Below are 57,671 nucleotides of genomic sequence, written 5' to 3'. Positions count from 1 at the left end.
ATTCGCTGCGGCTTATCTTGCAATGAGAGATGATTCGTTTTTCCGGGATTGGCTGCAGCTGGACTAAAAGGTTATAAATAGCCCTGCCACTGTGAATGCCTGCCACTGAAAAAGTCCAACTGATGAATGGCACGGACGTTTATTTTACCCGCCAGAGCTGGAGGTATATATATAAGTGTTAATGGGCGTACTCTTTGAGTTGTACAAACTACACGATAAACCGGAGCCTTCCGAGAAAATAGGTACTTTACATGAAAAAAATACATTTGAAATAAGGTTAACTAGCTATATTTGCTAGAAAGAAACGGATGAGTTGTAGGCAGTACACGTCATACTTCATTTGAGACTAGCAAACAGCGAATGTGTTGTACTCCATACACGTCATTTTCGAGCCGCGTGATAGGTGATTGGCCGAACTCGGCTCGCGGGACGCTGAGAGTAGGGAAATCGAATTCTCAGCTCCGGTAGGCGTGAGAAAATATACAGAGAGTCGCGATATACGTCTCTCAGTATTGAAAATCGCTTAATAGAGAGCTGAGAGTCGCAAAATCCGACTCACAGGTTTGACTTTTACCAGCCTGACTCATTCTAACCCATCCCTATCATCGTAAGCGGCTATTCCGCTTAAAGTTCCGCAAACCCAATTATCCTCGCTGTAAGCGGCTATTCCGCCCCCAGCCCCATCTCCCGCAATCTCCACCACCGACACAAAAAAGCCCGAGAGCAACCGGGCCGCACACGATCATGCGGCGCAGTTCCTCTCGGGCTAATTAACTCCTTAAGGCAAATTCACGCCGCGCGAAGCGACGTACAAGCGGTACCAGTCTTCGCGCGAGAGGCGAAGGGTCGCCGCATCGCGGCAGGCGCGGATGCGCTCCGGGTTGATCGTGCCGATCACCGGCTGAATGCCGGCCGGGTGCGTCATCAGCCATGCGAGCACAATGGATTCTCTAGTCGTGTTATGCTTCTCGGCAAGCTGTGCTACCAGTGCAGCGGTTTGCACGACGCTTTCGCTCTGGCCTTCCAAGGAGCCGCCGGAGTAGCGGCCTTGCGCGAGCGGTCCCCACGACTGCAATTGAATGTTCTCCAGGCGGCTATGTTCCATCGTGCCTTCCGGGAACACGTTGTTGCGCCATGCTTCTTGGTTCACGCTGACGGCGGTGTCGCAGAAGCCGATTTTGTGCAGGCTCATTTCGAGCTGGTTTACGATGAACGGCTCGTCGCTGTAAGCTTGCAGCAGACGGATTTGGCCGTGACTCATGTTGGACACGCCGAAGTGGCGGACTTTGCCGGATGCTTTCAGGGCATGGATCGCACTGGCGACATCTTCCGGCTCGACAAGTGGGTCAGGACGGTGCAGCAGCAGAATATCGAGATACTCCGTGCCTAAACGCTCCAATATCCCATCAACGCTATCCAAAATATAATCGGCCGAGAAATCAAAACGATGCGGATTACTCTCATCCCCGAAGCGAATGCCGCATTTGGACTGAATAATAATCTCTTCGCGAAGCGAAGGACGTTCCTTCAGCAGCTGCGAGAAAACGCGCTCCGCTTTGCCGGACGTATAAATGTCGGCATGGTCGAACATGTTGATACCAATCTCAAGCGCGGCATCGAGCGCTTCGTTGCCTTCGCGGTAATGCTCCGCTGTAATCGGGCTGCTCGCGTTCCAGTCGCCTCCAAGTCTCATGCATCCGAGAACAATCTGGCTAGCGTTTATATTACGGCGTTGTAGCGGAATAAGTTTCTGTGTCATAACATCCTCCAAAGTTTCATATGGAATGGTCAAGCTCCTGTTTCATTATGATGCAGCTACTTGCAAAATAAAAGTAGTGAAAATATTGATACGTAATGATACAAGGTATATATAGTAATCAAAAGTATAGCGGGGTACGGTGATGTTTAAACTCCACTCGCGCGACCAGCGCTTCCCCCTCACAATCCCGATAGATCTGCACCTAACATCCATAAAAATAGCCATACGCGCGCCAAGCGCAACTTGTTATAGTACCAGTAACGCGAGAAGGAGAGACTGTTCCGATGGCCCATATGACGAACCCGCTCACACGGATGAACGTGAGACAGCAAATTATTTTACTTTTTATCATCATGGTCAGTCCGATTCTACTGCTGCAATGGTATGGGAACACGAGGGCGGAGCTCATTCTGAAGCGCCATGTGACCAATGCCTACGTGGAGCTTAACAAGCAGAATATGGCCCTCTTGAGCCGCGATATCGACACCGTCAACAAGATTACCACGACGATCATCCAAAATCCGCTCACCCAGCAGCTCGTTCCGGCACCGGGGGAGTCCGTCTTCGAACGGGTGCAGGAGTATTCGAAGCTCGATAAGCTCATCGCCGGCTACTCGATCAGCGTGAATGGCGGCGAAGCGGTCTACTACAGCCTCTACGTTTATGACCCTGAGGACTTTTACTATTTTGCACCGAAAATCCCCATGACGCAGACAGGGGTCTACTTCTTCTCCGACCGCGACAAGCCGGAATGGTTCGACGAAGCCGTGAAGAAGAAAGGCGAAGGCTATATGAAGCTGATCCGCAACAACATCGGCTTCTCGACGCAGACAACGCTGGCCTACGTGCGTTCGGTCAACAACATCTCGAACGGTCATGGCGTCATCGGCGTATTGGTCGCGACGAAGATGGATAAGAAGATTGGAGAATCGTTTCAGAGTGTGACGCTGCCCGACGGCGAGATTTATTTTACCGATTCCACGAATCGGGTGCTGACGGCGACCGCGCCGGGCATAATCGGCACAACCCTGCAGCTTCCGACTGAAGCGGAAGGAATCAAACTGGGTGCAGCGGACGGCATGGGCAACATCAGCAACATCATTACGCCGGAATTTATTTACGTTATTAACGACAATCATCTGCAGCAGCAGAAGCTGATTTATAAGATCCCGGTTAATTCCCTGCTCCAGCAGCAAAATGAACTGAAACGCGTGATCCAGCTTATTTCCATCGTCTATACCATCTTTGGTATCATCGTCATCATGTATTTCTGGCGCTCACTCATGACTCCGCTTCAGCGTTTGGCCTATTTTGTCCGCTCCTACGAACCGGGCAAACGGGTACCTGAGACACCGGGCAAAGGGCGTAAAGACGAAGTCGGCGTACTCATCTCTTCCTTATACGACATGGCGCGGCGGCTCAATGTGCTGATTCATTACAAGTACCAGATGGAGATCAAGGAGAAGGAGTCCCAACTCCAACTGTTATATCAACAGATCAATCCGCATCTCCTGTACAACACGCTCGAGAGTATTTATTGGAAAAGCACGCTGGAAGGCAACTCCGAATCCGCGGAAATGATCAAGGAGCTGTCCAAGCTGATGAAGATCAGCTTAAGCCGCGGGCGGGAGCTCATCTCTCTCGAAGACGAGATGGAGCATGCGAAGGCGTACATCAGTCTGCAGCAGAAGAGGTATGAATACACATTCAACGTCATCTGGAACATTCCGGAGGAGCTGCTGCACAACCTGATTCCGAAAATCACCTTGCAGCCGCTAATCGAGAATTCCATCATTCACGGCGTTCGCAACATGGGTGAGGACGGCGAAATTATTATAACGGGCGCACTTCTGGACCATGACAAAATCATCATCCGCGTCGAGGATAACGGCTACAAGAAAGTAGACTTCGAAGCGATCCATAGGCTGCTGAACGAAGAGAAGGGCGATCCGGCCATCGGTTACGGCATTCGGAATTTGGATCAGCGCATTCGGCTTCATTTTGGCCGGAGCTTCGGAATTAGCTATGAAGAGCGGGAAGAACGGGGAACGCGCGTTGTCATTATTCTACCGCGCAGCCACGACGAAAGCGGCGATGCAGCTGCGGGTCCTACTATATAAGCAAGAGCAAGGAGGGAACGAAACGACATGTATTCCATATTGGTTGTAGACGACGAACCGTTAATTTGCAAAGGGCTGAGCAGCTTGCTCATGTCATCAGGTCTGGCCATATCCCAGCTGTATGTCGCACATAACGGCTACGAGGCGATGGATTATTTGAGACTGGAAGATATAGATTTGCTCGTGACGGATATTCAGATGGGTGAAATGAACGGAATCGAGCTGATGCATCAAGCCAAAATGATCAAGCCTTGGGTGCAGACGATCATCATCTCCGCCCATGAGACGTTTCAATATGCCCAGCTGGCTATTCGGCTCGGTGCAAAGGATTACCTCATTAAACCGCTGAACAGCGACCAGTTCCTCGACTCGGTGCGTAACGTACTGCTTAACACGAACAAAACAAGCCCTTCACAGGATGAGCTGCTGGCAGGCTTCCGTGAGCAATTCCACATGGAGCAGCCTTCGCCGAAGCGAACAGCACTGCTTAACAAGCTGCTGACAGATACAAAGGAGGCAGAAGCGCTCGCAACAGCAGAACTCTTGAAGCGCGAACATGCCACCGTGCTCACGGGGCCGTATTTCTCCGTGCTGCGCGTGAAGCTAAGCCGTTCCTCGGAGCTGCTGCAATATGCTGCGCTCAACATTGCGATGGAGCTGCTCGACCAAGCATGGCTTCCGGTCGCCTTCTATTCGCCGGAGGATGAGGTCAGCATCATTATTCAGTGGGACGACAAACGCTTCGAGGATAGCGGCACATCGCGGATCAACCAGCTCGACATGCTGGGTCGCAGTTTGCAATTCAACATTACGAAATACCTCGGCATGAGCTGTGTCATCGGCATCAGCCAAGTATTAAGAGGTGTTCCATTCTTAAGCGAGCTCGGTGAACAAGCGCAGAAGGCGATCAGCTGGAACCACGACCATAAGGAGCTGAGCGTCTTCTATTATGGCGACTTCAATTGGAGCCGTTATGACGCGAAGCAGGACCCGACGGTGGAGGAGCTGGATGCGCAGAACAACATTATCGCCCAGAAAGCGAAGAGCTATATCGATGAGCACTATGCTCAGAAGGGGCTTACGCTTCATGAGGTGGCGCAGAAGAACCATGTCAGCCCGAATTACCTCAGCTATCTGTTCAAGAAGAACATCGGCCATAATTTATGGGAATACGTCATCAAGCTGCGCATGGAAGAGAGTCGGAAGCTGATCCTCACCACGGATCTTCGCAGGTATGAGATCGCGGAGCGGGTAGGCTATGAGTCGCCGGAGCATTTCAGTAAAATTTTCAAAAAATATTTCGGTGTCAGCCCAACGGAGCTGAAGAAGTAATATCGCCTATGATCCCCATAGAACTGCACATGTTCAGCCATGACCCGCTTCTCTAGAATGAAAGTAGGCAAGCAGAAACGACGGGCCACCATCAAGCGGAGGCTGCCGTTTCTCCAAGGCTACAACATGAAAGAGGGGACCATATGGGAACGTCCGCGCGGTTTAAAAAACATATTTGGGGTTATTTGTTCGTCGTACCGGCAGCCGTCATCTTCATTCTGTTCTTATGGATGCCGATCGTGAAAGGATTTATTTACAGCTTCTATCAGGTCGATTTCGTCAAAGGCAATACGTTTGTCGGCTTCGATAATTTCCGGACCGTGCTGCATGATCAAGATGTATGGACAGCGGTGAAGAACACGCTGTATTATATGCTGCTCTGCCTATTGATCGGCTTCTGGGTACCGATTGTATTCTCGATCGCGATTTCGGAGCTGAAACGGTTTCAAGGCTTCGTTCGCGTTGCGGCGTATCTGCCGAACGTCATTCCGGTCGTGGTTCTGTACGGGTTATGGCGCTGGATGTACGATCCGGTCGGTCCGATCAACGCAACCATTACGCAAGCCGGCTTCGAGCCGATCTCCTTCATGACCGATACGAAATGGTCGATGATTTCACTCGTCTTCATGGAAACCTGGCAGCAATTCGGTGCTGCGATGCTGATTTATCTCGCAGCGGTGCTGAGTATTCCGCGTGATCTGTATGAAGCAGCGGAGATAGACGGCGCCGGCGTATGGAACCGAATTCGGCATATCACGCTGCCTTTCATTCGCAACCTGGTCGTACTCCTGCTTATTTTGCAGCTTATCGCTACCTCTCAAGGCTTCCAGTCGCAGTTCGCTATGCTGGACGGCGGACCGAACAACGCAACGCTGACCTATGCGCTGCTCATCGTCAAATACGCCTTCACAAGGCTCGATTACGGTGCGGCATCCGCGCTTGGCGTGCTCATGTTCCTCGTGCTCGGCGGACTTGCCGTCCTTCAGCACCGACTTTCCAGCAGAGAGGTGAACTAAGATGAAGAGCTATGACCGCGGTATACTATCCCGTTATGATTTGCAGAAAACATCCAACAAGCTGGTTTATGGCCTCATGCTGCTCGTAATCACAGCGATGGTCTGCTCCATGCTGTATCCCATATTAGTGACGCTGCTGAACAGCTTCAAATCCAATGTGGAGGTCAATTCGTTCCCGCCGCATTTTATTCCTCAGACCTGGCAAGCGGATACGTACTCCAAAGGGTGGAACTATATTCAGCTGCCGCTCTTCTTCCGCAATACGATGATTATCTTCGGCGGCAATATGTTCGTTACGATTCTTGTGCTCGGCTTGGCTTCCTTTAGCTTGTCGAGGCTCAATATCCCGTACAATCGGGCGATTAACTTCTTCTTCCTTGCGGCCTTGTTCATCCCGCCAACGACGTACATCATCCCGAACTTCGTCAACCTGAAGGATTTGGGCTTGCTCAATACGTTCCAAGCGTTCTGGCTCCCGGCCGGGGCGAATGCCTTCTTCCTGCTGCTGCTCAAGAACTTCTTCGACGGCATCAGCCATGAGCTGTTCGAAGCGGGGCGCATCGACGGGGCGTCGGACTTCAGATTGTTTGTATCGATTGCGATTCCGCTGTCGGTGCCGATCTTCTCGACACTTGCCATCTTCGTCTTCTCCACAGCATGGAACGACTGGTTCTGGCCATCGCTGGTGATGCATACAGACCAGAAACGACCGTTAGCTACAGCGATCTATAATTACGTCATTAACGTGCGCAGGCTGGATACGAACGTGAAATTCGCGATGCTGACCATGGTCATGCTGCCGCCGATTGCCGTGTTCCTTATTTTCCAACGGTTCATCATTCGAGGGCTGCATATGGGCGGCGTCAAAGGATAGAAAGGATCACATCGTAATCGTAGACCTGCACATGATCGACATAGGAATACACATTCTGCTTTCTCTGCGCCTCTATTATGATGAGCGTGTAAGGTAAATAAACGTGAGAAGGGGATAAAACATGCGTAAGATGCGTAAGGTTTCATTCATTCTGGCAAGCATGTTTCTAATGACAGGCGTCCTGTCGGCATGCGGAAGCTCGAACGACAACAACACCGGCGAGAACAGCGGCAAGACGAACAACGCGGCCTCATCGAATACCAGCACGAACACGAATACAGCGGCTAACACAGGCGATAACACGGCTGCGGAAGAAACACCTGCCGCTAAAGTAACGATCAGCATCTACTACCCAACACCGGATTTGGTGGAGAAGAGAGCGCTTGAGGACGATAAAATCAAACGTTTCACAGAGAAATATCCGAACGTTGAGATCGTGAAGAGCGAATGGCAGTACAACCCGAACGAAATCGGCATCAAAATGGGTGCGAACGAAGCTCCAACTCTGTTCAATACTTACGCTACAGAAGGTAAATTCCTTGCAGAGCGCGGCTGGGCAGCGGATATTACAGAGCTGTTCAACAACTATGAGTTCAAGGATCAAATGAATCCGATTCTGCAAAATCAATTCATCATCGGCGACAAAGTGTACGGCATTGCGCAGCAAGGTTATGTAACGGGCACAGTCGTGAATAAGAAAATGCTGACGGATAAAGGCGTTGCGGTTCCATCCTTCGACTGGACGTGGGACGACATGCTGAATACGGCGAAAGCGGTTGCGGAACCGAAGAAAGGAATCTCCGGTATCGCGCCAATGGGTAAAGGCAATGAAGCGGGCTGGAACTGGACTAACTTCCTGTTCGAAGCAGGCGGCGAAATACAAACGGTTGACGGCGGCAAAGTAACGGCGGCCTTCAATTCCGAAGCAGGTCTTAAAGCGCTTGAGTTCTACCACAAGCTGGCATGGGAAGCCAGCGCGATTCCGAAGGACTTCGCACTTGGCTGGGGCGATGCAGTAGGTGCATTCGCACAAGGCAGAACAGCTATGGTTATCGCAGGACCGGATGGCCCGGTTGACCAAGGTCTGAACCAAGGCGGCATGAAGCCGGAAGACATTCTCGTGTACCCAATGCCTGCAGCAGAGAAAGGCGGCAAGCATACGGGCGTACTCGGCGGCGACTTCCTTGTTATCAATCCGAATGCTTCCAAAGAAGAGCAAGAAATGGCGTTCAACTACGCAACGTTCGATTACTTCTCCGACAAAGGCTTGGAGTCTGTGGAAGAAAGCATCAAACAACGTAAAACCGACAACAAATTCTTCATCCCGCCGGTTATCCAGTACTACAACGATAACTCGGAATACGGTCAGAAGGTAAAAGCGGTTTACGACAAATACGATAACGTGTACCAATACAGCCCGGAAATCATGAGCTTGCTTGACGGTAAACCGGAAGCACAGTTCAACACGCAAGATTACTATGCTGCCATGACGAATGTCGTGCAAGAAGTGTTCTCGAAGAAAGACGTAGACATGAAAGCAGAGCTGGATGCAGCAGCCAAAAACATGCAAGAAAAGTTCTACAACACAATCAAGGTTGAATAGGTCCGTTCGATGCAGGTCTTGAAGCCGGAATCCCGAACAAGACTCTTCCTCGCAGCAGCGCTACTTCTGGTAGCGCTGCTGTCCCTTATCTCCCTCCGAAAAGATCTATTTACCTCACAAGCAGTAACCTTTAATGAAACCGACAACTTGCTCGTGCTTGCCAATGACAGTTACGAAATCGGTTTTCAGCGGGATGCCGGCGGAATCGCCTATATCAAGGACCGAAGCACAGGCAGCAAGGTGATGCAAGGCAACCGCAAAGGAGCGCTGTGGTGGGCTTTTCTGAAAGACAACTCATCGATAAACAGCTTAGGTGCAGCGAAGTTTGACTATGAGTGGAGGAGCGGGCGTTCAGAGCTGCTGCTGCATTATGGCGGCAAGCTTGCAGTGGATGTGACCGCAACCTTCGATAAGACCAACCGCATTCAGCTTCGTGCTGAGGTGCAGAACGGTACGAATGACATCCTGCAATCGTTTCGGTTTCCCTATGAGTTGAAATTCGCAGCGGATTCGGTGGTTGACGGCCTGCTTCCGATGCTGCCTGGTGTGAAGCTGAAGCCTTCTTTCTTTACCGATAACAATGCTTATGAAGGGCAGTATCCCGGTGTTATGTTTGCTTCCTATACGGCGCTGCGCACGGCAGGCGGTAATGTCGCACTTTATGATTTGGTCGGAGGTGATAAGCCTGTCGTGACGACAGAGCTTGGCTTCAAGAACCAAACGGATGATGCCGGCAAGAGCGCATTCGTGCATCAATATAACGTGTGGACGGAAGCAGGAGCGAGCTGGCGAAGTCCAACTGTAGTGCTTGAAATCGGCGGAGATTATACCGACTCGATTGCCAGCTATCGAACGCTGGGCGGGATTGACCGTTATCCTTCGCTGGATCATAAACTCGGCAACGCGAAGGCGCACACCGCGGAGCTTCCGTTAATGAAGCTGGATATTTCGGCCTTGGGCAAAGAAAAATGGGGCACGCTGACGAGCAGCTATGTGGATGCTTTGCCATACAACGGGATGCTTCATCTCGTAGGTTTCCAGACCGGCGGTCATGATGAGAATTATCCGGATTTCTTGCCTGCTGATCCAAAGTGGGGCGGCGAGGATGCTCTGGAAGCTTTCATTACAGATGCGCAGGCAAAAGGCAATCAGGTTGTGCCGTATACGAACTTCTCCTGGTGGGGCGTGCATTCTCCGACATTAGCGGCATTGCCGGATGGCGTGAAGCTGGAGGATATCGTTGTGGAGCAGGCGAATGATACGCTGCTTAAGGAAGATTACGGCGAACACAGCGGCTATGTGATGAATCTGAACCACCCGTTCGTGACGAAGCGGATTGCAGAGGAACATCAGAAGTTGCTGGACGCTGGCGTGGATGGCATTTTCGAAGATCAATGGGGAATACGCAACGCACCGTTCACGGCAGGTGAGTTGCACCCTGCGGATACGGATGCTTGGTCCGCTTATTTCGAAGGGGTTCAGCAGTATTTTGCTTCCTCTAAACATCGCATGTATACCGAAGACGGCATTGATGTGCTATCCGATAACAGCATTGGATTCATGGGAACGAACTACCTGTGGGATTTGCTCGGCTATAGGAAGAATACCGCTTCTTATACCGATTATTACCCGCTTGCCAGTATGCTGCTGCGCGATAAGGTGCTGCTCTATCAGCATGACCTTGCTGCGGAGACGATGACGGATAATAAGGATATGCTCCGTTGGAATGCGGCGATGGGGTACAACTTAAGCGGCGATTTGTATACCGGTACCACGAATCCATGGATCACTCTGATCGGAGTATTCCAGAAGTACGTGCTTGCAGATTATGCCGATGCACTCGTTCAGCGTTATGATGCGGTCGATGCCACCACGACGAGGACGGATTTCGGGACGCATATCGTCACGGCGAACTGGGATACTCAGAAGCCTTATACGATGGATGAGCAGACGACACTCACAGCGGGCGGTTTCGATATTGCTTCGGTGTCCGGAAAAGTACGGGCAGGCAGCTATGCGAGATACAATGGTTACGAGCTTGATCCCGGTGAGCATTATTTGGCCGAGATTCGTGCGGACAAGGAAATTCGCGTCTATCAGCCGATCGGTTCCGATACAACGCTGCGGATTAAGCCGATGAAAGGCTGGAAGCATGCCCATGCTGCAGCTTACGAGGCAGATGGCACGGAAATCGCCGAATTGCCTGTTGCAGAATCAGGGGAGTGGCTGATGGTAGATTTTATTGCCAACATGGGCGGTAAGATGGCGACCTATGTCGCGATTACGCCTTCAGATGATGGGAGTCCTGTAAAGGATTCGCCGTTCAAGAAGGTGAGGGTACTGGAGAACCTTGCTCAGGGGCATGAGCTTCAATCGAGTACGAACACGAATACGGAGCTGATTGCAAAGCTGGCAGGAGACGGCGACCCTTTCACCTATTGGGAAAGTGTCTTGAACAAATTCCCGCAATCGTTAATCGTTGATCTCGGCGACAAGAAGCAGCTTGGGCGAGTCGTATTGAAGCTGCCGCCGCTTGATGCGTGGGCAGCACGGGATCAGTCCATTGCGGTGCAAGGCAGTGATGACGGTGAGCACTATACCGTCATCAAAGCGCTAGACACCTACACCTTTGATCCTGCGAAGGAGAATACGGTTGAAATTGTGCTGGATGGAGCGAGCTCTCGTTATGTGTTGCTCACCGTGGAGGGCAACACAGGCTGGCCGGCGGCTCAAATTTCTGAATTTGAAGTGTATGGACCGTGAAAACGTCAGATATCGTCACAAAAACGCATGCTTTTACAGATGCGTTTCTTCTTTTTCCTGTTATAATAAGAGATAAGACGGATGACGGGTGGCAAAGGAGAATTGCCGTGAATGAAGCGCAATTAGTGATGTTATCGAGGCAAGGCGATGAAACGGCCTTTAACAAATTGGTCGAGCTCTACAAGGATAAATTATCCCGTATGGCGCATCGAATACTTCGCAGTAAGAGTGATACCGAGGATGTCGTTCAGGAAACGTTTCTCAAGGTGTATTTGAACCTGAACCGCTTTGATGAGAATAAACGATTCTCGACATGGATTTTCCATATCGGGAAGAACATTTGCCTGGATCTTCTTCGTCGCCGCAAAACCCCGCCGCTGCCGCTGGACCAGCCTGTCTTAGCCCAGTCCGATCAAGCGCTCTCTCTCCATGATGTCATTGCGCATGCATCGCTCTCTCCGGAAGGAGAAGTGATCGAACGCGAGCTTTCGTCGAAGATGGCGGAGCTCATCGATAAGCTGCCGGATAAATATAGAAGCGTTGTCTATCAGCGTTACGTACTGGAGATGTCGATGGAGGATATCAGCATTGCGAACAATATCCCTGTGAACACAGTGAAGTCGCGTATTCATCGCGGGAAAGATTTCATGAAGAAACGTTGGGGCAAGACGCTCCTCATCTATTCTCTGCTGTTGTTTAGCTTCTTCTAAACGATAAAGCGTGTTTGAATGGAACGGCTCATTCGCACGCTTTTTTTGCGGATTGCGGCCGGTTGCGGGTCTGATGAAGGACAGTGTGAATAGTTGGGTTCCAGTTCTGGGATACTATGGTTGGTTTTAGCCGGGATTACGCAATATTTACATAATGGATTGTCGTATTTATGGATAGCCAATTCTGGTACATAGCGGTATAATATCCATACGGATTGCGCGAAAATTGTCGATTTTTGATATATTTGAGCAATTGAGAGAGAGATTACACATAAGACTAGGAGAGAAACAGATGAAAAAAGGGATTCTGCTTGCTGTAGTACTTATTTTAATGTCTTCATTGTTCGTCGCATGTGGTAAGAAAGACAACAACACGGCCGATAACTCAACGAACACGAGTAATTCGGGCAATGCAAGTGAACAAGCTCCTACGAAGAAAGTCGCACTTGTTCTTCCAGAGAAAATCGGCGTTAACGCCTTCTTCGTACAAATGGACGAGGGCTTCAAGAAAGCAGGCAAAGAGTTTAACGTAGAAGTAAAAACAATCGAATCGACTGACCCTGCCGCATTCGAGCAGAACCTTCGTTCGACGGTTGCAGAGAACTACGATATGATCATTACCGCTACATTCCAAGCGGAAGATGCACTGAAGAAAGTGGCTGCCGAGAATCCGGACAAACCATTCGCGATTATCGACACCGTAGTAGATCTACCGAATGTACGCAGTGTTGTATTCCGTGAGTACGAAGCATCGTACCTCTTGGGCGCAGCTGCAGGTCTTTCCACCAAAACGAATAAAGTCGGCATGGTTGTTGCAATTGACGCGCCGCTTCTGAAGAAATATACAGAAGGTTTTGCTCAAGGCTTGAAATACACGAACCCTAATGCTGAAATGCTCATCAACTATGTAGGCGGATTTACGGATCCGGCGAAAGCGAAAGAGCTTGCATTGCTTCAATTCTCTAAAGGCGCTGACTTCATCGCAGGCGCATCGGCAGTAGGCGACCTTGGCGTGTTCGAGGCTGCGAAAGAGAAAGGCTTCTTCACTTCCGGTCAAGACATCGACAACACCGGCGTTGACCCCGAGCATGTTGTCCTTGCACAGCTGAAAGGTACTGACACAGTTGCATATGAAACGGTTAAATCTTTTGCAGAAGGCAACTTTGCTTACGGAGCAGTTGATTACGGTTTGAAGGAAGACGGCGTTGGTCTTACTTATGTAACAAGAGACAGCCAATCTCCTCTGAATCCGTTTATCGGACAAGCAACCGTCGATAAAGTAAAAGCAATCAAAGATGATATCGTATCCGGTAAACTGGTTGTTAAGAACCCGCTGAACCCATAATGTTACCCTGCCGGCTGTATGAACATACAGCCGGTTTCTTCCTATTTACACGGTATGAGAGGAGAAGAACGGCCGAATGTTGCTTAGCATGGAGAATATTACGAAGGCTTACGGTCCTGTGAAAGCCAATACCGATATCAATTTTACGCTGAACAAAGGTGAAATTCATGCGCTCGTCGGCGAGAATGGCGCTGGCAAAACAACGCTCATGCGTATTCTGTACGGCATGGAGAAGCCGACCAGCGGCTCCATTCAGATTAACGGTGAAGAACGGCATTTCGCAACGCCTTCTGATGCCATTCGCAGCGGAATTGGCATGGTGCATCAGCATTTCATGCTGTTTCCCTCCTTCACGGTAGCCGAGAACATCGTCATCGGACGTGAGCCGAGCTCCGGTATCGGATTTAACCGCAAGGCTGCAATTGCAGAGGTGGAAGAGCTGTCGCGCCAATATGGCATGCCGGTTGACCCGCGCAAGAAAACGTCGGCTTGTTCGCTTGGCGTCCAGCAGCGTGTTGAAATCTTGAAGGTGCTTCATCAAGGTGCGGACATTATTATTCTGGATGAACCGACTGGCGTTCTGACGCCGCTTGAAGTCAAGGAGCTGCTTGTTTCGATTAAACGGCTCGCGGCACAAGGGAAAAGCTTCATTATTATCAGCCACAAGCTGCAAGAGATCATGGATGTTGCGGACCGGATTACGGTGCTTCGCGATGGTCGTGTGACCGGCGTTGTGGATGCCAAGCATACAAGCGTTGAACAAATCTCAAGGCTGATGGTCGGGCGCGATTTGGTCGAAATAACCCGTACAGAGCCTGATCTGGGCACGGCAGTGCTGGAAGTAAAGTCGCTTACGGTGAATGGCGATAAAGGGAAGCCGCTTGTGAACGATGTCAATCTATCGGTCAGAGCCGGCGAGATCGTCGGTATTGCCGGGATTTCCGGCAATGGTCAATCCGAGCTGATCGGGGCGATCGCGGGTCTCGTAGATATCGGGAGCGGCCAAGTGATGCTCGCAGGCAAAGAGATTACGGGAGCTCCGGTGCGGAAGATTCGGGAGCTTGGGCTTGCCCATATTCCGGAGGACCGCTATCAATGGGGAGCGGCGAAGGATGCGACCGTTGTTGAGAACGGCGTGATGGGACATGCCCGCAGAGAGCAGCGTTACGGCATCCTGCGTGGACGGAGCATTCGTTCCATGGTGGAAGGCTGGATTAAACAGTTTGAGATCAAGACCGGTTCGCCGGATACGAAAGCACAGTTTCTCTCCGGTGGTAACCTGCAGAAGCTGATCGTAGCCAGAGAGCTGGCGCAAGGTACACCTTTTCTTATTGCGGCTGAACCAACGCGCGGCGTCGATGTTGGGGCGATGGAGATTATTCATGGCGAGCTGATCAAGAAACGGAATGAGAAAGGCGCCATTCTGCTTATTTCGTCGGAGCTGACGGAAATTCTGAAGCTGTCAGATCGGATCCTGGTCATGAATGAAGGCCGGATTGTTGGCGAGCTGCGTGCAGAAGAAGCGAACGAAGAACGGATTAGTTTATTGATGGCAGGAGGTAAGCAGGCTTGAAAAGTAAACTCACCCAATTTGCAGGCTCGCTCTTCCAGCCGGTTATTGCTGTCATCCTTGGCTTGCTGATTGGTGCAATTGCCATCTCGCTTGTTGGCGGATCCATTATGGAGACCTACGCGGAGATGTGGAAAGGTGCATTCGGCAGCTTCTACTTTGTAACGAATACGCTGTCCCGCGCAACGCCGATTATCTTGGTCGGACTTGGCGCGACGCTTGCCTTCAGAGCGGGGTTCTTCAACCTTGGTGCAGAAGGACAAATGATCCTTGGGGGACTTAGCGCGGCATTAATCGCCTTATATGTTCCGGGTCCCGGTTGGTACAGGCTCATCATGGCACTGGTTGCCGGTATTCTGGCAGGCGGAATTTGGTCTGCTTTTGCCGGATGGATGGATGCGAAATTCCGCATGAATTTGCTAATTACGACGCTGCTGCTCAACTATATTGCTTCCTTGTTTGCCGGCTATTTGGTAGCTTATCCGCTGAAGGATACATCCGGCTCGGCGGCAATGTCGCAAACGAAGATGATCGAGCAGAGCGTCTGGCTTCCTAAATTGTTTCAAGGCATGAGTCTTCATGCCGGATTTATTATTGCGATTGTAGGTGCAGTGCTGCTGTATCTGTATATGAAATACACGGTGAGCGGTTATGAAACGCGCATGCTCGGCAATAACCCGCTGTTCGCCGCTTATGGCGGCGTGCAGCGCGGCAAGCTGATGCTCTACAGCATGATTGCCAGCGGCGGCTTCGCAGGCTTGGCCGGTGCAGTAGAAGTGCTTGGTACGCAGTACCGCTATTTGGATGGCTCGCTTTCCACACCTGGCTATGCTTGGTCGGGGATTATGGCGACGCTGCTCGCAGGCTCGCATCCGCTTGGCACCGCATTCTCAGCTTTATTGCTGGCAGCCTTGCAAACCGGCGGTATGGGTGTAGAACGTAATACCGAGGTTCCGCTTGAGATTGCGAGTGTTATCCAAGCTACGCTGATTCTCTTCGTCTCGGCTAAATTAAGCTACGGCTTCTTAAAACGCAGGAAAGCGAGGGCTCAAGGTGGAACAATTACTTGATGCTTCACTGTTTAACTCTGCCCTACGAATGGTGACGCCCATTCTGCTTGCCGCTCTCGGCGGCGCGATTTGCTCGCGCGTCGGACTGTTTAATGTAGGCTTGGAAGGGCTTGTGCTGTTCGGCGCTTTCTTCGCGATCGTCGGCAATTACCTGATGGGTAACGTGTGGCTGGCTGTCGCGTTTGCGGTCGTTTGCGTCATGTTATTCTCGATGATATTTGCTTATCTAAGCATCCAGCTTAGGGCCAATGTCATCATAGTCGGGATATCGCTTAATTTCTTGGCTCTGGGCTTAACCTCATTCAGTTTGAGAGCCATCTTCAATGTTAAAGGTGCTTATTACGATAAGAACATGCAAGGTTTACCCGCATGGGATATCCCGCTAATCAAAGATATTCCGTGGCTTGGCGATGTTTTATCCGGGCATTCGCCGCTTGTGTATGCTGCATTCCTGCTCGTCTTCGTGTTTCAATATTTCTTGTTCAGAACGGTGTCCGGCTTCCGGCTGCTGGCTGTCGGCGAGAATCCGGTTGCCGCGCGCAGCATTGGCATTAAGTCCAAACGCATTCAATACGGCGCTGTGTTGATTTGCGGTGTATTATGCGGCTTGGCCGGCGCCCAGCTGTCGCTTGGACAAGTGACGATGTTCACGGAAAATATGACGGCGGGCCGCGGGTTTATCGCCCTTGTCGCGACGATGCTTGGTCAATCGAATCCGATTGGCGTTGGCGCATCCAGCTTGTTGTTCGGATTTATGGATGCGATCAGTATTCGGCTGCAGGGCTTGGCGCTGCCGACCAATTTTACAAATATGCTGCCGTATGTCGTGACGCTTGTGATGATGTTCTTCTTCAAGGATAAGAGTTATCTTGCGGAAGCGCGCAAAGCGAATGAAAGCTCCCGTTAATGAAATATACTAGTATTGCTCAAGGAGGGAAAATAAAGTGAATAATAAAGCAGAACGCTTGAAGAAAGCGAAACCGATTACGCAAGTAGAAGTAGATGCAACGCTAGCGCATCGCTTGCCGCCGGGCCAAGCTCTAACAGAGCGCTTCCCGATCCTGCATGAAGGGGAAGTGCCGAATTATTCGCTGCCGGACTGGAGACTTCGCATCTTCGGTGAAGTGGAGAAGGAAATGGAATTCTCGCTGGAGCAGTTGAAGGCGATGAAGCAATCTGAGGTTCTATGCGATATTCACTGCGTTACGCGCTGGTCGAAGTTCGATACGACGTGGGAAGGCGTGAAGTTCAAAGATTTGCTGCCTTTGCTCGGCGTGAAGCCGGAAGCTCGCTATGTGATGATCCATGCGGATAATGACTATGAGACGAATGTGCCGATTGAGGATTTGATGGGCGATGATATCCTGCTTGCTTTCTTGTTCGATGGTGAGCCGTTGACGCCTAAGCATGGTTTCCCTCTCCGTCTTGTTGTGCCGCATTTGTACTTCTGGAAGAGTGCGAAGTGGATTACGGGCATCGAGTTTATGAAGGAAGACCGCCCGGGCTTCTGGGAGCGCAACGGCTTCCATAACGTAGCCGACCCGTTCCGCGAGGAGCGTTTCTCCGGCGAAGATCTTGGTCTACCGGAAGATTTGTGGAAAGATGTGGACTTCGACTAATGACACTAATGCCTATACTACAAATTCATAGCGAGGATGCGGCGGATTACGCGATTGTATGCGGGGATCCTAGACGCGCCGAGCTGATTTCGAAGAAGCTGGACAATGCGCGAGAGTTGGCGTTCAGCCGTGAATATCGGACGTTCACCGGTGAGATCGATGGTGTGCGTATCTTGGTTACAAGCCATGGCGTCGGCTCTGCCGGGGCAGCGGTCTGCTTCGAGGAGCTGATCCGCGCAGGTGTGAAGACGCTGATCCGCGTGGGCACGGCCGGTTCGTATTCGGCTGACCATCCTGCGGGCAGCCTCATCGTCAGTACCGCTGCGGTACGTGCAGAGGGACTGACTCGCCAGCTCGTGCCGGACGGCTTCCCGGCCGTCGGCGACAGCGATGTCGTCAGTGCTCTGTACGCCGCTGCTCAGGAGAGCGAAGGCATCGTGAAGAAAGGCATCACCGTTTCGCTGGATGCCTTCTTCACCGGGGTGGAAGAGATTCCGCACCGCAAGTATAAACAAGCGGGCGCACTCGCCGTGGAGATGGAGATCGCGGCGCTGTATGTCGTCGCGACGCTTCGCGGTGCGCGTGCCGGCGCGATTGTCGCGCTGGACGGCTACGCCGACAGCGACCTCGCGGAGGTGTACGACCCGCACACGAACGTGGTAGCGGACGCCGTCGAGCGTGAAATCGCTGCAGCACTGCGCGCTGTTGTGATGCTGGCGGGACAAGCTCAGTAGTAGGTAAAGCCGTTTCAAAAGTGTGCTATGCGACTTTTGAAACGGCTTTTTTGCTGCGCGCGTGTCGCGCGTGGTGACCTGATGATGCTCGCCGCAGCAGGCTTCACGGATGCTCGCGCCAGCAGGCCTCGCGGATGCACGCGCCAGCTGGCTACGCGGATGCTCGCATCAGCTGGCATCGCGGATGATCCCACTGTAAGTTTCGCGGGGGATCAATGGGGAGCGTTGGCGCTAACGAACCACAGAGGTCTTATATTAGCCCAATTGCTCGTTTTGAAAATCTAACGAACCCTACAGGCCTTATCTGGTCTCAAAATGCCCAATTCCACTCCATTTCCCCTGAATAAGGCCTCCACGGTTCGTTAGAGCAATCTCGTGGCAGCGCCAATTAGATCAGGCAAAGCAAGCCAACCAGCTAGGTCCCCGAGTAAGAAACCCAACTCTCGGATCATTAAAATTGTTGCATAAATGGCGACAAATTTCCCGCTTAGCTGCCCTCGAACCACAAAATCATGCAGAAAATGCAGCATTGTAGTCTGCTAAGACGCAGATTGGCGGGTTCAGAGGCAAAATGTTGCATAATGCGCAACAATCCTCTGCACAGACCGAAATTCCCTCGGAAATGTTGCACAAAATGCAGCATTCTCCACTTTTGCGAACAAGACAACATACCCAACTACCCCCCCACCAATTCCGAGCCAACTGGCAGTTCAACTAATCGGTTAAAAAGAGCTGTTTGTCCGCTTCCGCTTCTCTCTGGTATATTGAGTGAGGTGGTGCAACAAGCAGTGAAGTAGAAGGAGCGGTCAGCGCATATATGAATCCCATCAGGCGGTTCTCACAACTATTCTCCTCATTTAGCGATATGCCGATGGAACGCAAGCTGCTGCTTGTTTTCCTGGTGCTGATTACATTGCCGCTGACGTTCATTGGGGCGGTTTCCTTTCGCAATTATTCCGATTCGATTGAACAGAACACCATCGCGTATTCCACTACGATGCTGGGCAACATGATGGACCGCGTGGATGATTATATCGACGATATGAGCCGGATTTCTTCCATTCCCGCCTATCAGGATGATATTAAGCAAAACCTGATCAAATCCGGCAAATACCATGAGCAGCGTGCGCAATATTCCTCGGATGAGAACAGCGGTGCACCGCCGATGGATTTTGATTTGCTGTTGGCGATTCAGCGCGGCATTGAAGGCAATATTTCGTTTATCAATACGATTAAGCGAGGCGCTACGTCGGTCTATATTTTCGATCAATATGGAAACGGTTACTATTCGACGAAGTCCGGCGGCATCCGCATGAACATTAAGGAAAGCTACCAGTACTGGATGGAGCGTGCAGCCGCTTCCAAAGGGGAAGCGCTGCTGATCAGCACCCAGAAGTATACAAGTAATTTGAAGAGTACCCGATATGCATTTACCGTGGTTCGCAAAATTATCGACAAATCGCTGCATGATATCGGCTTAATCGCCGTCGATGCCAACATCAACGTAATTGAAGACCAAATTGTCAAATTCGATGGGGTTACGCACGGCAAATCGTTCATCTTCGATGCACTCGGCAATGTGATCTACGATAGCGATAAGAAGTTGTTGGCCACGAATATTAGCGACATGCAGATGGTGAAGATGGCGCAAGGGGAGAAAGGTAGTTTCTATCTGGAGGAAAACGGCGAGAAGCATCTCTATATCTTCACCACTTCTCCGCATACGGATTGGAAGGTGATCACGTCCATCCCGGTGAAGGAGCTGACGCGCAATACGGCTGTCATCCGCAATGTGACGTGGATTCTTACGTTCTTAACGATTGGCATCGCGCTGCTCATCTCAATCTTCTTCTCTTTTGCACTGACGAAGCCGCTGCGGAAGATGATGAAGCTGATGAGAAAAGTACAAGAGGGCGACTTCAGCGTTCAATTCCAAGTCAAACACCGTGATGAAATCGGGCAGCTCGGCAACCAGTTCAACCGGATGATTCTGCGCATCGATGATCTCATTCGAGACATTTACCTGATGGAAACGAAGAAGAAGGAAGCGGAGCTGCATGCGCTGCAAAGCCAGATCAATCCTCATTTCATGTACAATACGCTGGAGTCGATTCGGATGGCCGCGGAGCTCAATGATGATACGGATGCAGCGGATATGCTGGCGATTCTCGGGAAGCTGCTGCGTTACAGCATCAGCGATCTCAATGAAGAAGTCATTCTCGGCAGCGAGATTAATCATATTCGGTACTACGTGGACATTCTGAATTACCGTTATCCAGGCCGATTCGAGCTGAAGGTAAATGCACCTGATGAGCTGATGAGCTACTCGCTGATTAAGCTCGTACTTCAGCCGATTGTAGAAAATGCGATTTACCACGGCATGGACGATAACAAGCCGAAGATGGTCATTGAGGCGTCGGCATGGAAGACCGAGCAAGCTGTATTCGTTCAGCTTACCGACGATGGAATTGGGATGGACGAGAAGACGCTGGAGCGTTTGAACGGTAGTTTGAACGGTGTGCTTTTGCTTGAAGGCGGTTATTCGGATTCGCATCGAACCGGAATCGGGCTGCGGAATGTCAATGAACGCATTAAGCTGCATTATGGTACAAACTATGGAATTCAAGTGAAGAGTCGGCCCGGCATGGGGACACAAGTGATGCTGCGGCTGCCTGTCGTGGGAGGAGAAGTGGAATGAAGATGCCGGTTCTAGCATCCAAACGTATCAAATACACCTTGGTAGCTGCTGTACTCGGCAGCTCCATGCTGACAAGCTGTGCATCCCATCAAACTGCTGACAAGACTCCGCCGCCTTCTCCTAGTATCAAGGAGGAGAACACAGATGGTTTGAAACAAATCACGATGCTGACGAATCGGGTTGACCTTGTGGAGAACGGCGTCTTTCAGAAGTACGCGGATAAGTTTGAAGCGAAGCATCCCGGTACACATGTCGAGTTTGAAGGTCTGACCAATTATGCCAGCGATATTCTCGTCAGGCTGTCGACGCGGAGCACGGGAGATGTGCTGCTGCTGCCGAACAACCTGCCTAATGAGGATTTGATCAATTATTTTGAGCCGCTGAATGATAGTCTCTTTGAGCATACACGGTTTGCCGATTTCAAATCCTATCGCGGTGAACGGTATGGGATTGCAACAGGCGCCGCTACGGATGGTATTGTGTACAATAAAACGGCTTTTCTGAGAGCCGGCATTACGAAGGTACCTGCGACACTGGAGGAGTTCTATGCCGCTTGTGCCAAGCTGAAGCGATTAGGCATCGTGCCAATCTATCTGAACTATGGCGCGCAGTGGCCGATGTCGTCTTGGGGTGAGAATTTAGTCAGTTATATGACCGGGAATGCGAATTACTTGAACCAGATGACAGCATCTGATCAGCCGTTCACCAACGAAAATCCATGGGGTCAGACAATTACAATTGTCAAAACCCTGATTAATAAAGGCTACGTCGAGAAGGACCTCTTCACGAACAACTGGGAGATGTCCAAAGGCGAGGTGGCTAAAGGAAATGCGGGCATGTATTTCCTGGGCAATTGGGTAATCAATCAAGTGATTGCAGCAGGAGGAAGCTCCGAGGATCTCGGTTTCTTCCCATTCCCGTATAATAACAATGCGGAGCGGTATGCGCCGCTTAGTCCGGATTGGTTTCTTGGTGTAAGCAAATTCAGCGAAAATAAAGAGCTCGCCGAAGCGTGGGTGAACTTCTTCGTGAAGGAGTCCGGTTATGTGGACGATTCCGGTTTCCTGCCGGTCGATATGACGAAGACGTCTCAGCTGCCGCAAATCCGGCAGTTTCTAACCTTTGATCCCATCTTCGTCGAACGGCAGCCGCCAAGCGATGATTTCTTGAATATTTCGGCGAAGGCCCAAATGGCATTCTGGTCCGGCGATTACGTCCAGGAGTGGGTCGCGGCGCCGGACCTGAAGGTATCCTTCCAGAGCTACAATGTGAGATGGGCAGAAGCAAGGAAGCTTGTACTGGGGATAGAAGTGTCGAATAAGAAGCAGTCGACTGAGCAATCGACGGATAACGCAGCTGTTGAAGAAGCCGATAAGAAGAAGTAGCAGCAGTTTCGCTTTATAAATAAATTGTAATATTTTCCCTCGTTAACTATACTGGGTATAACTTAAAGGAATGGTGGGATTAGGGCATTGTTGATCGAATAGGTTTCCAGGCAGCAGGTATCGCGTCATAGCGAACTGAATAACCATGAACGAGAGCGGTGTCGGCCTCCGGTAGAGTGAGGTTTGATTAGCTATGCGGACGTTTATGGGTGTCTGAATCGAACCTATTGATCATCATTGCTCCTTGTAGACTGTTCTAGTGAGACGTTATTTACGTCCCGTTAGGGTTGGCTATATTCGAGAAGCCGTGAATGAGCAATATTCATTCACGGCTTTTTGTCGTTCCTATGCTGCACTCTATGTTACCTAAACTAGATTTCATAACAAAGGAGGCTATACCATGCTTAATGTATTCGACGTTGCACAAACGCTAGTTAATCATATACGCGAGCGTTACTCGGAGGATGTTGCTCTTATTGCCTATTACGGATCATACGCACAAGGGACAGCGACAGCCCGATCGGACTTGGATTTCTTCTTCATCCCAACATCTGGAAGAGGTTACGATGCCAGCGTACAGTTTGTGCTGAACGACATCAGCTTTGATTTCTGGCCGATCAGTTGGGAACGCGCGGAGCGGATGGCGAAATTCGAGGAGCCGAACACGACGATCATCGCCGACTGCGAAATCTTGTATGTACGTTCCGAGGAAGATCGAACGAAGTTTCTAAAGCTGCGCGAGACCATCGCCGAGCTCCCTCAACAGCCACAGATATTCATCGAGAAGGCAGAGTCTCAGCTGCGTGAAGTTTATGTGCATCTCTATAAAATGAGCCGACTTCAGGAAGACAACATTTCTGTCCGCCAGATTGAAGCCCACGATGTATTGAATAAGCTGGTGTATGCGCTGGCACTGCTCAATCGAACGTATATGACAAGGGGCTGGGGGAAGAATCGCGAGCAGCTGCTGCAACTCCGGCTGCGTCCGGCTCGATTGGAAGAACAGATCGAATCCATCTTGCGCGCATGCTCATGCAGCGAAATCCGGGAAACCTGCGAGCAGCTTACTGCGGATACAGTTGCCCTATTGACGGAACAGAGAGCAGCCCTTGCAAGCGCTCCTTCTTACTCGGACCGTGCGATAGGTTTCTACGAAGAGATCAAAGGCATCTTCGACAAAATCAGAACGGCGTGCGAGAAGAATGAGTACTCCACGGTCTCTTATTGGTCCATACGCGTGCAGGATGAAGTCGCTCGTTTTCTCTACTTTTTTGAGAAAGGGATGTGGCCCGGTTCCTTGGAAGCCGGATTATCCTATCATTCCTACTATAACGAAGCAGGCTTTCCTAATTTATTAGCACTTCTTGACCCTCATCATCTCGTTTCGCTTCATGACGCCGTCGTGCGGTTGGATCAGCATCTCGAGCAATATCTTCTGTCCCAAGGGGTAGCGATTAACCGCTTCAACAATCTCGGTCAGTTTGAACAATTTCTGAATGAACGCGTTTAAGCAGCACGGGAACGAAACGATAAGCATGCCATAACCGGCATGCTTTATTGCTTTACAGGAATGCATCGGGAGCATAGAATATAGCTTAACGTTGTACCGGGGCATATTCTACACTAGAGGGCAGGGGTCAATGTGTTCGGTGTCATGATCGTCGAGGATGAGATGCTGGTCAGAATGGGATTGAAAAACGCGATCGACTGGTCGAGCTTTGGCATGTGTGTCATTGCAGATGTAGCTGACGGGGAGTCAGCACTCGACATCTACGAGAAAGAGAAACCGGACTTGATCATTACGGACTTGAAAATGCCCGGCATGAGCGGAATGGATCTGATTGCCCGGATCAGAGAGAGGGACAAAAGCACCAAAATTGTCATCTTAACCTGCATGGAGGAGTTTGACCTCGTCAGGCAAGCGCTCCAGCTGGGGGTATCCGATTATATTCTTAAGCTCACGATGACGATCGAACAAATCAATGTCATTCTGAGCAAAATGCAGCAAGAACTGTCCGCGGACGAGAGCCGTCAGCCGTCATCGCTTCCCAAAATCAGCGATGCGAATCGACATGTAATCAAAGAAAAAATTATGAAGGATTATATACTGTACAACGGCTATTCGGAACGAGAGTTCGAAGCGCTGGTTGAGCAGTATGACTTCCATCTTCGATCGGAACGCATGATCATGTGCGTGCTCGAAATGGACCATTTTGCCAAAATCAAAAAGCTATTTAAAGATACAAACGGCCAATTGGTCAAGCATACGATGTTGAACGTACTGGACGAGATGTTCCTTCATTTTCGTAATGGAGAAGCTTTCTGCGATGACGGAGCTAAGTACATCCTTATCTTCAGCTACAACAAGCTGGCGGAGGAGCGCATCATCCGAGAAGAAGTCCTGCACATGCTAAAAGAAATTGAAACCCCTTTCAAAACCTACTTCAACGCTACGGTATCTTACGGTGTAAGCGAAATTCGATCCGGTTATGGATCCCTGCGGAGCATGTATGATCAAGCCTTGAGTGCATTGGAAGACAAGTTCTTCGGCGGTACCGGGATCTACGGTCGTTATGTCGATTTTGACAGACAGGCGGTAACACAGGAGAAAACAGAAGAAATATTGAATATGAGCGAGCGAGTAGCGGGCATGACACCGGCTTTCCTCCAAGAATATGGCGACCGTTTCCGCTCCGTAATGAAGGAGCCATCTCACTCCAGAGCAGAGGTTCTGGAGAAGTTCTGTCACCTCGTCCAGTGGACGGTCAATAGCTTGAAGTTTCAAGAAGAAGGCAGTGAGCAAGTCATTCTTGCGGTCATTCAATCGATCAGGCAGAGTGAGACACTGGATGAAATTCACCGCAGCTTCTATGATTTTCTGTCGAGCATTGCAGCGTCCAAGAGAAAGAAAAGAGTCGTCAGCAAGGAAGTTAGGCTGGCGCTCGACTATATGGAGGCGAATTACAGCAGCGATCTGTCCCTTCAGCAAGCTTCTGTCTACGTGAATTTAAGTCCGAGTTACCTGAGCAGCCTGTTTAAGAAGGAAATGACGATTAATTTCATCGATTACTTAAATGAGATTAGGATCGAGAAAGCGAAGGAACTGCTGCTGGACTCCTACTTAAAGTCCTACGAAATTGCCGAAAGCGTCGGCTTCAAGGAGAACACCTATTTCTGCAAAATCTTTAAGAAGGTAACCGGCATGACGACAGGTGAATATCGAAAACAATGGCTTGTGGAGCAGGCGGAGGAACCGGAAGGTGAAATTATCGATCAGTAAGATCAGGAGGGGCTTCTTTCGCAGTATCGGGTTTGAGCTGCTTGTCTACTTCGTTGCGATCTGGATGATTGTTATGCTTCTTGGTTCTTATCTCGTTTATAATTCCTCGATTCATATTCTGCAGAAGCGCAGCGAGAAGTACATCTTCGAGCAGTTCAGGCAATCCGAATACAATATTCAGACGCTGCAAAATGAGGTCGAGAAAATATATCGCATTTTCTTGATCGATTCTGAGGTTCAGGAGTTTCTGAAAGCGGACAATATCGAGTCCACCTATGAATCGATCGAAATGCAGCAAAATGTGTTTAAGAAAATCAGTGATTTTACAAACAGCTATAATAACAGTCTTAATTCCATCTATGTGTTCACGAAAAACAGCATTATCGGCAGCAGCAAGACGAGAAGTGTCGTCAACAGCCATGGCAACGAGCACAAGCTCATCACGTCGGGCCTGTACGATCAAGCGCTGCAAACGTACCCGAATCCGGTGTGGTACGGCGGGATTACGGAGAATTGGTACTACGATATTGTCGAAGATACGAAGGACCCGGGTTATGTCGTCAGCTTCGTAATGGGAGCGCGAGCGCTGCTGGAGTCCAAGCTTTCCTCGGTGGTTGTGTTCAATATCGACGAACGGGAGCTGCGCTCGACCTATTCCAAGTTCATCAGCTCGCCAGACGATTATATGTATATCATGGATGCCAGCGGAATGATCATCTCCAGCACACGGAATAAGGATCTAGGCCAGAGAGCCTTATTCAAGCCGGAACCCGGTGTCGATTTCAAGAGCATCAACATTACGGAAGGGCGCACCAAGAAGATGGTGGTCTATTATCGCATTCAAGAAACTGGCTGGTACGTGATCAGGGAATTCCCGCTGGAGCTCCTGCAAAGCGACGTTATTGAACTGCAGCAAGTCGTGATCTTCGTATTTGTGATCAGCTTACTTCTGATTGTCGTCGTATTTGTATTCTCGATGCGAAGAATTACGAATCCGCTCAGCAGTCTGGCACGGAAGATGAAGGATATGGGGAAAGGAAATTTGGGGATCACGCTGCCGAATATTCCGAAGAATGAGCTTGGACTTGTTATCATGCGATTCAATGAGATGTCGCTTAACATTCAGGAGCTCGTGACGAAGAATACCGAGGTGGAACGCGAGAAGAAGGAGCTGGAGATAGAGGCGCTGCAAAATCAAATCAATCCTCATTTTCTGTACAACACGCTGAACATGATCAAGTGGATGGCGATGATCAACAAAGCGGACAATATCGTCGACAGCGTCGTCGCCTTAGGGAACATTCTGCACCCGCTCTACAGCAGCAATGAGCCGATGTGCACCGTCAGAGAAGAAATGAGCTACCTTGAGAACTACATGAAAATTATGAACTGGCGGTTTAATAACAAAATCAGCTATCGGTTCGATATTCCGGAGCATCTGGTGGACTATCGCATCATCAAGTTTATTTTGCAGCCGATCATCGAGAACTCGGTTGTACACGGATTGAGCAAGCAGGTCAACCGAATTGATATCGTCATTCAGATGAAAGAGGTCAGAGACGAGCTAATTGTCCATGTCTCGGATAATGGGATAGGGATCGCGGCGGACAAGCTCACCGGGATCAAGAACGGTTTGCATCAGCCAATCTTCAATCGAGAGCAAGAGAAGGTGGCGGGAATCGGGCTGCGTAATGTAAACCGAAGGATCATGCTCAACTTTGGCGAGAAGTATGGAATTACGCTGGAAAGCAGCGAGGGATTAGGAACAAAGGTCATCATCAGACTTCCAAAGTGGATGGAATGATCGATTCATACAAACAGCGGCCCGGAAACATTTCGAGCCGCTGTTTTTTTATGTTATCTAATAATCGAACAATTTTATCGTAAAAATGTTCAACTCGCCTCGCTTACCCCGCAAACCGGATCAAATATTACCATAAATCCGTTAAATCCGCTATTCAAGCTCGATTGCTGCCCTTGTATAGTTAACTTATCAAATGAGTAAGGAGAACCAACACATGAAAACAGAGGTCAGCGTATCGTACACAGCTTCTTTAAGGAAGAAGTTTTTATCTGACAGAACGAAGCTGTTTTTGCTCGGATTGCCGATTATTTTGTTAGTTCTCGTCTTTCAATATATACCGCTGGCCGGCTGGGTATTGGCGTTCTTCGATTACAAGCCGGGCATACCGCTAGCCAAGACGCCGTTCGTCGGATTGAAGTTTTTCGAACTGATCACGACAAGCGGTAATGACCTGCTGAATGCGCTGCAGAACACACTGGCGTTCTACTTCTTAAATCTCCTTACAAGCCCATTGCCGGTCATCTTCGCCATTCTATTATCTGAGGTGAAGCATACCAGCTTTCAGCGAATTGTGCAGACGATCATCACGCTCCCTCACTTTGTAAGCTGGGTTATCGTCTTCTCACTGGCCTTCTCGGTCTTCTCCAATGATGGCCTGCTCAACGAGCTGCTGATGAATCTGCACCTGATTAAAGAGCCGACGAATCTGCTCGGTAATGGCGACGTCGTATGGATCTTTCAAACGATGCTGGGGATCTGGAAGTCGCTTGGCTGGGGAACGATTATCTACTTGGCGGCCATTATCGGAATTGATCAAGAGCTGTACGATGCCGCGCATGTGGATGGGGCAGGGCGGTTCCGCAGAATCTGGCATATCACGGTACCCGGTGTAGCACCGACATTTATTGTATTGATGATTCTGGGCATGTCCAATTTACTCTCGGTTGGGATGGAACAATATCTCGTTTTCTACAACGGATTGGTGGCTGACAAAATAACGGTGCTCGATCTGTACCTGTACCGTACCGGAATATTGAACGCCGATTACTCCTACTCGACGGCACTCGGGATGTCGAAAACCTTCATCAGCATCATCCTGCTCTTCGCAGCCAACGGCCTGGCCAAACGGATCAGAGGGTACGGAATTGTGTAGCTTAGTTTGGTACAAGGAGAGAGAGCATGAAAACGTTAAATACATCTAAATCATCATCCGGCTTGTCCAATATAGGCTTCCAAATCGTGAATTATACGATCCTCACTTTGTTTATGCTTCTGTGCATTTATCCATTCTACTATATCTTCATCTACTCTATCAGCGGCTCGCAGGAGGCGATGACCGGGATCACATGGTTTCCCAAAGGATTCACGCTCGTATCCTATAGCAAGGTGTTCGAGTTTGACGGGATCTTGAGTGCAACGTTCATATCGGTTTCAAGGACTGTGCTTGGCACGCTGCTGACCACGTTCTTATGCTCGCTGTTTGCTTACTTAATGACCATTGAGCAGTTCCCGATGAGGAAATTCTTCTACCGGTTTCTGGTTATCACGCTCTATTTCAACGCGGGGTTGATTCCTTGGTATTTGCTCATGAAGAACCTGCACCTCAATGATAACTTCCTGCTCTACATCGTACCGGGTGCAATCAATGTCTTCTATATCATCCTGATCAAAACCTATATCGAGCAGCTGCCCAAGTCGCTGGAGGAATCAGCAAAGATTGACGGCGCCGGCTACTTCACGATTTATTGGAAAATCATTATGCCGATTTCTACGTCGATTCTGGCTACGATCGCGGTATTCACTGCGGTGGATCAGTGGAACAACTGGTTCGATAATTATATTCTCGTCAGCGATAAACACCTGCAGACGCTGCAATATGAGCTCTATAAGTACATTACGCAAGCATCCTCACTATCGCGGCAATCCGGGATGGAGATTAATAGAGGCGGTGCAAACGCAGTCTATATGACGCCGCAAACGGTACGCATGACGATCACGATGGTTGTTACATTGCCGATACTCTGCGTGTATCCGTTTATGCAGCGGTATTTTGTGAAGGGCATTATGATGGGCGCTATTAAAGGTTAAAGGCTAAGGATGGATTACCCGGTACGATGCGTACTGATAATCAATATTGAATGAGGAGGAAACGAAGTGAGGAGAAGAAAGGGTATCAGGGGTACTTTGATGGCAATGCTCGCTTTGTTGTTCTTGTTCTCAGCGGCTGCATGCTCGGGGTCAAACAATGGAAACTCGAACCAAGCAGTTTCGGAGAATACAGGATCAACTGATTCAGATGCGAAGGAAGCGCCTGCGCCGGAGCCGGTGACGATTACGATGCTGGTCAACCAAGCGCCTGCGGTTCCGTTTGCTGAAACCGAAGTCGGCAAAGAGATCCAGAAGAAGCTGGGCATCACAGTGGAGTGGGTAGTCGCCGAAGACGAGAAAATAAAGGTGCTGCTTGCTTCGGGAGATCTCCCGGACATCATCATGCTCAAGCCTGAGGATCAAGCGCGTGTTATCGAGGGCGGGCAAGTCATTGCCATGGATGACATGATCGAAACAAAAGGTCAGAACATCCTGAATAACGTACCTGAAGTCGTAGACTTCATGAGAAAGTTCCGCAGTAACGGCTCTAACAAGCTGTACTTCATGCCGGTGAACTCGGGGCCGGATATGATGGGCTTTGAAGCGAGCCTTGGTGTGGTTACGAGATGGGACTATTATAAAGAGCTTGGCTACCCTGCGATTACAAGTGAAGACGAACTGCTTAACATTCTTAAACAAATGCAGGATAAGCATCCGAAGACGCCTGAAGGCTACAAAACCTACGGTGTAGCAGCGTGGAATGACTGGGGATTATGGAGCTACTACATGCCGATGGCGATTCTGTACGGTTATGCCGATTGGGGCAATAACGGTTACGTTGTGAAATCCGATACGAATGAGCTCGTAAACAACTTCACAGATACTGAAGGGCCACTTTGGAAAACGGTAAACTTCTACTACAAAGCCAGAAAAATGGGGCTGCTTGATCCGGACTCCTTAACGATGCAATCCGGTGACTTCAGCGCCAAAATGGCAAACGGCTCGATTCTCTACTCTCCTGCGAGCTGGTTTAACGGCGGCTTTAACGGCAAGAACAATGCGAATGCAGTCGGCTATGCGACAATCCCGCTGGAATGGGGACATCAATGGAATGGCGCCAACCAATTGGGTTGGTTCGACAAGTCGCTCGGGATAACGAAGAACTCCAAGCATCCGGACCGCGCTATGGATCTTCTGAACTACCTTTGGTCGTATGAAGGCTCCCGCCTTGCTTACAGCGGCGTCAAAGGTACGGATTGGGATTTGGTATCAGGCGTACCGACAATCAGCGATGCGATGAATAAAGCGAAGATCGAGAACGGCGATGCGTTCAGAAACACAGGCGTTCGCGCCGCACAAACCGGTATCTACAATGGATTGGGTAACTTCGTTATCAATCCGGAAGATAAGACCGAAGTAGACTTGTTCAGCTCCGGCAAATCGTTCAACGGTCTGCTAGATCCGCTTACGAAGGATTTCAGCGATCATTACGGCGTATCTTTCCCGGCAGAAATTTTCCTCAAGAACGTAGAAGCAGGCAAGTCGATTAACCAGCAAAACATGGATACTCGTATTCCTGCTGCGCTTCCCAGCACGCCGGACGATATCTCTAGAATTGACGCCAAGCTTAAAGAATTGATGATCAAAGCCGTTGCGAAAGCAATTATGGCGGATTCCGATGCAGACTTTGATGAGATCAAGCAGAAGACGTTGGATGATCTGAAATCTAACGGAGTCGAAACCTCCAATACATGGTGGGTTAAAGCATGGGATGACACGAAAGCTGCAGTTAATCAATAAATGGCCGTGGGGCACATCGCTAAGCAGGACGCGGCGATGTGCCTCGTTTAATGAAAGGGAGAGTGGGAGTCGAAGTGGATACATGGAGGAAAGATCAGCGTTTGCAGCAGTGGTACCGCGATGCGCGTATCGGATTGTTTCTACATTGGGGGATGCATACGGGGGAGCATAAGACAGATCCGTTCGGGCAGGAATTTCGCTATATTTATGAAACGGTTGAGGCTTTCGATCAAGCTGTGGAAGAGGCAGGCTGGAATGCGCAAAGGTGGGTCAGTACGGCTGTGAAGCTTCGTGCCAAGTATATAACGCTGGCTACGTTTCACTGTCAGCAGGGTTATTTGAAAATATGGCAATCGGACGTGGCGGGGAGTCATAGCACGGGGCGGGACTATTTGCAAGAGATGCTGGATGCAGCTGAAGTTGCGGGTATCCGGATTATCGTGTATATAAACCGGGATTCGAAGAACGCCATTCACGGCGGGATCGAATGGTTGAATAAGGAGGATTATCGCGCCTATAAGCAGGATGGCACGCTTGATATTACTTCGCGTGAGGGCTATCTTGCTTATAGTATTGAGGTGATGGAAGAGTTGTTGGATCGCTATCCGAGCGTGGCCGGTTTCTGGTTCGATGGCTACCATGACAAGCTTGAAGCGCAGCACGTATTTGACAGGCTTCATCGGAAGCGGGAGGACATCATTCTCATCAACAATGATTTCAGCAAAGGGCCTGTTGAAGACGAGGATGCCATGGCGCTGGAGGATTTCGGTAAGGTATGCCAGCCGGATTATGATTGGGCAAGCGGCACATGGGTTGGACCAGGGGATAAGGAGTTTGCCTTCAAGGCCAAATGGGACTGGTGGTATTTGGGGGAAGGAAACGCTGCATGGGGCGGCTATGAGGAGAACTATGCGGACGTTCCGGACAATGCAACGCTTGTGAAGAAGATCGTTACAGTCGCAGGGACTTCTTGGAATGCCCATCTGGGGTACGGTCCGAAGATCGGCGGGGAATTTCCGGAGGTACTGGACAGCTTCACCGATCATTTTGACCGTTTCATGACTTGGGCTGAGGAGTCCATCTATGGCACGGTTGGAGGCGGCTATGATCAAGGCGGATTCCCGCCGGGACATTGGAATGAGGGGGCATATGGGATAACAACGGTCGTGCCCGGAGGGGAAACGCATTATCTGCATGTCCTTACCCCGCCTAGTGGGCAGGTTCTGATCTTGCATGATGCGGGCTATGATGTGCTTTCAGCCTCGGACTTGAGAACGGGCGAGCCGCTGCCGTTCGAGCAGAAGGATGGATATCTGATGATCGAAGTTCCATCATGGGAAACGGTTCGAGTTGATGGAGATCTGGTCATTAAGTTGACTGTGGCCTCGCAAGCTCGCCTTGTCCCAACAGCGCTGCTTGTTGCCAAGGCCAGCTCAGAGCTGCCGTATGCCTCGGCTGTCAATGTGCTGAACGATAACTATCAATCTTACTTCCGAGGACCGGCGATGCATACATGGCCGCAATCGTTGACCTTGCAGATGACCTCAGGTGAGGCGGAATACGAATGGATGGGACTTTGTGTCACACAGCCCGAGACCGGCGCCGTCCTTGATGGCGGCTATGCAGCTCCGATTGGCGAGCGGCTCAAAGCTTATGAGCTTCATGTCAGCCAAGACGGCGTGAACTGGGGCGAGCCGATTGCATGCGGTGAGCTGCGCAATCAGCGCGGCATGCAGATGATTGCCTTCAAACCGGTCAGCGGGGCGACACATATCAGGCTGACCGCACTGAGTAACCACGGCGGCACGGAAACGTTCCAGCTGATTAGCTTGCGGCTGGTGCATGTTTAGTAGAGGGTTGGCGGGGAGTGAGAGGCGAGTGCGATTCGATAGGCGGATTGCCAGTCGTGAAATGCTCTAACGAACCATACGGCGCTTATATGCCCGAAAACAGACCCCAAAAAATGCTAACAAACCGTTGAGGCGCTATTTGGTGGTTTGAGGGGGAAATGGAGCCGCTTTTCCGAAATAGCGCCCGTACGGTTCGTTAGATTTTCAGAGGTGAGGAATCCAGGTGAATAACGTCCCTACGGTTCGTTAGATTTTCGCGGAATTTGGTTAGAGGATCATCTTGAGATGGCGCAGGGGAAAGCTGCTCCATATCTTTGTTTTTAAAAAAAGGCTTGCCCATCACTAATTCATAGTTGACTTATCGGATTAATGTGTATATCATAAAACCAACAACAAATAGCAAGAAGCCTACCGGACAACCGGAGGTTTCCATAGCCGATACTCCTTTATGGGGATTGGACTGTGGAAGCCTCCGGTTTTTGGTTTGCAATCCAAGAAAAAAGGGGTTTTGAAAGATGACAACTACCACTAAATCGCTACGAGCCATCAGCTTGCTCGTGATTTCGCTTCTAAGCTTCGTCCTTATCTTATCTGCATGCGGTAAAGAGGGAAACAACGCCACGACGACTACAGGAGAAACGACGGAGACAACAACAGATGCCCCTAAAAGCACCAAAGAAATTCGTATCGGCTATCAGAAATACGGCACGGTTAATATTCTCAAAGCGCAAGGGACGCTGGAGAAACGTTACGAGTCCGAAGGCTACAAAGTGACGTGGACGGAGTTCCCGGGCGGACCGCAATTGCTTGAAGCACTTAATGTTGGCAGCATTGATATCGGGCACACCGGAGAAGCGCCGCCAATCTTCGCGCAAGCTGCCGACACGCCTCTTGTCTACCTGTCCCACGAGCCTGAAAGCCCGAAGAGTGAAGGGATTATCGTTCCGAAGGATTCCAAGATAGCGACACTCGCTGACCTGAAGGGCAAGAAAATCGCCTTGAACAAAGGTTCCAATGTTCACTATCTGCTTGTCAAAGCACTGGAGAAAGCAGGCGTGGATTACAAGGATATCACGACTGTATTCTTGAAGCCCGGTGATGCCAGAGTTGCGTTCGAGAACGGAAGCGTTGATGCATGGGTGATCTGGGATCCGTTCCTGGCTGCGGCTCAGACGGCAACCGGGGCGAAGCTGCTTACGGATGGAGAAGGACTTGTATCGAATATCGAATTCTATCTGGCTTCGCGTACATTCGCAGAAGCGAATAAACCGGCTATCGATTCTTTCATCGACGAGTTGAACAAGGTTGACGAGTGGTCCAAAGCCAATCAGAAAGAAGTGGCAGCACTTCTATCACCGCAGCTCGGCATCGACATTCCATCGCTTGAGCTCGCATCGGGCCGCAGAGATTACGGCATATCGCCGATCGACGACGCCATTATCGAAGCGCAGCAGAAGATTGCGGATACGTTCTTCAACCTGCAGCTGATCCCGAAAGAAATTCAGGTTAAGGATGCCACACTGAAATAATGGACTGAAATAATCGAACATTTAAATGTAGATGAAAGGGTGATTGAAATGGAAGTATTCTGGTTTATTCCGACACATGGAGATGGGCGTTATCTGGGTTCTGCCGAAGGAGCCCGCGCCGTTGATGCAACGTATATGAGGCAAATCGCGCAAGCTGCAGATCGACTTGGTTACAGCGGTGTTTTACTGCCGACAGGGAGCTCATGCGAGGATGCGTGGGTAGTGGCTTCTTCGCTCATATCGGCTACGGAGAAGCTTAAGTTTCTCGTTGCCCTGAGACCGGGCCTTATGTCACCGACCTTATCGGCCAGAATGGCTGCCACGTTCGATCGGCTTTCCGGAGGGAGATTGCTCGTCAATGTCGTGACAGGGGGAGACCCGGTAGAACTGGCGGCAGACGGCTTGTTCCTCGGGCATGATGAACGCTACGATCTGACGTCGGAGTTTCTGGAAGTATGGCGCAGGGAGCTCGAGGGAGAAACCGTTGATTTCGAAGGCACTCACCTGAAGGTAGAAGGCGGCAAAGTTCTCTATCCACCGGTTCAGAAACCTTATCCACCGCTCTATTTCGGCGGATCATCGCCGGCTGCGCAGGAAGTCGCAGCTGACCATATCGACGTCTATCTCACTTGGGGCGAGCCCCCGCAGGAAGTAGCGGAGAAGCTGGATCGTGTTCGTAAGTTGGCAGCAGAGCGTGGCCGCGAGGTTCGTTTTGGCATTCGTCTGCATGTCATCGTCCGCGAAACGTCCGAAGAAGCGTGGAAGGAAGCCGATCGCCTAATCAGCAAAGTCGATGAAGAAGCGATAGCAGCGGCCAAGAAGGTGTTTGCCCGTTACGATTCGGAAGGGCAGCAGCGGATGACGCGACTTCATGGCGGAGATCGAAGCCATCTAGAAATTTATCCGAACCTGTGGGCAGGTGTGGGCTTAGTCCGCGGTGGAGCTGGAACAGCGCTAGTAGGCAATCCCGCTGAAGTGGCTGCACTGATGCAGGAGTATGCCAATCTAGGTATCGATACATTCATACTATCGGGTTATCCGCATCTCGAGGAAGCTTACCAATTCGCTGATCTCGTATTCCCGCTTTTGCCTTTGAATCGATCAGCTACGGTGCAAGGCCCGACCTCGACCAGTCCGTTCGGCGAGCTTATCGCGAACTCGATCAAGCCGTCGGAACGAGCGCCGGTCAGCTAGGAGGGGGAGCAGATGAAGAGTCCAGCAGATAACAAGTGGAAAACCAGAACGCTATCCGTAGGACTTGAATGGGTCATTCCGATCCTGGTCGTGGTGCTGTGGCAATGGCTCGGAAGCGTGGGATGGATATCCTCCCGCATCTTGCCGACGCCGGTATCCGTACTCGAAGCAGGCGCTAAGCTCGTGCGAAGCGGAGATTTGTTCATCTATATCGGGGACAGCACGCGTCGTGCACTGATTGGTTTTGCAATTGGCGGCGGCATCGGTTTTGTCCTGGCCATACTGAACGGCTTGCTTCCATTATCGGAGAAGCTGACGGATTCCAGTATCCAAATGATCCGTACAATCCCGCATTTATCTCTTATTCCGCTTATCATCGCTTGGTTTGGCATTGGCGAACAAGGTAAAATTTTTCTAGTCGCATTGGGAGTAGCTTTCCCCATCTATCTGAATACGCTCCATGGCATAAGGTCGATTGATCCCGGCTTAATCGAGATGGGTCGGACTTATGGTTTGAGAGGGTATTCCCTATTTCGAACGATTATTTTTCCGGGTGCGCTCCCGTCCATCCTAGTTGGCCTTCGATTCGCGCTCGGCATTATGTGGATTACGCTGATCGTATCCGAAACGATATCCTCGAACAGCGGTATTGGCTATATGGCCATGAATGCCCGTGAGTTCTTCCAGATGGATGTCGTCGTGCTCAGCATCGTCATCTATGCTTTGCTCGGCAAGCTCTCGGATTGGATGGCAAAGCTGATGGAAAGGAGCTGGCTGAAATGGCATTCGCACTTCCGTCCAGGAAAATAAGCATCGAACCCGAAGAGAAGACGCCGCTGGTCGTGCATGAGGCACCTCGCGGACTTCAAGTAGACGTTCGGAATGCAGGCGTTCGCTTCGGCGATCTCGCCGTTCTGAGCGAATTGGAATTATCCATTCCATCCGGGCAATTCTTAGCCGTTGTGGGCAGAAGCGGCTGCGGCAAGAGCACGCTGCTGCGGCTGCTTGGCGGGTTGGAAGCCGCATCGCAAGGTTCGGTGACTTTCGGCGGTAAAACCACTTCCGGACTTAATTCGGATGTGCGGGTGATGTTTCAAGACGCTCGATTACTGCCGTGGAAATCGGTCCTCGACAACGTTCGAATCGGCGTGCCAGGGGGCGATCGCGCGAAAGCTATGGATGCGCTTGAACTCGTTGGACTCGCGGATCGTGCGAAGGAGTGGCCATCTGTGCTGTCGGGAGGGCAGAAGCAGCGTGTTTCACTGGCAAGGGCGCTCGTCGGAGACCCGAGTCTGCTGCTGCTTGATGAACCGCTCGGTGCGCTCGATGCGCTTACTCGAATTGAGATGCAGCAGCTGATTGAGCGGCTGTGGAGGGAGAGGCGATTTACTGCCGTCCTCGTGACGCATGACGTCAGTGAGGCCGTCGCTCTCGCCGATCGCGTGGTGCTGGTGGAGAACGGCACCATTGCGCAGGATGTCTCCATCGCCTTGGCGCGCCCGCGCGAGAAGGACAGCGGATTTACCCATTATGAGAACACCATCTTAGATCGCGTACTTGCGAGGCGGCAGCCGGACGGTGATCGTAACGGGTTCTCGATTTAAATTACAAAGAACTGACCTAGGCTAGAGTGCAAACTCTCAGGGTCAGTTTTTTATTGTCTTTATGGCAGTTATGGAGATGCCTAGTCCAATTATTCTCTATCCGCATATCATGATCTCATTACTTGCTAAATGGAGATGAAGCGATGTCGGCCCCTATCAAGAGCAGAGCTAGCAACGCCCGAATAGATGTCCTGATTCCGGCAATTGAGAAGGATTTATCAACGCTGCCCTATGTGATCGATGCTGTGCGTAAACAAGTAAAGCATCCCATTGGCCGCTTCATGATCGTAGCTCCGAACCGAGTCCGAATGCGGAATCTGTGTAAGCGTAAGAGATGCACGTTCGTCAACGAGAACACGGTGCTTCCGATTACGAAGAGAAACATCAACTATCGCTCCAAGAAGTGGGAACGGTCGGGTTGGATGTTTCAGCAATTGTTAAAAATGGGCGGGGACAAATTATGTACCTCGAAATACTTCTTGGTCATCGACGCAGACACCATCTTAATCCGGCCCCATGTATTCCGAACCGGCAAGAAGACGCTGTTCTACACCCGCAGCTGGAGCCAGCCGGAATATTTCCGAACCTATCGCAAGCTTATGGGGAAGCGAGCCGCATCCCCTACCTCCTTCGTTGCCCACTACATGCTGTTTGAGAAGGCAAAGCTGCGGCAATTGAAGCGGACGATTGCAGCGAAACACGGGATGAGCTGGTACTCGGCGATCCTACGGAAGATGGACAAAACCAAGCAGTTTGCCTTCTCTGAATTCGAAACCTACGGCAACTTCCTTTACGCGCAGAACCCGGGCGGGATTGCTCGTAGGAAGGCGCTGAATAAGAGTCTATCAACGAATATTGCACGAATGACACCTAAACAACTGAAAAGGCTGGCTAAGAGCTATCGCTCGCTCTCTTTTCATAAACGCAAAGGCTATTCGAGGAAAGCGGCCGGGAAGCGGAAATGATGCTGCTTCAATCCAACTCGAGGGGGAGGCATGTACGTGCGGATTGTTCTGCTTGGCGGCGGCTCAGGAAAGAGACTCTGGCCATTATCGAATGAGATTCGTTCGAAAATATTTCTAAAGCTTCTGCCCTCGAAGGATGGCGGCATGGAATCGATGATACAGCGAATCTGCCGACAATTGGAGGAAGCGGGTTTACTTCCACATACCTCGATCGTAGCACATCAGAGTCAAGCCGAAATTATGCAAAATCATATCGGTGACGAAGTCCCTTTCCTGGCAGAACCCTATCGAAGAGGCACCTTCACGGCGGTTGCCTTGGCCGTGAGTTATTTGCATGCCAAGCTGCGGGTAGCGCCGAATGAAACGATCTGCGTGATACCGGCGGATTTGTTTGCGGAGTCGGAATTCTTCAGCCTGTTGAGCCGGTTTCCTGAAATCCTCAAACAATCAGGCTCGGAGCTGGCGTTGCTTGGAACAACCCCTAATCATCCCTCCAGCCAGTTCGGCTACATTGTACCTGCGCCGCAGCAAGATTCAGCGGATAAGGACTACTTAGAAGTCGCCTATTTCGTGGAAAAGCCGGATGAGGAGACCGCGCTGCGCCTCATCGGCAGTCAGGCGATGTGGAATTGCGGCGTGTTCGCTTTTCCGTTGTCCTTCATGCTCTCTGATCTGCAAAGCAGAGGATTGCCGACAGATTATGACGAGCTGCTAGACTGCTACGAGCAGCTGCCTGAAGCGAGTTTCGATGTCGAGATCGTGGAGAAAACGCAGCCTGTCGTCGTTCTCCCTTTCAGTAATATGTGGAAGGATCTTGGTGACTGGAGTGTGCTGCCGAATTATTTTGGAAGCAGTGTCGTTGGCCTTGGGGAGATCTCCAGCGATTGTGTGCATACGCATCTAGTCAATGAACTTGCCTATCCCATCCATGTTGTGGGTGTCTCCAATATTATTGTAGCCGCCAGTGCAGATGGGATTCTCGTTGCCAATAAGGACCAATCCAACCAAATCAAGAAGCTGCGCAGCACCCGGCAACAGCCGATGTACGGAGAGAAAAGATGGGGGACCTATCGGGTATTGGATCAATCGAAGACAGGCGACTGCCTGCTGGAAACGTTGACGAAGAAAGTAGAATTGCTGCCCGGGAAACATACAAGCTATCATTCCCACCAGATGCGGCAAGAGATATGGACAATTATAAGTGGTCAAGGAGAGTTCATCTTGGAGGGCGTCAGTACGGGTATTCAAACCGGAGATGTTCTTCAAATTGCTGCCGGTGCGAGACATGCCATCAAAGCAATTACGCAGCTTGAATATATTGAGATCCAAATCGGGACGGAGCTCGTTGAAGCAGACATCTTGCGGCTGGCCGTGACCTGGGAGGAGATTATTCGGTATTGCAAGAAGGGTGAGTGAGGTGGCCTGTTCGGTAAGGTAGGTGCTAGCTGGCATTTGCGGGGGAACGTGTACAGGAGTTGCTGGACTCCGTGCGCAAGGGAAGTTGCATAGACGCCAGGCGCAAAGGACAATGCCTAAACGCCGTTACGCTAACGAACCGTAGGGGCCTTATTCGGGCGAAAATGGCTGCTTTTGAAATCTAACGAACCGTGGAGGTCTTATTGAGGGAAATCGGAGTGATTGGGGGCAGCCTGCCACTAAATAAGACCCGTAGGGTTCGTTAAAATTTCAAACCAGGTTATTTAACTCAAATAAGACCTGTACGGTTCGTTAGCGTGAGCGCTGACGGAGCAAGGGTCCTGGCAACAACCTGAGAGTCGGGTTTTCCGACTCTCAGCTTCTTTAAATAACCGTCTTCGCGCGATAGTAGTCTCGAACGACTGCTTCGGCCTGCTTGCCGTACATACAGTAGTCCTTATTAGCCGCTGCGTCCTCCGGCTTGTACAGCTTGGCCGGCCAATCCCACAGCATAAAGCCCTCTACCCAGTCGCGCTTGTCGCAATGGCTGAACATGGCTTCGTAATAGCGCGCTTGCACATCCTCGCTCGCTTCGCCCGGCAATCCCCAATCATTCGGCAAATGCTGCGAGCCTTCACGGCTCGGGCAGCCTGCCTCCATGAACATAAACGGTTTGCCGTGCTGCTTCACGACACCTTCGATCCGGTCAAGCTGCTCCTCCCATGTGTCGATCGGATAGTAGCCGCTGGACGAAATAACATCCACCGCATCCCACCAGCTTACTTGATTCTCTTGGTATTTGTCGCAGTTGTAGGTAATGACGCCGGAGTAGACACGTCTAACCTCCGCAATCAACGCGCGCCACTCCGCAGCCCGTCGATCGGTTTGCACCATCTCGCAGCCGACGCACAGCATCTCGCAGCCGGTTTCTTCCGCGATCTGCGCGTAATGAAGCATGAAGCGGGTATACGAAGCGAACCACTCCGACCACTTCGGCTCACACGGTACATCTACATCGAAGAAGTTAATGTGTGCGCGCCAAGTGCCGTTCGCGCAATTGACGACCGGCTTGAGACAGACTTGTAGGCCAAGCGATTTGGCTTTCTCAATGGCCCAGCGTACTTCCTCATCCGTCACCGTAGGCGCTTCCCCGTACTTAATTTCCGTAGCTTGCGGATGTGCTTGCAGCGCGGCGAAAGTGATCGCCGTCCAGTTGACAGCCAGTCCTTCTTGCATAAGCTCCATAGAGCGTTCCGCCTGTTCGGTCTCCCAAGTGCCTCTAATTCCGGTCCAGCCCCAGGTCATTCCACCATAGTAGTTCGCCATCTTCTGCACGTCGTCTCAGCCTCCATCTCATTACACTCCTGTTTCATTGCTCCAGTAAAACAAATGCGAGGGCGTGCAGTCAATAGACATTTATCAACGTGGACCAGAAAGTCAATTGAAGACTACAAATCACAATTGAAACCATTTTACCCCCTTAGCGATTGGCTTATAGTTACACATGTAAGCGATATCATAATCGAAACAGGGGGAACAACAAATGAACAAAACAATCTCGTATACGATGATTTCACTTCTTCTCGTCACCTCGCTGGCTGCTTGCGGCAGCAATAATGAAAGCGCAAACACGAACGCGAATGCCGATGCGAGCAACAACGCCACTGCAGCAAACGCAGACACTTCGAATAACGCAGCGGCAACGAACGATGCAGCAACCAACGACGCAGCAGCGACTAACGATGGCGGAGACACGAAGGCGCTGAGCGGCAAGGTCGTATTCCTAACGAACCGTACAGATATGGTAGATAAGGAGTATAACGATTACGAGAAAAGGTTCGAAGCGAAGTACCCCGGCGTAGACCTGCAATTCGAAGCGATTACCGACTATGAGAAAAACGAGAAAATTCGTATCGCTTCCGGCACTTATCCGGATGTCGTTCTGCTCGGCGGATTGATTCCAAACTCCGATTACCCGAAATATTTTGCACCGCTGGATGATATCAAGTTCTCAGGCGACATCTACTTCAAAGATTTCAAATCCTTCGAAGGCACATCATACGGTATCTCCTCCGGCAACAGCACGGTAGGAATTGTGTACAACAAGAAAGCTTTTGAGAAAGCAGGCGTTACCGCGGTTCCGAAAACATACGATGAGTTCCTCGCAGCCAGCCAGAAACTCAAGGATGCCGGCATCGTGCCGCTCGCATCGAACTTCAAGGATAAATGGCCGCTTGGCGCTTGGTCCGGCGATGTGCCGACGATTATCGGAGCAGCCGCAGACCACCAGAACAAACGGAAAGACACGGACACGCCATTCACAATGGATAACGTTTACGGCAAATCGTGGAGCATCATCCGCGAGCTGAAGGAGAAAGGCTTCCTCGAGAAGGACGTGAATTCCACGAACTGGGAGCAGTCCAAGAAGGATGTAGCGCAAGGCAACTTTGCCATGTACCTGCTTGGCAACTGGGTCATTAACCAAGTTATCGATGCCGGCGCGCCAGCATCCGATGTAGGTTTCTTCCCATTCCCTGCCGACAACTCCGGTCAAGCCAAAGCACCGCTTAACCCGGATTGGTTCTATGGCGTCAATAAAGACGGCAACGTGGAAGCAGCCAAAGCGTTCGTGCAATGGATGATCGAAGAGTCCGGCTACGATGAGTTCGCAGGCTTCATTCCAACATTGAAAGACAAACAACCGAAGCTTGCACAGCTGGCAGAATTCAATACGTACAACCCGACTTATTTTGAAGCTGTAGCCGGTGACGATGTTGCCACACAGATCTTGAACAAAGCGCAAATCGATCAAGATGCAGTACTTCAAGAGTTCGTTCTTTCCAAAAACCCGCAAGCCGTGCTGGATAAAGTGAACGCAGAGTGGGCGAAAGCGAAGAAACAAATCGTGAAATAGTAGTCGGTAAGCTAAAGCTAGATCAATTTTGCCAGGGGGGAACGGCTCTCTCAAGTTCGAGGTGAGGGCCTTCCGCCACAAGGTGAATTGCAGAAAGGAATGATCGCATCATGCTAGGCAACCTATCCTTTAAGAAACAGCGCATCATTATCATTGCATCCTTTACGATCATACCGCTCCTGCTGCTGCTGACTTTCTCCTATTATCCGACGCTAGAGCTGTTTCACCTTAGCTTCACGAATTGGGACGGACTGAGCCCGGATAAAGAATGGATCGGCTGGGACAATTACAAGGAAGTATTCACCGACCCCGATATCTTCGGCGTGTTTAAGCACAATTTTGCCTACTTCGCCGTAGGAATCGTGCAGAACATCGCGGCCATTTACTTTGCAATCGTCTTGAACGGCAAGTTGAAGGGACGTTATTTCTTCAGACTGCTGCTCTTTTTACCATATATCCTAAACGGCGTGGCGGTGGCATACCTGTTTGGTTATGTGTTTGACACGACGCAAGGCTCGCTTAATACGCTGCTTGCTGCAATTGGCCTGAATGGTGAAACCAGCTGGCTCGGCAGTGAATCCTTCGTCAACTACACGCTGGCTTCGATCGGCTTCTGGCGGTTTATGGGCTTTAACATGGTTATCTACTTGGCAGCGTTGCAGTCCATTCCATCAGATCTCTATGAAGCGGCGCAAATCGACGGAGCTAACGCGTGGAAACAATTTCTCTTCATTACACTGCCTAATATTTATAAAATCATCGAGCTTAACCTGTTCCTGACCGTCACCGGAGCACTTGAGGTATTCGACCTTCCGTTTGTGCTGACGAACGGCGGACCGGCAGGCGCGAGCGAAACCTATGTATTCAAAATCATTGCAACGGCATTCCAATTCAATAATTATGGCTTGGCATCAGCGATGAGCGTCGTGCTTCTATTAATAGTTGTGCTTGTGCTATCGATTCAGCGTCTGCTCTTCAGCAAAGGAGGGGACTAAGGCATGCGCGCGCACAATCCGATTGCATCTACTGTGAAATATTTGACCTTGCTGTTCGCGTCTTTCATGATCGTATTCCCGCCTTACGTCATTATCGTGAATGCTTTCAAGACCAAAGAAGAGTTCCAAACGAAGTCGACGATGTCCTTGCCGGATTCGTTCTTCCATTTCGGCAATTTCGTGCATGCGTTCCAGCAAGCGAATATGACGAAGGCTTTTGGCAATACACTGGTTATTGTTGCGGTTACGCTGATTCTGAATATCGTGCTTGGCTCGGCGTTCTGCTATGCGGTTGGGCGGTTTACGTTTAGGTTCAAAGGTTTCCTCGTCGGGCTGTTTCTGATGGCGACGGTCATCCCTTCGATTACGACACAGGTCGTGAACTTTAAGACGATTCAATCGATGCACCTGACGAACAACCTGATGGGGCCGATGCTGATCTATATTGGCGCTGATATTTTGCAAATCTACATCTATCTGCAGTTCATTCGCAATGTGCCCTATGAGCTGGATGAAAGTGCGATGATTGAAGGCGCTTCATTGTTCAAAATCTATACGACGATTATTTTCCCGCTGCTGGCACCTGCGACGGCGACGATCGTGATTCTGAAGACGATCAGCATTTATAACGATATCTACACGCCATTCTTGTATATGCCGACGCCCGAGCTGGTGGTTGTATCGACCTCATTGATGCGATTCTTCGGTGTGAACAGCGGGGATTGGCAGAGTATCTCGGCGGCCATCATCATTATCATGATTCCGACTTCGCTGCTTTACTTGTTCCTGCAGAAATATATTTTTGCCGGTGTGACGAGCGGTGCGGTAAAATAAGGCTACTTTCGCTTGGGCGGTGAGGAAAAGACATGAAAATCATGATCGTGGACGACGAGCAGTTCATCCGTCTTGGCCTCGAGAAAATCATTATGAAGAGTGATGAAACGCATAATGTGATCGGCTCCTTCAGCAACGGTCAGGAGGCGTGGAATTTCCTGCTTGGGCATGAGAGCCAAGAGCAGGATGTACTCATTACGGATATTAAGATGCCGATGATGGACGGGCTGAAGCTGAGCGAGCTTGTGCGGGAGAAATATAAGAACATTACCATTATCATCTTAAGCGGCTTCAGTGATTTTGAATATGCGCGGTCTGCCTTGCGGTTTGGGGTAAGAGACTACTTGCTGAAGCCGGTGGATAAGAGTACGTTGTTCGACTTGCTGGGCAAAATCCGCACGGAGAAGTGCAACGGCAGCGGGGTAGCGGTGGAAGACGGCGCGCAGCTGGAGAGCGATCATTATATTATTGATCAGATGAAGGATATTCTGGATCGGGAATATGATAAGAACTTTGAGCTGGAGCGGCTGGCGGACAGTGTCGGGATGAATGCGAGCTACATTAGCAGGCTGTTCAAGCACAAGACGTCGATGACGATTACGGATTACTTGATTCAGCTTCGAATTGAGAAGGCGAAGCAATTTCTAGCCGATCATCCGCATTTGAAGAATTATGAGATTTCGCATCTGGTCGGCTACAGCGACCCGGTTTACTTCAACAAGCTGTTTAAGAAAATGGTCGGCGTGACGCCGAAGGATTATAAAGATAAACATCGCTGGCCTTAGGGGGCGGGGGATAGTGGGCTAGCCGGACGAGTAGTTCGGCTAGCTTTCTTTCGTCATGCGATCGCAGCTCCTTGTTCCAGCTCCTAACTCCCAGCTGTTTAGTCATGCGATCGTGCGTCGTCGCGGAACTTGGCCGGCGTGACGTGCATGAGCGAGTGGAAGGTACGTGTGAAGTAATGGACGGAGCCGAAGCCGGTCCGCTCGGCGATTTCCTTGATCGTTAACTCGGAATATCGCAGCAGCTCAGCCGCCCTTCGAACACGCTGCTGGCGGACGTAATTGGTATAGGATTCGTTGACGCCGGAAGAGAACAGGCGGGATAAGTGGCGCGGCGATAGATTGATCTGGGCTGCGACCTTGTCGAGCGAGAGCTCGTCATCGTTCAAGTTATCGGTAATGAAGAGCTTCGCCTGTTTCAGCAGTGCAGTTGAACTTCGGCGAGGCATCGCCGACGGCATATTGCCAGGCTGCATGAGCGGCTTGCAGAATAGGCCGGGTAAGGCGAGTAACAGAGATGCAGCAAGCTGCGGCAGTACGGATTCCGGCAGCGAAGGCGAATCGGATTGACGCCGGATCAGCGAGCGCCATAGCTGGGAGGCAGGGAGTTCGTCGCAATCGTAGACGATGACGGTGTCCGTCTCCGCCATCGCTTGGAAGGCGGAGCGCACCGCATCTGAGCTTCCTTTCTCATCAATCTCAAAAGCGACGAAGAGAAGGCTGTTCTCCGGCTCGCCTTGAATGTAGTGGGTGATGCCGGGGCGGGAGCAGAACATTGTTCCTTTCTGCAAAGGGTAGGTGACGCCGTCATCGAGATAGGTGCCTTTACCGCCGAGCACATAGCAAATTTCAAAGAAGGAATGCTTATGCAGAAAATTGGATGTATGGCGCTCGTGAACGCCCCAATAGTGAACGGTAAATACCGCTTCGGCTGTTTTAAGCCGTAAGGCATATTGATTCAGCCACGTGTCGCTTTCCTCCCACATATACATGACTAACAGGCACCTCCGGACAGGTTATAGTGGATGGCGTGAAAAGACAAAAAGCTGGCTTCAACGGCTAAAGACCGAAACCCCTTGATTCTACTACAATAAGGTCATAGGAAAGCGAATTCACTCATAGGGGGATTGTAACATGATTACAGCTCAGGATGTAGAATTTTACAAAGAAAATGGTTATTTGCTAGTGAAAGGCGTATTCAACAAAGGTGAAATTGAAACGATGCGCAAAGCGGTTGACGGTATTATCGATCGCGCAGCAAGAGCGAATATGGATCACAATGCACAGTGGCAAGGTGACTTCCTGCCGGCGGAAGATTTGAAGAAGCTCGTTCTGAAAGGTTTCCATGATGTGCATTACCATGATGCTTCCTTCCTTCGCGCTTTGTCGCACCCGAACATGACGGATGTGCTGTCGCAAATCATCGGACCAAACGTTCAACTCCACCATTCCAAAATGCTGGTGAAGCCGCCGGAAAACGGCGCCGCGTTCCCAATGCACCAGGATCACCCTTACTTCCCGCATGAGCAGCACACAATGCTGGCCGCAAGTGTCCATCTGGACGATGCAGACCTGGAAAATGGCTGCTTGCACGTTATGCCGGGCTCGCACAAATGGGGCGAACTGCCGCACATGGGCAGACATTACCTGAATGCGAAGGAATATCCGGTATCCGATGGTGTGCCATGCGTAGCAGAAGCGGGCGATGTGCTGTTCTTCAACTACTTGACCATTCACGGCTCACCTGCTAACCGCAGCGAGCGTACTCGCCGCAACGTGCTTTTCCAATACCGCAGCGCAACAGACTTCCCATCCAAACAAGAGCATATCAACTGGGGCATGGGCCTCATGGTATGCGGCGAGAATCCAAACTTCAACAAAGCAAGACCGGAATATTCGGTTATTTCGATCTAATAAGAGGCCGGACAGGGGCGATCCTGTCCGGCTTTTTTTGTTTGCGTTACTCGCTCGAAGCGCGAGCATTGTAACCCGCGAGAACCGAGCTTACCCGTTTTCAAGCTCGTAAGCGGATATGCCGCTTAAAGCCTTCAATCCCGCTGGATTCGCTCGATCCTCGCGGTTACTTCTGTGCAAGAGTCAGGATCCGCGAATACTTATGCTGAGAGTTCGAAAACCGAACTCTCAGCTGCAAGAGCGCTAGAAAAACAAGCCGAGAGTCCCGAAATCGAACTCTCAGCGACCAAACTAACCGGATCCTGTCCGCGCCGGAGGATGAGAGTGGGAAAACCAGTCTCTCACTCGTCCCGGCCACCACTTCACCTCTCTTCACATGGACTTCATTTATGCGTGCTATTGTGAATAACGGAGAACAAATAGAGAGGTGGAATCCTAACCTTATGGATCGTTCCAGTTTGAAATTAATGGCCGCGGCGATGCTGCTGACGGCGATGCTGACGGGATGCGGCGCGCAAAACGACGAGCAGCAGCCGACTAATAACGGACAAGCGGCTGTCGGCGGGTTTAATGGCGGCGATGTGAATCAGCCGGATCGGACGGCGGATTTTCTGGCAAAAGTGGTGAAGGTATCCGGTGATGCGATTATCGTGCAGAAATCAACGTTATCTCCGGCGGATATGCCGCGCGGTGGTGGCGGGTTCGGAGGCGGCGGTGGCGGGCGTCCGAATCGGGACGGGCAAGCGAAATCGGGCGAAGGCCGGAACGGTACCGGCAATGCCGCCGCACCGGAAGCTGGCAACGGCACCGCACCTGAGAGCGAAGCTCCCCCAACCGATAGTGGCAACGGAGCGGCAGCTAATGCCCCGCAAGGTAACGCAGGCGCAGACGGTGCGCAAGGCAACGCTGCACCAAACGGAGAAGGCGGCAAACGCCAAGGCGGCAGATTTGGAGGCGGCGCAGGCTTCATGGATCAAATGAAATTTGAAGATGCGCAGACAACGGTAGCGGTCGACGCCGATACGGAAATCGTAACGATGAGCCGAGGTCAGGATGGCATGACGACCAATGCGCTCAAAGCCGCTGATCTGAAGGAAGGCGACATCCTCACCGTGTGGCTGTCCTCCGATAACACGACGGCGCAATATATCTCGCTCCGGTTCAATCCGGGAACTCAAGGAAAGGCAGGAAACGGGCAATGAGAAAATGGTGGCTGCTCGGGATCGGCGTGCTGCTAGTTGCAGCTGCAGTTGTGGTTTATATGAAAATGGGAACGAAGGAGGAGCCGTTAGCACAGGTACAATCCACCACCCAAGTGGTCAAAGGTACTATTGAGGTGCATGTGAGTGGAACCGGCAGCTTGGCTCCGCTCGACAAACAAACGGTTAAAGCGACGGAGCAAGGAACTGTCGAGAAAATAAACGTGAAAGAAGGCGACATCGTTAAGAAAGGCGATGTATTGCTGACGATCGAAGGCGTGGACAATTCCGACAAGATTAAATCCGAAAAGCTCAACCTGGAAAGCAAGCTGCTAGACTTGGAGGATACACAGTCCAAGCTGAAAACAGCGACAGAGGAAAGCGATATTTCCAACATTAAACTAAGCTTGAAGAAACAGCAGCTTGCGATCGAGCAGTCCAGAACGTCGATTACCGACTTGGAAGAGAGCCAAGAAGGAAGCACGATTACGGCACCGATCGAGGGCACAGTTACAACGCTATCTATCGTCGAAGGGGACTCCTTGAATCCTTCAACTGAAATCTTAACCATCGCAAACTATGCTTCTTTGGAAATGGTCGTTGGCATCGATGAGCTCGATATCGCCAAGGTCAAAGAGGGCCAGAGCGCTACGATCTCTGTAGAAGCATTGGCTGACCAGACTTTCACAGGTAAAGTAGTGAAAATCGCAGACGAAGGTACAGCAAGCAACGGGGTAGCTTCATTCGATGTTACCGTTGCCCTAGATAAAGCGCAAAATCTCAAGAGCGGGATGTCCGCGGAAGCAAGCATCGAGATCGAGAAGAAAGAAAATACGCTCATGCTTCCAATTGACGCAGTTCAATCATTAGGCAAACGCTACATGGTTATGCTCCCGGCAGGTACGCAAACGGCAAGTAACGGCGCTGCAGGCGGACCATCCACAACAGGTGGCGGCAGAACAGATACAACGACGGATAAAGGTACAGATAAAGCGGGCTCCGGCGATGAGTCCACACAAGGCCAGGGTCAATCCAGAGGCCAAGGCCAACAAGGTCAATTCAGCGGCCAAGCAGGAGCAGGCGGCGGCCAGTTCGCCGGTCGCGCAGGCGGCAGAAACGGTGCAAACAGCCGCTTCGGCAATGGCGTTCCAACAATAATTGAGGTCGGAATTCATAATGAAGACTACATTGAAATCCTCTCCGGACTTAAAGAAGGCGACAAAGTTGTGGTGCCAACCGTTGTAGCTTCAACCGGTACAACCGGGGCGCAAGCAGGCTTCGCAGGTGCGGCAGGCGGCTTCGGCGGTTTTGGCGGCGGAGGCGGCTTCGGCGGAGGCGGCGGTGTTCGAGTCGAACGCGCAGCAGGCGGAGGCGGAGCTCAGACGCGTGCCGGAGGTACGCAAGGCGGAGGCGGTGGAGGCACCGGCGGCGGAGGAACACGCTAATGGAAGCCAAACGTGAACCACTCATTCATATCGAGAACTTGTCCAAATTGTACAAAATGGGCGGAGAAACCGTCCACGCACTCAGCGATATTTCAATGAAAATCGATTATGGTGATTTTATCGCCATCATCGGTCCATCGGGCTCCGGCAAGTCGACACTGATGAATGTCATCGGCTGCCTGGATGCGCCGACCGAAGGAAAATATTGGCTCGATGGCGAGGAAGTGAGCCGACTTCGGGAGAATAGGCTCGCTGAAATTCGCAACAGCAAGATCGGGTTTATTTTTCAAGGCTTCAATTTGCTCAATAAGCTGTCGGCTCTTGAAAATGTCGAGCTTCCGCTCATCTACCGGGGCATCCCGGCGAAGCAGCGCAAGGAACAGGCTATCGAGGCGCTCACCAAGGTCGGACTCGAAGAGCGCGTCAAGCATAAACCGAGCGAGCTGTCCGGTGGACAACAACAGCGCGTAGCGATCGCAAGAGCTTTGGCGGGCAACCCTCCGATTCTGCTGGCCGATGAGCCGACCGGAGCACTCGATACCCGTACCGGGGTCGAGGTTATGGGGCTGATGAAGGAATTGAACAAGCAAGGACATACCATTGTCCTCATTACGCATGATACGGCCATTTCGCAGCAAGCGCGGCGAGTCGTGCGCATTCAAGATGGTCAAATCAGTGAAGAAGGCGGTGAGAGACGTGAACGTCAGTCAAGCCTTCAAAATGGCGGCTAAAAGCATCCTTTCCAACAAAATGAGATCGCTGCTCACGATGCTGGGCATCATTATCGGGGTAGCTGCCGTCATTGCTTTGGTCGGTGTCGGCCAAGGGACAACGAAGCAGGTCACCGATCAGGTGCAGAGCTTAGGCACCAATCTGCTCACGGTCAATATTACGGGGCGCGGCTCCAAGACGACCGTGGACTATAAGGAAGCGGAAGAAATTACGGCGAAGGACGATATCGCTTTTGCCGCTCCAATCAATCAGTCGAATGCGACCGTCAAGAATGGGAGCGAGAGCACGTCAGTCAGCGTAGTCGGTACTACAGAAGACTACTTGGACGTGAAGGAGTATGATGTAGCGGCAGGGCGGTTCGTCGCGCAAATCGACCTCGATTATTATCAGAAGATTGCGGTGCTGGGATCGACGACGGCAACGGATCTGTTCGGGACGACAAACGCGGTCGGGCAAACCTTTCTGATTAACGGAGTCAGATACAAAGTGGTAGGTGTGCTGGCTTCCAAGGGCAGCTCGCTGACCGGCTCCAACGACGAGGTTGTCGTGATTCCGATTACAACGGCAGAGAGATTGTTTAAATCCAAAGGGGTCAAAACAATCAATGTGCAGGTGGCGGATGCGGACAAAATGGATGCCGTCGTAACCGAGCTTGAAACAGCGCTGACGAAGAAGTTCCGCGGCGATACGGACAGCTTCCGCGTATTCAACCAGCAGGATCTGCTCGATTCCTTCAGCAGCATCTCGGATACGTTGTCGCTCGCACTTGGCGGCGTTGCAGCGATTTCCCTGCTTGTTGGCGGCATCGGCATCATGAATATTATGCTCGTGTCCGTTACCGAACGGACGCGGGAAATCGGCATTCGCAAAGCGATTGGCGCGAAGAAGCGGGATATTCTAACCCAGTTTCTCATTGAAGCCATCGCCTTAAGCGGGCTGGGAGGTCTGCTCGGCGTTGGCATTGGCGTCGGGGCCTCGCAGCTATTATCCAAGGCGATGAGCATGACCGTCGTCTTGTCGATGCCAATCATTGGCTTGGCATTCGGCTTCTCGGTCTTCATCGGTGTGGTGTTCGGCCTGTTCCCGGCGAACAAAGCATCCAATTTGCGGCCAATTGAAGCACTGCGATTTGAATAGCTCACAAGAGGAGTGCGCAGGTGAGAGGGGAAGCCTTCTCGCCTGCCTCCTCTTTTTTATATCTTGCCGTCCATTTATTATATTTACGATAGGGATTCAACTCCGATAAAGTAGCCTTATGGATGTCTACTACTAGAAAGAGGTGCTCGCATTGAAATCGAAATTCACCTATACACCGCCGGCTAACGGTTATCCGGAGTGGAACAATAACCCTGAGATTTTTGAATTGAACCGAATGAAGGCACATGCTACGCTGATGCCCTTCGATTCTATAGAAGAAGCACTGAAAGGCGATCGCAATGCATCTCGCAGCAGCTTATCACTGAACGGGAACTGGAAGTTTGCTTTTGCCGAAACGCCGTCAAAACGTATTGCGAACTTCTACGAGGATGGCTTTGATACGAGCGCTTGGGACGAAATCGCGGTACCCGGACATTGGCAGCTGCAAGGCTACGATTACCCGCAATATACGAATATCCGTTATCCGTGGGAAGCATCAGAGCCGGACCTTAAGCCTCCTTTTGCACCGACCAAATATAATCCCGTTGGCTCCTATGTACGCAGCTTTACGGTTCCTGATAACTGGCAGGGCCAGCCCGTATTTATCAGCTTCCAAGGGGTAGAGTCGGCTTTCTACGTCTGGTTAAACGGTGAACTGGTCGGTTACAGCGAAGATACGTTTACGCCTGCTGAGTTTGATCTTACGCCATATCTGCGTGCCGGTGACAACAAGCTTGCCGTCGAAGTGTACCGCTGGTGCGATGCAAGCTGGCTGGAGGATCAGGATTTCTGGCGGATGAGCGGGATTTTCCGTGATGTGTATTTGTATACGGCTCCGAAAGCGCATATCTATGACTTCTTCGTAACAACAGAGCTTGACGATGCTTACCGCGATGCCGAGCTTAAACTAAGAGCGACAATCATGAATTACTGGGAAGTGGATCTCGGGACGGTAACGGTGGAAGCGCAGCTGTATGACAGCAAGCGGCAGCCGGTTCTGGCACAGCCCATCGTTGTAACCACTACGCTTGGAAGCAGCGAAGCGGAAGTAGAGATCGAAGCCTCCGTGCAAGTAGCCAATCCACTCAAGTGGAGCGCAGAGCAGCCGAACCTATACACGCTTGTCATTAGTCTGAAGGATGCCGAGCAGAAGCAGCTCGAGACAATCAGCGCACAAACGGGCTTCCGTAAGTTTGAAATCAAGAATGGGCTGATGCTCATTAACGGACAGCGTATCGTGTTTAAAGGGACTAACCGTCATGAATTCTCTTGCCATACCGGCCGTGCGCTGGCGCTGGAGGACATGATTACAGACGTTAAATTGATGAAAACTCACAATATCAACTCTGTTCGGACTTCGCATTATCCGAATCATCCGCTCTGGTACGAGCTGTGCAATCAATATGGTCTGTACGTCATTGACGAGACGAATCTGGAAACGCATGGCAGCTGGGCGTACGATCAATTGGAACTGCTGCCGCATAACGTGCCGGCTAGCAACCCGGCATGGACAGCGAATGTGCTGGATCGGGCGAACTCCATGATGCAGCGGGATAAGAACCATCCGTCCATCATCATTTGGTCGCTTGGGAACGAATCTTTTGGCGGCGACAACTTTGTCAAAATGCATGATTTCCTTCGCGAAGCAGATCCTTCACGTCTCGTCCATTATGAAGGCGTAACAATGTGGAGAGAATCGGCTGACGCGACAGATATTGAGAGCTTCATGTACGCGAAGCCGCATAAGCTGGCTGAGTATGCGCACGATCATCGTCCGAAGAAGCCTTATATTCTATGCGAATACAGCCATGCGATGGGCAACTCCTGCGGTGGATTGCATATCTACACGGAGCTGTTCGACAAGCATCCGGTGCTGCAGGGCGGGTTTATTTGGGACTGGGTTGACCAAGCGATCTGGACAACCGGCGAAGACGGCGTCTCCTACATGGCCTATGGCGGAGACTTTGGAGAGCAGCCGCATGACGGTAATTTCTGCGGCAACGGGTTGATTTTCGCGGACCGCTCCATCTCGCCTAAACTGCTGGAAGTGAAGAAATGCTACCAGAATATCGGGATTACCGAAGTAGATGGCAAACAAGGTCTGTACCGCATTCAGAATAAGAACTTGTTCACGAATTTGGATGCTTATACGCTGCAGTGGTCGGTTGCGCTTGATGGTGTGCTTGCTGCTGAAGGCAGCTTGACTGTTGCTGTGGCGCCGGGTGAAGCTGGGGAGATAACGCTTCCGCTGCCGGCTCGCGAGGAGCATAACGGGGAAGCTGTCTTGACCATCAGCTTCGTCACGACAGAGGCTGCGCAATGGGCTGCTGCCGGTCATGAGGTCGCGTTCGAGCAATTCGTCCTTGCCGCTTCGAAGTCGGCGCTTGTGGGCTCTGTGCGCGTTGAGAGCAGCGGTGCAGTGGACGTATCCGAGCTCGCGGATGTGTTGACCGTGCAAGGGGCAGGCTTCACAGCCGAGTTCGCTCAAACAACCGGCAGCCTCGTGTCCTACAAGGTTGGTGGAACGGAGCTGCTGAAGAGCGCGCTTGCGCCTAACTTCTGGCGCGCGTACACCGACAATGACCGCGGCAACAAGCACCACGAGCGTTGTGCAACTTGGCGCAGTGCGGGCGAAGAACGCGTGCTGCGTGCGCTTCGATGGGAAGCGCTGGCTGACCGAGTCATCGTGCATGCGGAATATTTGCTGCCGACTACAGTGGAATCCACTTGCTCCATTACGTACACGGTTATGGGCAGCGGTGCGATCCAAGTGCTCCAGCAACTGGCACCGGGAGAAGGCTTGCCGGAAATTCCGGAAGTCGGCATGATGCTCGTCATGGATGGCTCCTTCGAGAACCTGGAATGGTACGGCAAAGGGCCGCATGAATCGTATTGGGATCGCCAAGGCAGTGCGAAGCTTGGCTTGTACCAAGGCACACCAGCGGAGCAATTCGTTCCCTACCTGCGTCCGCAGGAGTGCGGTAACAAGATGGGCGTACGCCGTGCAGCAATTGGCAATGGCGCGGGAGCGACACTGCATATCACAGGTGCACCATCTTTTGAACTCAATGTGCTGCCGTATACGCCGTTTGAGCTGGAAGCGCATGATCATGTCTATAAGCTGCCTGCCAGCGATAAGACGGTTGTACGGATCAACTACAAGCAAATGGGTGTAGGCGGAGATGACAGCTGGGGTGCGATGCCGCATCCGCAATATTTGCTGCAAGCGAACAAGACGTATGCGTTCTCCTTCACATTGCAAGGCAAATAAGTAATGAAAAAAGCGTCCCGTGCTGCAAGGTGTATGGAGTTCATACACCAAGCGCATGGGACGCTTCTGTTATTAGTTATCGATGATGATCTTCTGGCCTTCATCGATCCCCTTCTTAATTTCGACCTCGGCACTAGTCTTGAGGCCGACTTCGACGTCGACTTCTTTGATGCGATCATTCTCGATAATCTTCACGTAATTGCGGCCAAACATGCTGTTTAGGCTGCCGCGCGGAATAATGAGGACATTACTGCGTTTCTCGATAAACAGCTTAATGTCAGCCAGCTTACCGATCTCGATCTGCGGTTTCGGCGCATCCAGTGCGATAATAAGCGCTCTGGAATTTCGTCGTTTAATGGCATCGACATCGCTCTTAGGCGCAGTTGCCGGTGTTTGGATGACGGTGCCCTTGTAGATCTTCTTATCCACCGTGACGTCCACTTCAATGCCCTTCTTGACAGAGGCGATCTTGGAAGCGTCTGTTGCCTCGTAGATAAAGTTGACTTTATTCGGGTTGGAGATGATTGCCATCGTTTGCAGCGCTTCTACCGTTTCACCGGGCTTGAGTTCATTCAAGTACGTTATGATTCCGTCTGCCGGAGAGATCAGAAGCGACTTCTGGTACTGCTTGCGCAGGGCATCAAGTTGAAGCTGCTCTTTCTCCAGGTCGATGTGGGCGAGACGTGCATCTTCCTCGTCGCCGCTCTTCACGGCATCGGAGTAACGCAGCGAACGCTGCTCAACGGTAAGCTCCTGTAGCTTGATCCGGAGCGGCAAATCTCCGGTGTCGAGCTCGGCAATCGGTGAGCCGGCTTTCACGGTATCTCCGGGCTGCACGTACAGCTTCTTCAAGCGTTCGCCGGATTCCGGGAACGAGACGGATTGATTCGTATCGGAAGAAGCGGTTGCGGTAGAGGATAAATAGAGTTCCATATTGCCGCGTTTGACGGCTTCTGTTTCGTGAATTTCTTCTTTCTTGCTTAGAATAGGGGGCTGAAGCGACTCTTCTTCAGCAGGAAGCAAGGAGCAGCTGCTGAGTATCAGAGCGGCTAGCGATCCCATGAGTGACATGCGCAGCAATGAAATGGAAGTACGATTACGGAACTTCGGCACGAAATAATCTCCCCTCATAATGGGCACTTATTGGAAGGACAAGCGTCACTACTATGTAAAGAATAACGGCACTGTATAGCGATGTCAACGATTACATTTCCAAATATTAGTTGGGAATTTTGCTTAAGAATGGATAATTGTCACTACGTAGCGATTATGCTAAGGTTTGCAGGTAGACTAAAGGTAGACGGAGATTCACCTTATCACGTTGTGATAGGTTGTATTTGAGAAAGGTGGTTGGGGAGTTTGGCTACAGCTTCACCACGTGCAGCTGCTTTGCAAACCGGTACACTGTACATGATTTTGTTTGCAATCAGTGCTGTACATTTATTGAATGATACGATGCAGGCCGTCGTATCCGCACTGTTTCCTGTCTTTGCAAAATCACTTCATCTAAGCTATGGGCAAATGGGCTGGATTGCCTTTACGCTGAATATGACTTCCTCCGTCATGCAGCCTGTCGTGGGCTATTTCTCCGACAAACGGCCGATGCCTTGGATGCTGCCGATCGGAATGGGGCTTAGCTTGCTTGGGATGGCCGGACTTGCGTATGCGCCGAATTTCTATTCCGTCATAGGAGCGGTTGTGTTTATCGGCTTGGGTTCAGCGGTATTTCATCCGGAGGGCTCCCGTGTCGTATATTTTGCGGCTGGTGGACGCCGAGGGCTCGCGCAATCCATCTATCAAGTCGGAGGCAATGCGGGGAGCTCGCTGGCTCCGCTGATGACGATCTTTATCTTCTTGCCGCTGGGACAGCCCGGCGCGATCTGGGGGACGTTATTGGCAGCTGCGGCTATCGCGATCTTATTGCGGGTGGTTCCTTGGTACAAAGGGCAGCTGGATCAGCATGGGAAGCCGGCTAAGAAATCAGCGAGAGCGGCGACTCAGAACGGTGCGGCAGTTCAGAGCAGAGGCGTGATTATTTTCGCCATGACGATATTGATTCTGCTCGTTTTCTCGAGATCCTGGTATTTCAGCGGCATCTCGAACTTCTATAACTTCTTCGCCGTAGAGAAGTATGGGTTGTCGACCAAGGCGGCTCAAGTGCCGATCTTCATCTTCATGGCTGCCGGTGTGCTTGGCACCTTCTTCGGCGGCGTGCTCGCTGACAATTTCGGCCGCAAGCGGATGATCATGTTCTCGATCGGCGGTGCTTCCCCGTTCGCGCTGCTGCTGCCTCATTTATCCATTGAGTGGGTGTATCCGG

The 57,671-nt window shown here is 51.0% G+C and carries 45 protein-coding genes (2 of these 45 running past the window's edge); 41 read left to right on the top strand and 4 right to left on the bottom strand.

Annotated features, from left to right (window positions below):
- A protein-coding gene (locus AC0YN4_RS17840; RefSeq protein ID WP_475836341.1) for an FtsX-like permease family protein crosses the window boundary here: on the top strand, positions 1-67 show its 3' portion. The gene continues 3,950 nt to the left of window position 1, outside the view; 67 of the gene's 4,017 nt are visible here — the last part of the coding sequence; its start codon lies beyond the left edge, outside the window; the stop codon is at positions 65-67.
- Between the two features lie 711 nt (positions 68-778).
- Here the strand turns inward: AC0YN4_RS17840 and AC0YN4_RS17835 are convergent.
- Positions 779-1,759, bottom strand: coding sequence for an aldo/keto reductase (locus AC0YN4_RS17835; RefSeq protein WP_475836340.1), 981 nt, complete (start codon positions 1,757-1,759; stop codon positions 779-781).
- A gap of 284 nt (positions 1,760-2,043) precedes the next feature.
- Between AC0YN4_RS17835 and AC0YN4_RS17830 the strand changes: the two genes are divergently transcribed.
- The 29 genes from AC0YN4_RS17830 to AC0YN4_RS17690 all read left to right on the top strand — a co-directional run bounded on the left by AC0YN4_RS17830 (position 2,044) and on the right by AC0YN4_RS17690 (position 40,128).
- The gene (locus AC0YN4_RS17830) at positions 2,044-3,879 is read left to right on the top strand and encodes a sensor histidine kinase (RefSeq protein WP_475782423.1); all 1,836 of its coding nucleotides are present in this window, start codon (positions 2,044-2,046) and stop codon (positions 3,877-3,879) included.
- A gap of 27 nt (positions 3,880-3,906) precedes the next feature.
- Positions 3,907-5,211: a response regulator transcription factor gene (locus AC0YN4_RS17825; protein WP_475836339.1), complete on the top strand. Its 1,305-nt coding sequence runs from the start codon at positions 3,907-3,909 to the stop codon at positions 5,209-5,211.
- Between the two features lie 143 nt (positions 5,212-5,354).
- On the top strand, positions 5,355-6,227 hold the full coding sequence (locus tag AC0YN4_RS17820) for a carbohydrate ABC transporter permease (RefSeq protein ID WP_475836338.1): 873 nt from the start codon (positions 5,355-5,357) through the stop codon (positions 6,225-6,227).
- A gap of 1 nt (position 6,228) precedes the next feature.
- Positions 6,229-7,101, top strand: a complete 873-nt coding sequence (locus AC0YN4_RS17815; protein ID WP_475836337.1) for a carbohydrate ABC transporter permease — start codon at positions 6,229-6,231, stop codon at positions 7,099-7,101.
- Positions 7,102-7,231: 130 nt separating this feature from the next.
- Positions 7,232-8,704, top strand: coding sequence for an ABC transporter substrate-binding protein (locus AC0YN4_RS17810; RefSeq protein WP_475782480.1), 1,473 nt, complete (start codon positions 7,232-7,234; stop codon positions 8,702-8,704).
- A gap of 9 nt (positions 8,705-8,713) precedes the next feature.
- Positions 8,714-11,467 carry a discoidin domain-containing protein gene (locus AC0YN4_RS17805; RefSeq protein ID WP_475836336.1) on the top strand — a complete coding sequence of 918 codons (2,754 nt, stop codon included), beginning with the start codon at positions 8,714-8,716 and terminating at the stop codon, positions 11,465-11,467.
- A gap of 107 nt (positions 11,468-11,574) precedes the next feature.
- Positions 11,575-12,177, top strand: a complete 603-nt coding sequence (locus AC0YN4_RS17800) for a sigma-70 family RNA polymerase sigma factor (protein ID WP_475782418.1) — start codon at positions 11,575-11,577, stop codon at positions 12,175-12,177.
- Between the two features lie 292 nt (positions 12,178-12,469).
- Complete coding sequence (locus tag AC0YN4_RS17795; protein ID WP_475782417.1) at positions 12,470-13,522, top strand: BMP family lipoprotein; 1,053 nt, start codon at positions 12,470-12,472, stop codon at positions 13,520-13,522.
- Between the two features lie 76 nt (positions 13,523-13,598).
- Complete coding sequence (locus AC0YN4_RS17790; RefSeq protein ID WP_475836335.1) at positions 13,599-15,095, top strand: ABC transporter ATP-binding protein; 1,497 nt, start codon at positions 13,599-13,601, stop codon at positions 15,093-15,095.
- On the top strand, positions 15,092-16,162 hold the full coding sequence (locus AC0YN4_RS17785) for an ABC transporter permease (RefSeq protein ID WP_475836334.1): 1,071 nt from the start codon (positions 15,092-15,094) through the stop codon (positions 16,160-16,162). Before AC0YN4_RS17790 ends, AC0YN4_RS17785 begins: the two co-directional genes overlap by 4 nt.
- The gene (locus AC0YN4_RS17780; protein WP_475836333.1) at positions 16,146-17,069 is read left to right on the top strand and encodes an ABC transporter permease; all 924 of its coding nucleotides are present in this window, start codon (positions 16,146-16,148) and stop codon (positions 17,067-17,069) included. Before AC0YN4_RS17785 ends, AC0YN4_RS17780 begins: the two co-directional genes overlap by 17 nt.
- A 37-nt stretch (positions 17,070-17,106) precedes the next feature.
- Positions 17,107-17,781: a sulfite oxidase-like oxidoreductase gene (locus tag AC0YN4_RS17775; protein WP_475782413.1), complete on the top strand. Its 675-nt coding sequence runs from the start codon at positions 17,107-17,109 to the stop codon at positions 17,779-17,781.
- Positions 17,781-18,515, top strand: coding sequence for a nucleoside phosphorylase (locus AC0YN4_RS17770; protein WP_475836332.1), 735 nt, complete (start codon positions 17,781-17,783; stop codon positions 18,513-18,515). Before AC0YN4_RS17775 ends, AC0YN4_RS17770 begins: the two co-directional genes overlap by 1 nt.
- A gap of 36 nt (positions 18,516-18,551) precedes the next feature.
- Positions 18,552-18,800, top strand: a complete 249-nt coding sequence (locus AC0YN4_RS17765; protein ID WP_475836331.1) for a hypothetical protein — start codon at positions 18,552-18,554, stop codon at positions 18,798-18,800.
- A gap of 532 nt (positions 18,801-19,332) precedes the next feature.
- Positions 19,333-21,213 carry a cache domain-containing sensor histidine kinase gene (locus tag AC0YN4_RS17760; protein WP_475836330.1) on the top strand — a complete coding sequence of 627 codons (1,881 nt, stop codon included), beginning with the start codon at positions 19,333-19,335 and terminating at the stop codon, positions 21,211-21,213.
- A complete protein-coding gene (locus AC0YN4_RS17755; RefSeq protein WP_475836329.1) occupies positions 21,210-22,598 on the top strand; it encodes an ABC transporter substrate-binding protein in 1,389 nt (462 codons plus the stop codon). The genes AC0YN4_RS17760 and AC0YN4_RS17755 overlap by 4 nt, the downstream gene beginning before the upstream one ends.
- A 400-nt stretch (positions 22,599-22,998) precedes the next feature.
- A complete protein-coding gene (locus tag AC0YN4_RS17750) occupies positions 22,999-24,108 on the top strand; it encodes a nucleotidyltransferase domain-containing protein (protein WP_475836328.1) in 1,110 nt (369 codons plus the stop codon).
- 132 nt (positions 24,109-24,240) lie between these two features.
- A complete protein-coding gene (locus AC0YN4_RS17745) occupies positions 24,241-25,878 on the top strand; it encodes a response regulator (RefSeq protein ID WP_475782407.1) in 1,638 nt (545 codons plus the stop codon).
- On the top strand, positions 25,859-27,682 hold the full coding sequence (locus AC0YN4_RS17740; protein WP_475836327.1) for a cache domain-containing sensor histidine kinase: 1,824 nt from the start codon (positions 25,859-25,861) through the stop codon (positions 27,680-27,682). The genes AC0YN4_RS17745 and AC0YN4_RS17740 overlap by 20 nt, the downstream gene beginning before the upstream one ends.
- A gap of 214 nt (positions 27,683-27,896) precedes the next feature.
- Positions 27,897-28,835 (top strand): ABC transporter permease, encoded by a 939-nt coding sequence (locus AC0YN4_RS17735; protein WP_475782405.1) that lies wholly within the window; start codon positions 27,897-27,899, stop codon positions 28,833-28,835.
- A 26-nt stretch (positions 28,836-28,861) separates the two neighbouring features.
- The gene (locus AC0YN4_RS17730; protein WP_475836326.1) at positions 28,862-29,770 is read left to right on the top strand and encodes a carbohydrate ABC transporter permease; all 909 of its coding nucleotides are present in this window, start codon (positions 28,862-28,864) and stop codon (positions 29,768-29,770) included.
- 66 nt (positions 29,771-29,836) lie between these two features.
- Positions 29,837-31,570 carry a type 2 periplasmic-binding domain-containing protein gene (locus tag AC0YN4_RS17725; RefSeq protein WP_475782403.1) on the top strand — a complete coding sequence of 578 codons (1,734 nt, stop codon included), beginning with the start codon at positions 29,837-29,839 and terminating at the stop codon, positions 31,568-31,570.
- 74 nt (positions 31,571-31,644) lie between these two features.
- A complete protein-coding gene (locus AC0YN4_RS17720; RefSeq protein ID WP_475836325.1) occupies positions 31,645-33,420 on the top strand; it encodes an alpha-L-fucosidase in 1,776 nt (591 codons plus the stop codon).
- Positions 33,421-33,935: 515 nt separating this feature from the next.
- Positions 33,936-34,949 carry a sulfonate ABC transporter substrate-binding protein gene (locus tag AC0YN4_RS17715; protein ID WP_475782401.1) on the top strand — a complete coding sequence of 338 codons (1,014 nt, stop codon included), beginning with the start codon at positions 33,936-33,938 and terminating at the stop codon, positions 34,947-34,949.
- 48 nt (positions 34,950-34,997) lie between these two features.
- A complete protein-coding gene (gene ssuD, locus AC0YN4_RS17710; RefSeq protein WP_475782400.1) occupies positions 34,998-36,143 on the top strand; it encodes an FMNH2-dependent alkanesulfonate monooxygenase in 1,146 nt (381 codons plus the stop codon).
- A 12-nt stretch (positions 36,144-36,155) separates the two neighbouring features.
- Positions 36,156-36,953: an ABC transporter permease subunit gene (locus tag AC0YN4_RS17705; RefSeq protein WP_475782399.1), complete on the top strand. Its 798-nt coding sequence runs from the start codon at positions 36,156-36,158 to the stop codon at positions 36,951-36,953.
- A complete protein-coding gene (locus tag AC0YN4_RS17700) occupies positions 36,923-37,747 on the top strand; it encodes an ATP-binding cassette domain-containing protein (protein WP_475836324.1) in 825 nt (274 codons plus the stop codon). The genes AC0YN4_RS17705 and AC0YN4_RS17700 overlap by 31 nt, the downstream gene beginning before the upstream one ends.
- 143 nt (positions 37,748-37,890) lie before the next feature.
- The gene (locus tag AC0YN4_RS17695) at positions 37,891-38,712 is read left to right on the top strand and encodes a DUF6492 family protein (RefSeq protein WP_475782397.1); all 822 of its coding nucleotides are present in this window, start codon (positions 37,891-37,893) and stop codon (positions 38,710-38,712) included.
- Between the two features lie 36 nt (positions 38,713-38,748).
- Complete coding sequence (locus tag AC0YN4_RS17690; RefSeq protein ID WP_475836323.1) at positions 38,749-40,128, top strand: sugar phosphate nucleotidyltransferase; 1,380 nt, start codon at positions 38,749-38,751, stop codon at positions 40,126-40,128.
- 384 nt (positions 40,129-40,512) lie between these two features.
- Here AC0YN4_RS17690 and AC0YN4_RS17685 read toward each other — a convergent pair whose 3' ends face one another.
- Complete coding sequence (locus tag AC0YN4_RS17685; protein WP_475836479.1) at positions 40,513-41,454, bottom strand: glycoside hydrolase family 113; 942 nt, start codon at positions 41,452-41,454, stop codon at positions 40,513-40,515.
- A gap of 217 nt (positions 41,455-41,671) precedes the next feature.
- Between AC0YN4_RS17685 and AC0YN4_RS17680 the strand changes: the two genes are divergently transcribed.
- The 4 genes from AC0YN4_RS17680 (at position 41,672) to AC0YN4_RS17665 (ending at position 45,656) form a co-directional block, all read left to right on the top strand.
- Positions 41,672-43,042: an ABC transporter substrate-binding protein gene (locus AC0YN4_RS17680; protein WP_475836322.1), complete on the top strand. Its 1,371-nt coding sequence runs from the start codon at positions 41,672-41,674 to the stop codon at positions 43,040-43,042.
- 110 nt (positions 43,043-43,152) lie between these two features.
- Complete coding sequence (locus AC0YN4_RS17675) at positions 43,153-44,037, top strand: carbohydrate ABC transporter permease (protein ID WP_475836321.1); 885 nt, start codon at positions 43,153-43,155, stop codon at positions 44,035-44,037.
- A gap of 3 nt (positions 44,038-44,040) precedes the next feature.
- Positions 44,041-44,871, top strand: coding sequence for a carbohydrate ABC transporter permease (locus tag AC0YN4_RS17670; RefSeq protein ID WP_475782393.1), 831 nt, complete (start codon positions 44,041-44,043; stop codon positions 44,869-44,871).
- 32 nt (positions 44,872-44,903) lie between these two features.
- Positions 44,904-45,656: a response regulator transcription factor gene (locus tag AC0YN4_RS17665; RefSeq protein WP_475836320.1), complete on the top strand. Its 753-nt coding sequence runs from the start codon at positions 44,904-44,906 to the stop codon at positions 45,654-45,656.
- Between the two features lie 98 nt (positions 45,657-45,754).
- Here the strand turns inward: AC0YN4_RS17665 and AC0YN4_RS17660 are convergent, their stop codons facing one another.
- Complete coding sequence (locus tag AC0YN4_RS17660; RefSeq protein WP_475782391.1) at positions 45,755-46,645, bottom strand: helix-turn-helix domain-containing protein; 891 nt, start codon at positions 46,643-46,645, stop codon at positions 45,755-45,757.
- A gap of 142 nt (positions 46,646-46,787) precedes the next feature.
- Between AC0YN4_RS17660 and AC0YN4_RS17655 the strand changes: the two genes are divergently transcribed.
- The 6 genes from AC0YN4_RS17655 (at position 46,788) to lacZ (ending at position 55,351) form a co-directional block, all read left to right on the top strand.
- A complete protein-coding gene (locus tag AC0YN4_RS17655; protein WP_475782390.1) occupies positions 46,788-47,567 on the top strand; it encodes a phytanoyl-CoA dioxygenase family protein in 780 nt (259 codons plus the stop codon).
- Between the two features lie 443 nt (positions 47,568-48,010).
- Complete coding sequence (locus AC0YN4_RS17650; RefSeq protein ID WP_475836319.1) at positions 48,011-48,769, top strand: hypothetical protein; 759 nt, start codon at positions 48,011-48,013, stop codon at positions 48,767-48,769.
- A complete protein-coding gene (locus AC0YN4_RS17645; protein WP_475836318.1) occupies positions 48,766-50,211 on the top strand; it encodes an efflux RND transporter periplasmic adaptor subunit in 1,446 nt (481 codons plus the stop codon). The genes AC0YN4_RS17650 and AC0YN4_RS17645 overlap by 4 nt, the downstream gene beginning before the upstream one ends.
- Positions 50,211-50,942 carry an ABC transporter ATP-binding protein gene (locus tag AC0YN4_RS17640; RefSeq protein WP_475782387.1) on the top strand — a complete coding sequence of 244 codons (732 nt, stop codon included), beginning with the start codon at positions 50,211-50,213 and terminating at the stop codon, positions 50,940-50,942. The genes AC0YN4_RS17645 and AC0YN4_RS17640 overlap by 1 nt, the downstream gene beginning before the upstream one ends.
- Complete coding sequence (locus tag AC0YN4_RS17635; protein ID WP_475836317.1) at positions 50,827-52,080, top strand: ABC transporter permease; 1,254 nt, start codon at positions 50,827-50,829, stop codon at positions 52,078-52,080. The genes AC0YN4_RS17640 and AC0YN4_RS17635 overlap by 116 nt, the downstream gene beginning before the upstream one ends.
- A 151-nt stretch (positions 52,081-52,231) precedes the next feature.
- Positions 52,232-55,351, top strand: coding sequence for a beta-galactosidase, LacZ type (gene lacZ, locus AC0YN4_RS17630; protein WP_475836316.1), 3,120 nt, complete (start codon positions 52,232-52,234; stop codon positions 55,349-55,351).
- A gap of 72 nt (positions 55,352-55,423) precedes the next feature.
- Here the strand turns inward: lacZ and AC0YN4_RS17625 are convergent, their stop codons facing one another.
- Positions 55,424-56,464, bottom strand: coding sequence for an efflux RND transporter periplasmic adaptor subunit (locus AC0YN4_RS17625; protein ID WP_475836315.1), 1,041 nt, complete (start codon positions 56,462-56,464; stop codon positions 55,424-55,426).
- Positions 56,465-56,761: 297 nt separating this feature from the next.
- Here AC0YN4_RS17625 and AC0YN4_RS17620 point away from each other — a divergent pair, with 297 nt between their 5' ends.
- Positions 56,762-57,671: the 5' portion of an MFS transporter gene (locus AC0YN4_RS17620; RefSeq protein WP_475836478.1), read on the top strand. The gene runs 263 nt beyond the window's last position; the window shows 910 of its 1,173 coding nt (coding positions 1-910); its start codon is at positions 56,762-56,764; its stop codon lies beyond the right edge, outside the window.

The organism is Paenibacillus sp. J22R3 (assembly GCF_056269305.1).
This window is presented reverse-complemented; position numbering and strand designations above follow the sequence as displayed.

Excerpts from the sequence above, each read along its gene's own strand:
- AC0YN4_RS17760 (WP_475836330.1), top strand. The coding sequence starts at position 19,333 with ATGAATCCCATCAGGCGGTTCTCACAACTATTCTCCTCATTTAGCGAT.
- AC0YN4_RS17835 (WP_475836340.1), bottom strand. The coding sequence starts at position 1,759 with ATGACACAGAAACTTATTCCGCTACAACGCCGTAATATAAACGCTAGC.
- AC0YN4_RS17680 (WP_475836322.1), top strand. The coding sequence starts at position 41,672 with ATGAACAAAACAATCTCGTATACGATGATTTCACTTCTTCTCGTCACC.
- AC0YN4_RS17770 (WP_475836332.1), top strand. The coding sequence starts at position 17,781 with ATGACACTAATGCCTATACTACAAATTCATAGCGAGGATGCGGCGGAT.
- AC0YN4_RS17675 (WP_475836321.1), top strand. The coding sequence starts at position 43,153 with ATGCTAGGCAACCTATCCTTTAAGAAACAGCGCATCATTATCATTGCA.
- AC0YN4_RS17665 (WP_475836320.1), top strand. The coding sequence starts at position 44,904 with ATGAAAATCATGATCGTGGACGACGAGCAGTTCATCCGTCTTGGCCTC.
- AC0YN4_RS17645 (WP_475836318.1), top strand. The coding sequence starts at position 48,766 with ATGAGAAAATGGTGGCTGCTCGGGATCGGCGTGCTGCTAGTTGCAGCT.
- AC0YN4_RS17705 (WP_475782399.1), top strand. The coding sequence starts at position 36,156 with ATGAAGAGTCCAGCAGATAACAAGTGGAAAACCAGAACGCTATCCGTA.
- AC0YN4_RS17790 (WP_475836335.1), top strand. The coding sequence starts at position 13,599 with ATGTTGCTTAGCATGGAGAATATTACGAAGGCTTACGGTCCTGTGAAA.
- AC0YN4_RS17815 (WP_475836337.1), top strand. The coding sequence starts at position 6,229 with ATGAAGAGCTATGACCGCGGTATACTATCCCGTTATGATTTGCAGAAA.
- AC0YN4_RS17635 (WP_475836317.1), top strand. The coding sequence starts at position 50,827 with ATGATACGGCCATTTCGCAGCAAGCGCGGCGAGTCGTGCGCATTCAAG.
- AC0YN4_RS17820 (WP_475836338.1), top strand. The coding sequence starts at position 5,355 with ATGGGAACGTCCGCGCGGTTTAAAAAACATATTTGGGGTTATTTGTTC.
- AC0YN4_RS17695 (WP_475782397.1), top strand. The coding sequence starts at position 37,891 with ATGTCGGCCCCTATCAAGAGCAGAGCTAGCAACGCCCGAATAGATGTC.
- AC0YN4_RS17805 (WP_475836336.1), top strand. The coding sequence starts at position 8,714 with ATGCAGGTCTTGAAGCCGGAATCCCGAACAAGACTCTTCCTCGCAGCA.
- AC0YN4_RS17655 (WP_475782390.1), top strand. The coding sequence starts at position 46,788 with ATGATTACAGCTCAGGATGTAGAATTTTACAAAGAAAATGGTTATTTG.
- AC0YN4_RS17795 (WP_475782417.1), top strand. The coding sequence starts at position 12,470 with ATGAAAAAAGGGATTCTGCTTGCTGTAGTACTTATTTTAATGTCTTCA.
- AC0YN4_RS17670 (WP_475782393.1), top strand. The coding sequence starts at position 44,041 with ATGCGCGCGCACAATCCGATTGCATCTACTGTGAAATATTTGACCTTG.
- AC0YN4_RS17640 (WP_475782387.1), top strand. The coding sequence starts at position 50,211 with ATGGAAGCCAAACGTGAACCACTCATTCATATCGAGAACTTGTCCAAA.
- AC0YN4_RS17735 (WP_475782405.1), top strand. The coding sequence starts at position 27,897 with ATGAAAACAGAGGTCAGCGTATCGTACACAGCTTCTTTAAGGAAGAAG.
- ssuD (WP_475782400.1), top strand. The coding sequence starts at position 34,998 with ATGGAAGTATTCTGGTTTATTCCGACACATGGAGATGGGCGTTATCTG.
- AC0YN4_RS17730 (WP_475836326.1), top strand. The coding sequence starts at position 28,862 with ATGAAAACGTTAAATACATCTAAATCATCATCCGGCTTGTCCAATATA.
- AC0YN4_RS17810 (WP_475782480.1), top strand. The coding sequence starts at position 7,232 with ATGCGTAAGGTTTCATTCATTCTGGCAAGCATGTTTCTAATGACAGGC.
- AC0YN4_RS17700 (WP_475836324.1), top strand. The coding sequence starts at position 36,923 with ATGGCATTCGCACTTCCGTCCAGGAAAATAAGCATCGAACCCGAAGAG.
- AC0YN4_RS17825 (WP_475836339.1), top strand. The coding sequence starts at position 3,907 with ATGTATTCCATATTGGTTGTAGACGACGAACCGTTAATTTGCAAAGGG.
- AC0YN4_RS17750 (WP_475836328.1), top strand. The coding sequence starts at position 22,999 with ATGCTTAATGTATTCGACGTTGCACAAACGCTAGTTAATCATATACGC.
- AC0YN4_RS17650 (WP_475836319.1), top strand. The coding sequence starts at position 48,011 with ATGGATCGTTCCAGTTTGAAATTAATGGCCGCGGCGATGCTGCTGACG.
- AC0YN4_RS17755 (WP_475836329.1), top strand. The coding sequence starts at position 21,210 with ATGAAGATGCCGGTTCTAGCATCCAAACGTATCAAATACACCTTGGTA.
- AC0YN4_RS17685 (WP_475836479.1), bottom strand. The coding sequence starts at position 41,454 with ATGGCGAACTACTATGGTGGAATGACCTGGGGCTGGACCGGAATTAGA.
- AC0YN4_RS17830 (WP_475782423.1), top strand. The coding sequence starts at position 2,044 with ATGGCCCATATGACGAACCCGCTCACACGGATGAACGTGAGACAGCAA.
- AC0YN4_RS17660 (WP_475782391.1), bottom strand. The coding sequence starts at position 46,645 with ATGTATATGTGGGAGGAAAGCGACACGTGGCTGAATCAATATGCCTTA.
- AC0YN4_RS17715 (WP_475782401.1), top strand. The coding sequence starts at position 33,936 with ATGACAACTACCACTAAATCGCTACGAGCCATCAGCTTGCTCGTGATT.